General features: G+C 31.4%; 43 protein-coding genes (2 of these 43 only partly in view). 20 read left to right on the forward strand and 23 right to left on the reverse strand.

All coding sequences use genetic code 11. The features are described from left to right. Positions 1-279, reverse strand: the 5' portion of a protein-coding gene (gene lysM / locus V9L04_RS09565; RefSeq protein WP_338793864.1) for a peptidoglycan-binding protein LysM. It extends 213 nt beyond the left edge of the window; only the first 279 of its 492 coding nucleotides appear in the window; the start codon lies at positions 277-279; its stop codon lies beyond the left edge, outside the window. A gap of 784 nt (positions 280-1,063) precedes the next feature. Between lysM and V9L04_RS09570 the strand changes: the two genes are divergently transcribed. The 4 genes from V9L04_RS09570 to V9L04_RS09585 all read left to right on the forward strand — a co-directional run bounded on the left by V9L04_RS09570 (position 1,064) and on the right by V9L04_RS09585 (position 8,987). Then, positions 1,064-1,522 (forward strand): hypothetical protein, encoded by a 459-nt coding sequence (locus V9L04_RS09570; protein WP_338793865.1) that lies wholly within the window; start codon positions 1,064-1,066, stop codon positions 1,520-1,522. 243 nt (positions 1,523-1,765) lie between these two features. After that, the gene (locus V9L04_RS09575; protein ID WP_338793866.1) at positions 1,766-2,953 is read left to right on the forward strand and encodes a hypothetical protein; all 1,188 of its coding nucleotides are present in this window, start codon (positions 1,766-1,768) and stop codon (positions 2,951-2,953) included. Between the two features lie 90 nt (positions 2,954-3,043). Continuing rightward, positions 3,044-8,050, forward strand: coding sequence for a C25 family cysteine peptidase (locus V9L04_RS09580; RefSeq protein ID WP_338793867.1), 5,007 nt, complete (start codon positions 3,044-3,046; stop codon positions 8,048-8,050). Positions 8,051-8,348: 298 nt separating this feature from the next. Then, the gene (locus V9L04_RS09585) at positions 8,349-8,987 is read left to right on the forward strand and encodes a DNA-3-methyladenine glycosylase (RefSeq protein WP_338793868.1); all 639 of its coding nucleotides are present in this window, start codon (positions 8,349-8,351) and stop codon (positions 8,985-8,987) included. Positions 8,988-8,993: 6 nt separating this feature from the next. Here the strand turns inward: V9L04_RS09585 and V9L04_RS09590 are convergent, their stop codons facing one another. Both V9L04_RS09590 and V9L04_RS09595 read right to left on the reverse strand, forming a co-directional pair. Next, a complete protein-coding gene (locus tag V9L04_RS09590) occupies positions 8,994-9,542 on the reverse strand; it encodes a Crp/Fnr family transcriptional regulator (RefSeq protein ID WP_338793869.1) in 549 nt (182 codons plus the stop codon). A gap of 230 nt (positions 9,543-9,772) precedes the next feature. Next, positions 9,773-10,228, reverse strand: a complete 456-nt coding sequence (locus V9L04_RS09595; RefSeq protein ID WP_338793870.1) for a PaaI family thioesterase — start codon at positions 10,226-10,228, stop codon at positions 9,773-9,775. Positions 10,229-10,393: 165 nt separating this feature from the next. On the opposite strand from V9L04_RS09595, the gene V9L04_RS09600 reads away from it, so the two are divergent. Continuing rightward, positions 10,394-11,650 carry a chromate transporter gene (locus tag V9L04_RS09600; RefSeq protein ID WP_338793871.1) on the forward strand — a complete coding sequence of 419 codons (1,257 nt, stop codon included), beginning with the start codon at positions 10,394-10,396 and terminating at the stop codon, positions 11,648-11,650. 181 nt (positions 11,651-11,831) lie between these two features. Next, positions 11,832-13,232, forward strand: a complete 1,401-nt coding sequence (locus V9L04_RS09605; RefSeq protein ID WP_338793872.1) for a hypothetical protein — start codon at positions 11,832-11,834, stop codon at positions 13,230-13,232. Positions 13,233-13,683: 451 nt separating this feature from the next. Here the strand turns inward: V9L04_RS09605 and V9L04_RS09610 are convergent, their stop codons facing one another. Then, a complete protein-coding gene (locus V9L04_RS09610) occupies positions 13,684-15,963 on the reverse strand; it encodes a RelA/SpoT family protein (protein ID WP_338793873.1) in 2,280 nt (759 codons plus the stop codon). A 427-nt stretch (positions 15,964-16,390) separates the two neighbouring features. Here V9L04_RS09610 and V9L04_RS09615 point away from each other — a divergent pair, with 427 nt between their 5' ends. Beyond that, the gene (locus V9L04_RS09615) at positions 16,391-16,987 is read left to right on the forward strand and encodes an NUDIX domain-containing protein (RefSeq protein ID WP_338793874.1); all 597 of its coding nucleotides are present in this window, start codon (positions 16,391-16,393) and stop codon (positions 16,985-16,987) included. A gap of 78 nt (positions 16,988-17,065) precedes the next feature. On the opposite strand, the gene lysA is transcribed toward V9L04_RS09615, so the two are convergent. The 10 genes from lysA to V9L04_RS09665 form a co-directional block, all read right to left on the reverse strand. Continuing rightward, the gene (gene lysA, locus V9L04_RS09620; protein WP_338793875.1) at positions 17,066-18,346 is read right to left on the reverse strand and encodes a diaminopimelate decarboxylase; all 1,281 of its coding nucleotides are present in this window, start codon (positions 18,344-18,346) and stop codon (positions 17,066-17,068) included. Positions 18,347-18,600: 254 nt separating this feature from the next. Next, positions 18,601-18,756, reverse strand: coding sequence for a hypothetical protein (locus V9L04_RS09625; protein ID WP_338793876.1), 156 nt, complete (start codon positions 18,754-18,756; stop codon positions 18,601-18,603). An 872-nt stretch (positions 18,757-19,628) separates the two neighbouring features. Beyond that, positions 19,629-20,777: a substrate-binding domain-containing protein gene (locus V9L04_RS09630; RefSeq protein ID WP_338793877.1), complete on the reverse strand. Its 1,149-nt coding sequence runs from the start codon at positions 20,775-20,777 to the stop codon at positions 19,629-19,631. A 104-nt stretch (positions 20,778-20,881) separates the two neighbouring features. Further along, positions 20,882-21,562, reverse strand: coding sequence for a hypothetical protein (locus tag V9L04_RS09635; protein WP_338793878.1), 681 nt, complete (start codon positions 21,560-21,562; stop codon positions 20,882-20,884). Between the two features lie 27 nt (positions 21,563-21,589). After that, on the reverse strand, positions 21,590-22,045 hold the full coding sequence (locus tag V9L04_RS09640) for a hypothetical protein (protein WP_338793879.1): 456 nt from the start codon (positions 22,043-22,045) through the stop codon (positions 21,590-21,592). A gap of 89 nt (positions 22,046-22,134) precedes the next feature. Then, the gene (gene crtD / locus V9L04_RS09645) at positions 22,135-23,637 is read right to left on the reverse strand and encodes a 1-hydroxycarotenoid 3,4-desaturase CrtD (RefSeq protein WP_338793880.1); all 1,503 of its coding nucleotides are present in this window, start codon (positions 23,635-23,637) and stop codon (positions 22,135-22,137) included. Positions 23,638-23,718: 81 nt separating this feature from the next. Continuing rightward, positions 23,719-24,156, reverse strand: coding sequence for an SRPBCC domain-containing protein (locus tag V9L04_RS09650; protein ID WP_338793881.1), 438 nt, complete (start codon positions 24,154-24,156; stop codon positions 23,719-23,721). A gap of 118 nt (positions 24,157-24,274) precedes the next feature. Beyond that, on the reverse strand, positions 24,275-24,862 hold the full coding sequence (locus V9L04_RS09655) for a Crp/Fnr family transcriptional regulator (protein ID WP_338793882.1): 588 nt from the start codon (positions 24,860-24,862) through the stop codon (positions 24,275-24,277). Between the two features lie 18 nt (positions 24,863-24,880). Continuing rightward, positions 24,881-27,805, reverse strand: coding sequence for an MSEP-CTERM sorting domain-containing protein (locus tag V9L04_RS09660; RefSeq protein ID WP_338793883.1), 2,925 nt, complete (start codon positions 27,803-27,805; stop codon positions 24,881-24,883). A gap of 108 nt (positions 27,806-27,913) precedes the next feature. Continuing rightward, positions 27,914-29,146, reverse strand: a complete 1,233-nt coding sequence (locus tag V9L04_RS09665; protein WP_338793884.1) for a M14 family zinc carboxypeptidase — start codon at positions 29,144-29,146, stop codon at positions 27,914-27,916. 170 nt (positions 29,147-29,316) lie between these two features. Between V9L04_RS09665 and V9L04_RS09670 the strand changes: the two genes are divergently transcribed. Further along, positions 29,317-29,454: a hypothetical protein gene (locus V9L04_RS09670; RefSeq protein WP_338793885.1), complete on the forward strand. Its 138-nt coding sequence runs from the start codon at positions 29,317-29,319 to the stop codon at positions 29,452-29,454. 36 nt (positions 29,455-29,490) lie between these two features. Here the strand turns inward: V9L04_RS09670 and V9L04_RS09675 are convergent, their stop codons facing one another. After that, the gene (locus tag V9L04_RS09675) at positions 29,491-30,345 is read right to left on the reverse strand and encodes a mechanosensitive ion channel family protein (protein ID WP_338793886.1); all 855 of its coding nucleotides are present in this window, start codon (positions 30,343-30,345) and stop codon (positions 29,491-29,493) included. A 455-nt stretch (positions 30,346-30,800) separates the two neighbouring features. Here V9L04_RS09675 and rnr point away from each other — a divergent pair, with 455 nt between their 5' ends. Beyond that, positions 30,801-33,218, forward strand: a complete 2,418-nt coding sequence (gene rnr, locus V9L04_RS09680; RefSeq protein ID WP_338793887.1) for a ribonuclease R — start codon at positions 30,801-30,803, stop codon at positions 33,216-33,218. 131 nt (positions 33,219-33,349) lie between these two features. On the opposite strand, the gene V9L04_RS09685 is transcribed toward rnr, so the two are convergent. The 3 genes from V9L04_RS09685 to V9L04_RS09695 all read right to left on the reverse strand — a co-directional run bounded on the left by V9L04_RS09685 (position 33,350) and on the right by V9L04_RS09695 (position 36,535). Then, positions 33,350-33,985 (reverse strand): NAD(P)H-binding protein, encoded by a 636-nt coding sequence (locus V9L04_RS09685; protein ID WP_338793888.1) that lies wholly within the window; start codon positions 33,983-33,985, stop codon positions 33,350-33,352. A 126-nt stretch (positions 33,986-34,111) separates the two neighbouring features. Beyond that, on the reverse strand, positions 34,112-34,708 hold the full coding sequence (locus V9L04_RS09690; RefSeq protein WP_338793889.1) for a DUF6134 family protein: 597 nt from the start codon (positions 34,706-34,708) through the stop codon (positions 34,112-34,114). Positions 34,709-35,131: 423 nt separating this feature from the next. Beyond that, on the reverse strand, positions 35,132-36,535 hold the full coding sequence (locus V9L04_RS09695; protein ID WP_338793890.1) for a hypothetical protein: 1,404 nt from the start codon (positions 36,533-36,535) through the stop codon (positions 35,132-35,134). Positions 36,536-37,909: 1,374 nt separating this feature from the next. On the opposite strand from V9L04_RS09695, the gene V9L04_RS09700 reads away from it, so the two are divergent. Then, positions 37,910-38,803 (forward strand): hypothetical protein, encoded by an 894-nt coding sequence (locus V9L04_RS09700; protein ID WP_338793891.1) that lies wholly within the window; start codon positions 37,910-37,912, stop codon positions 38,801-38,803. Positions 38,804-38,907: 104 nt separating this feature from the next. Here the strand turns inward: V9L04_RS09700 and mfd are convergent, their stop codons facing one another. Beyond that, complete coding sequence (gene mfd, locus V9L04_RS09705) at positions 38,908-42,351, reverse strand: transcription-repair coupling factor (protein ID WP_338793892.1); 3,444 nt, start codon at positions 42,349-42,351, stop codon at positions 38,908-38,910. A 464-nt stretch (positions 42,352-42,815) separates the two neighbouring features. Here mfd and V9L04_RS09710 point away from each other — a divergent pair, with 464 nt between their 5' ends. The 3 genes from V9L04_RS09710 (at position 42,816) to V9L04_RS09720 (ending at position 44,940) form a co-directional block, all read left to right on the forward strand. Beyond that, the gene (locus tag V9L04_RS09710) at positions 42,816-43,709 is read left to right on the forward strand and encodes a S1-like domain-containing RNA-binding protein (protein ID WP_338793893.1); all 894 of its coding nucleotides are present in this window, start codon (positions 42,816-42,818) and stop codon (positions 43,707-43,709) included. Between the two features lie 318 nt (positions 43,710-44,027). Beyond that, on the forward strand, positions 44,028-44,540 hold the full coding sequence (locus V9L04_RS09715; RefSeq protein WP_338793894.1) for a SiaB family protein kinase: 513 nt from the start codon (positions 44,028-44,030) through the stop codon (positions 44,538-44,540). Positions 44,541-44,553: 13 nt separating this feature from the next. Next, positions 44,554-44,940 carry a DUF1987 domain-containing protein gene (locus V9L04_RS09720; RefSeq protein ID WP_338793895.1) on the forward strand — a complete coding sequence of 129 codons (387 nt, stop codon included), beginning with the start codon at positions 44,554-44,556 and terminating at the stop codon, positions 44,938-44,940. A 102-nt stretch (positions 44,941-45,042) separates the two neighbouring features. Here the strand turns inward: V9L04_RS09720 and V9L04_RS09725 are convergent, their stop codons facing one another. Beyond that, the gene (locus V9L04_RS09725; protein WP_338793896.1) at positions 45,043-46,605 is read right to left on the reverse strand and encodes a hypothetical protein; all 1,563 of its coding nucleotides are present in this window, start codon (positions 46,603-46,605) and stop codon (positions 45,043-45,045) included. A 314-nt stretch (positions 46,606-46,919) separates the two neighbouring features. Here V9L04_RS09725 and V9L04_RS09730 point away from each other — a divergent pair, with 314 nt between their 5' ends. The 4 genes from V9L04_RS09730 (at position 46,920) to V9L04_RS09745 (ending at position 51,206) form a co-directional block, all read left to right on the forward strand. Next, complete coding sequence (locus V9L04_RS09730) at positions 46,920-47,564, forward strand: riboflavin synthase (RefSeq protein ID WP_338793897.1); 645 nt, start codon at positions 46,920-46,922, stop codon at positions 47,562-47,564. A gap of 222 nt (positions 47,565-47,786) precedes the next feature. Next, entirely contained in the window at positions 47,787-48,473 is a 687-nt protein-coding gene (locus V9L04_RS09735) for a LytTR family DNA-binding domain-containing protein (protein ID WP_338793898.1), read from the forward strand. Positions 48,474-48,890: 417 nt separating this feature from the next. After that, positions 48,891-50,243, forward strand: a complete 1,353-nt coding sequence (locus V9L04_RS09740) for a (Fe-S)-binding protein (protein WP_338794193.1) — start codon at positions 48,891-48,893, stop codon at positions 50,241-50,243. A gap of 168 nt (positions 50,244-50,411) precedes the next feature. Beyond that, entirely contained in the window at positions 50,412-51,206 is a 795-nt protein-coding gene (locus V9L04_RS09745) for a (Fe-S)-binding protein (protein ID WP_338793899.1), read from the forward strand. Positions 51,207-51,446: 240 nt separating this feature from the next. On the opposite strand, the gene V9L04_RS09750 is transcribed toward V9L04_RS09745, so the two are convergent. From V9L04_RS09750 to V9L04_RS09760, 3 genes are all read right to left on the reverse strand, one after another. Next, complete coding sequence (locus tag V9L04_RS09750; protein WP_338793900.1) at positions 51,447-52,046, reverse strand: arylesterase; 600 nt, start codon at positions 52,044-52,046, stop codon at positions 51,447-51,449. A 362-nt stretch (positions 52,047-52,408) separates the two neighbouring features. Then, a complete protein-coding gene (locus tag V9L04_RS09755; RefSeq protein WP_338793901.1) occupies positions 52,409-53,575 on the reverse strand; it encodes a SpoIIE family protein phosphatase in 1,167 nt (388 codons plus the stop codon). A gap of 116 nt (positions 53,576-53,691) precedes the next feature. Then, positions 53,692-54,810, reverse strand: coding sequence for a glycosyltransferase (locus V9L04_RS09760; RefSeq protein ID WP_338793902.1), 1,119 nt, complete (start codon positions 54,808-54,810; stop codon positions 53,692-53,694). Between the two features lie 182 nt (positions 54,811-54,992). On the opposite strand from V9L04_RS09760, the gene V9L04_RS09765 reads away from it, so the two are divergent. From V9L04_RS09765 to V9L04_RS09775, 3 genes are all read left to right on the forward strand, one after another. Then, entirely contained in the window at positions 54,993-56,042 is a 1,050-nt protein-coding gene (locus V9L04_RS09765; RefSeq protein ID WP_338793903.1) for an NAD-dependent epimerase/dehydratase family protein, read from the forward strand. Positions 56,043-56,131: 89 nt separating this feature from the next. Then, a complete protein-coding gene (locus V9L04_RS09770) occupies positions 56,132-56,695 on the forward strand; it encodes a hypothetical protein (RefSeq protein ID WP_338793904.1) in 564 nt (187 codons plus the stop codon). Between the two features lie 296 nt (positions 56,696-56,991). Beyond that, positions 56,992-57,671, forward strand: partial view of a TonB-dependent receptor gene (locus V9L04_RS09775; RefSeq protein WP_338793905.1) — the beginning only. The gene runs 1,699 nt beyond the window's last position; the window shows 680 of its 2,379 coding nt (coding positions 1-680); it begins with the start codon at positions 56,992-56,994; its stop codon lies beyond the right edge, outside the window.

Below are 57,671 nucleotides of genomic sequence, written 5' to 3' on the forward strand. Positions count from 1 at the left end.
TCCTTCTACATTTCCGATAGCTAAAATAATTTTTTCACGCTCTGCATTTGTTTGTGTTTTTCCTGTTACAGTCACAGATTGTCCAAAAGCAAGATTCATGTTTTCGATAGGAATATTGAGAGCTACTACTTGATCTCGTAAAGACTCTAATTTAGACTTTTCTACTTTTTGTTCTTCTTCTATGTGCTTTGCAATTTGAGGGTCTGGAGCTTGTCTTTTTTCCTCTTTTTTGCCAAATACTTTTGCTCCTGCTTCTTTAATAAATGAAAATAATCCCATAATGAAAAATAAAAATTAAATCTTGAAAAAATAAGGTTAAAAAATAGAATTGTTAAATCCCATTACAATAAAGCTAAAATATAAGAAAAAGTTTTATAAAACTGCTTATGAATAAATTTTCAAAATCTCTTTTTTCCTGAATTAGTATATTAAAATAGACAGATTTTTCTATTCACTTCTAATTTAGAGGCAAGATATTCTATCTATCATTAAATAAGGTAAATAAATATGTTCTTGTCAGCTAAAGCACTTTAGAAAAACAGGAGTTTTGTTATAGAAAATTTAAAATAAAAGGCGATTTTTCTATTTTGGTTTCACAAAACTATTAAAATATAAAAGAATAGATGTATGTATAGCTAAAGTATAAAAGCTAGGTTGTATTTAATGAAAATAAAATAAAAATCAAAAATCTTAAAAAAATTTTACAAAATCTATTGTTATTAGAAAAACTTTGTTATTTTTGCCATACAACAAAGTCATTTTATATATTATATTCTTGAATATCATTTTTATATAAAACATAAAAAATGATATTGCTTTAATTAGTTGATTAATTTCTAAAAAGAGAGAAAATACCCCTTATATTTTTATCAAACTATCGAAATTAAAAAAACAAAAATAGAATTATAAAGTGTCTTCACAGGCAAAAAAAGAAATATTTAATTTGAATTTAAAATTGAATACAAATGTCTCTATTAAATATTCCCAGTTATTTTTTAGTAAGAGAAAAATTTTTGCTTTTTTACCCAAAATAACTTGATTTTCACACAAATTTTTTACCGTTATGACAAGATCTGTCAATTTTAGTGAACAACAACTTGCAGAAATTACTGCTCGTTATGAGCGTCGTTTGGCTGCAATTACCAAAGAATCAGAGGATATTCGTGCTGTGCTTGCACGTCTGAAAGGAGAAGAAAGACACAGTAGCCTTAGTGGTAGTGGTGATAGAGGAATGCGTCGTGGACGTATCCAATGGGAGAAGTTTATCCTAGACAAATTACAAGAAAAAAATGAGCTTTTATTCAAATATGAAATGCGTGATTTAGCTTTTGAAGATGACCGTATTGGTGATCGTAGTGCAATACAAGTAGATAGAGCATTGTCTGCAGCACTTTACAAACTCAAAGACCGTATTCAGAGTTACAACGTACCTGGTAAAAAAGGATATGCGTATGGCTTACCAGAATGGTTTGATGCAAAAGGTAAAGCGAAAGAAGAATTTTCAGACAAAGAATGGGATTAATCCTACTTTGTTCTATTTTTATACAAAAAAAGGCTTTCTACTATTCGTATTGGAAAGCCTTTTGCTATTTAAAATAAGTTGTGCACAAAAAATTTAAATTGTTAAATAAGTTATTAATTCTTTCCATTGAAAATAAAATTTAATGATTTGTGTATCTTTGTATATAAGGTATTTACCTTAATAACTAACTAGTTATAAAGCTATTCGTGTCTTTTATTATCATTCTATTTTTTTAATTAATTAATGAATTCTATTTCTACTCTGTATATAAAGTTATTTGGCTCTCTTCTGATTGCACTAGTATTTTTTTCATCATCATCAGCTCAAAATGCTCCTAAGTATAGTAATGAGTTTTTAGCTATTGGGGTAGGGGCAAGAGGACTTGCTATGTCAGGAACACCTGTTTCTTTCACAGATGATGTAACAGCTGCATATTGGAATCCAGCAGGGCTTTTACGCTCAAGAGAACAGTACGAACTCTCTCTCATGCATGTTTCTTATTTTGGAGGAATTGCCAACTATGATTATGCAGGCTTTTCGGCTGCGATTGATTCTACCAACAGAATTGCTTTTTCAGTTATTCGTTTTGGCATTGATGATATTCCTGATACACGTTTTTTGATAGATGAAAATGGAAATGTAGATTATAATAATGTAGGTTCATTTGCAGAGGCTTCTTATGCTTTTATGTTTTCCTATGCTCGGGCTATGAGTTTGAAAATAAAAGAAAGAGAGGCAACAGAAGAAAAAGAATATAGAGCAGAAAAAAAATATCCTATTTATTTGGGTGCAAATGCAAAAGTAGTACATCGCTCGGCTGGGATTTTTGCTACTTCTTGGGGCTTTGGAATTGATATAGGAATGCAAACACAAATAAAAAATTGGCAAATCGGAATTATGGGACGTGATATTACAGGAACATATAATGCCTATTCTTTCAATAGTGATGCTGTTAGAGAAACGTTTTCTAGAACTGGAAATGAAATTCCGACAAACTCATTAGAAGTAACTCTTCCACGTGTTACACTAGGAGTTTCTTATCCTTGGCGCACTAAAAATCAACAATTTGGAGCTATGGGAAGTTTAGGATTAGAAACTACTTTTGATGGAAAAAGAAATACAGTCATTAAAGGAGATTTTGCCTCTGTTGCACCCACCTTTGGAGTAGAGCTAGATTACAAAAATACAGTTTATTTGCGTGGTGGAATAGGTAACTTTCAGCAAGTTACAGATTTTGACCGTAGTAAATCTTGGACATATCAACCTAACTTTGGCGTAGGGATTGTAGTTAAACAGTTTGTAATTGATTATGCAATTACAAATGCTTTTGACCAATCTGTTGTTCCTTATTCACATGTTTTTTCACTTCGTTTTATGTTTAATCAACAACAAATAAATTCCTTGAAAACATCTAGTAAAAAAGGACAGTAAATTATAGGTATTTTAATTTATAGTATTAGCAAGTAAAGAAATATCACAACAAAAATAAATTTAAGGTTTACAAAATATTCATTCATAGCTATGAACAAACATATATATTCATTTTTATTTGTATTGGGAATACTATTTTCCTTTTCTAATAAAGCAAATGCACAACTTTATTTTCCTCCATCTGATTTTAGTCAGTATATGGACTGGATAGATTATGATAAAGTATATTATAAAATTACTGTCAATGAAGATGGTATATACAGAATTAACTTTCAAGAATTAGTAGATGCAGGAATTCCCGTTTCTCTAAACCCTAGTCGTCTTCAAATGTATTATCACGGAAAAGAGATTCCAATAAAAGTAGAAGGTGAGATTGATGGACGTTTGGATTCGTTAGATTATGTAGAGTTTTATGGAAAAAAAAGAGATAGCGAACATGATAAACTTCTCTACCCAGATCCGAATGGACGACCTACGCCTGAATTTTCTTTATATGGAAATACGTCTGTTTATTTTCTTACTTATACAAAAAGTGTTTCAGAACAAGGATTACGTACTCAAAAGTATTATGAACAAAATACACAAGGCTTAGAAGCTGAACGTTTTCATATTCAAGAAACTCAAAAGTCACTCGCAACTCATTATACTTTTGGACCTCTTTACCCACTAAGTTTTCTTTCGACTGATGGGAGAGGGTGTTTAGTGAGTGATTGGGAAGAGGGAAAAGGCTTTGCAAGTATAATGCTTACAAATGGTCTGAATAATCCTCGTCGTATTGATGCACTACCTGTTGTAGATTATGTGGGAGATAGTTTGGTAGAAGCAGAAGTGGGCATAAGAATAGTCGGACGTATCAATCAGCCTAATAAAGTACGACTAGTTTATAATATGAATTCAATTAGAAGGGTAATCGATGAGGTTGAATTTGAAAATTATCAAGTAGTAGAGCGTTCAGAGTCAGTACCTGATTCTTTGGGTGTTTTTCAAGATGGTTCAATAACAACTATTACAGAAGATTTATATAACTTAACAGGAAGAGGTAGAATAAGTTATTGTGAAGGTTGGACAAAGTATCCACAAGCCACTCGCATGAATGGAGAAAATGCCAAAAGATTTAATTTACAAGCCAACCTACAAGGTAAATCATATCTTGAAATAGAAAATCCTACTTCATCAGTTCGCTTTTTTGATATTACCGATCCTCAAAATGTAACAGAAATTCAGGCAGATAGTGTAGAAGATAAAAGAACAATGATTGTTCCTAATACAGGAACAAGACGAACTATTTATGCTGTTTCAACTGCCAAATCTGTTTCTTTAGCTTCAATATCAAGAGCTAATTTTAGACCTATTACTGCATTTGATGCAGATTATATTATTCTTACTGCCAAAAATCTGAGAGAAGGTTTTGGAGAATATCCTGACGCTGCACAAGCGTACGCAGATTATCGTGCTAGTCAAGAGGGAGGAAGTTATACACCTCTTATTGTAGAAATAGATCAGCTTTATAATATATTTTCTTATGGTGAAACAAGCCCTCTTTCTATTCGTCGTTTTGCAAATTATATGCTGACAAATGGAGACCCTAAATTTTTATTTATTTTAGGAAAAAGTACAGGAATACTCATTACCAACCCTAATAGCAATAGTATTTTGCCTTATGGCTTTCCAGGTTCTGATCATATGCTTACAGCAGGACTCAGAAATGCTAGTTTAGAGCCTGCACTAGCTACAGCTCGCCTTTCTGCTATCACTCCAAAACAGGTAATAGACTATCTCAATAAGGTAAAAGAACACGAAACTATTGAAGGTGATCAAAGTTGGAGAAAAAAACTTCTTCATCTTAGTGGAGGATATTCTCCTTCTGAACATGCTAGTTTTAAAAGATATGTAGAAGGTTTTGAAAGTATAGCAGAAGGGCAATACTTGGGGGCAGAAGTAACAACACTTTCCAAGAAAACCACTGATTTTGTAGAATTTATTGATATTTCTGATGAAGTTAATGAAGGACTTTCTCTAATTACTTTTTTCGGACATGCAGGTGTAAACTTTACAGATATAGAAGTAGGAAAAGCAAGTGATCCTCGTTTAGGATATGCAAATAAAGGAAAATATCCAATGTTACTAGTCAATGGTTGTGGAACAGGAAACCCTTATGGTGCTCAACCATCTTTAGCTGAAGACTGGACACTTACAGCTGATAAAGGAGCAATTCTTTTCCTTTCTCATGGAGAATTAGGGTTTAGTGGACAACTTCGCCTTTATACACAAACTTTTTATGAAGAGGCTTTTACAGAAAAAGAAAATCTAAATCTTCCCATAGGAGAAGTGATGCAAAAAATGCTACGTACTTATATGGCAAGAAATGGAGTCCAAAACGAAATTGCACGAGCAGCAGCACAACAAATTACACTACATGGTGATCCAGCAGTTCGTCTTATTCCTATCACTAAGCCAGATTATATGATAGACAATTCTCGTGTAAGCCTTGTACCTTCAGAGAACGAAACATTTGTCAATGCAAACAGCGATAAGTTTAGAGTCAAAATTGCTGCTAAGAATTTAGGAATTATGGATTTTAATAATAAAAGAATAACTGTTCGTGTCAGAAGGACATTTCCTGATGGAACAGCAGATTTTTATGCTGTTAAAGATTATCCTTCTATTGCTAGTGAAGATACACTCTATTATGATATTTTTATAGGAGAAGATGTGAAAGCAAAATCAATTGGTCTAAATAAATTTGAAGTTTTTTTAGATTACTTTGAGGAAATTGATGAATCCGACGAAACAAATAACTCAGCTTCTTTTGAGTATTTTATGCAACGTGGAACAATGATTACACTTGCGCCAAAAGAGTATAGCATCGTAAATACGACTTCTCCTACGCTGATTGCTCAAAATAATAATCCATTTACAGACGTAAGAAGCTATGAATACGAGCTTGACACAACACATTTGTTCAATAGTAGCGTGAAAAAATCGATTGTATTACAAGACTATATCACAACTGAATGGAATGTAAGTCTACCTGCTTTGAGAGATAGTACAGTCTATTATTGGCGTGTTCGTTATGCAGAACCAGAAGGAGATGATAATCCTGAATGGGCAACTTCATCTTTTATTTACATTAATAATAGCCCTGCTGGGTGGTCTCAAAGCCATGTGGCTCAATTTGAAAAAGCTACTTTTGAAGGAGTTACTTATACAGAACAGACTCGCAAATGGGAGTTTAAACCTTATGAACTCAATTTCGAAATACAAGCAGCAGGAAGGTTTTCTTCACAAGCAGGAAAATATTATATCAAAATGAATGGTGTCGAATTAGTAAATGGAGATTGTTATGATAATAGATTAATTGCACTTGCAATAGATCAACGTACAGGAACGATATACAATCCCTATCCTAAAGAAGCTTGTGGAGCTTCACTAGCAGCAACAGGAATTCCTCCTATCTTCTTTCAGACCAATGAACTCAATGATTATTTTAATAATCTTAGAGAGGGAAGTTATGTAATCATGATGAACTCTGTAACAGTTAGTAGAACAGGCTCACAATTAAATCGTCTTGTAGAATTAGGTCTTTCTGCTGAACAAAACAGTGCATTGAGAGCATTGCCAGATGGGTCTGCATTCATAATAGTAGGTAGAAAAGGTGCGCCAGCAGGGAGTGCAATGATTGTAAATCTAAAAACTCGTAACGATGTAATCAATGAAACATTCACAATTTCAGGTATTTCAGATAAAGGAATTGTAACATCATCATTAATTGGTCCTGCTGCTGACTGGGGAAATATGTTTAGAAAAGTACGTGCAAGTGGAAATGACAAATGGAAAATAGATGTATTAGGAGAAAACTTCACAGGTTCTCAAAGTATTCTTGCTCAAGATGTAACTCAAGACAATTTTCAACTTAGTCAGATAAATGCTAATCAATATCCATATTTGAGATTACGTGCAACTCTTAGTGATTCAATAGATCAAACTTCTCCACAACTAGATCGTTGGCAAGTTATTTATAGAGAAGTTCCTGAGGGAATTTTATTGTATGATACACTTTCTTATCGTCAAAATACAAATCTTCAAGTTTCGGCTGGCGATTCGGTAGATATTCGTTTCCGTTTTCGTAATATTTCAGGCAATGACTTTGTAAGTCCTTTGGTTGTTCGTTATACTGTCAGAAATGCTACAACAGGAATTACAACAGAATCCTATGACACATTAAGTTCTTTAGCTAGGAATGAAGAGCTTTTGTTTGATGCAAAGTTTTATTCATTAGAGTATTTTGGAGATAATTTATTGACCGTATTTATAAATCCAAGAATACAGGGCGAACAGCTTTATGAAAACAATATCTTGCAAGCTAATTTTACTGTAATACCTGATAATGTAAACCCAGTTTTAGATGTTGCTTTTGATGGAATTAAAATTATGGATGGAGACGTAATTTCACCGACACCTCTTATTTCTATCCAACTTCGTGATGAAAATAAGTTTTTAGTACGACAAGATACTGTTGGAATAAATCTTTATTTGAGTAAATGTGATAGTTGTGAACGAGTAAGGTTGAACTATGATGGACAAAATGTACAGTATTTTGCTTCACAGGATAATAATTTCCGTTTAGAATATCGTCCTGAGCGTTTGGAAGATGGAAAATATACATTATCTGTAGAAGCACAAGATGTAAGTGGAAATAAGGCAGGTGCAGAAGATTATAAAGTTAATTTTGAGGTGATTAATAAATCAACTTTAACTCATTTCTATCCATATCCAAATCCATTTTCTACCAAAATGCACTTTGTATTTACACTAACAGGTGCAGAAGTTCCTGATGATATTCGTATTCAGATTATGACTATTACAGGGAAAATAGTCAGAACGATTACAAAAGACGAACTAGGAGCAATCCGAATCGGGGACAATGTTACTGACTTTACATGGGACGGAACAGATGAGTATGGTGATAAACTTGCTAATGGTGTCTATCTTTATAAAGTAGATATTCGTGATAATCAACTTAATTTTGAACACAGAGAAACAGCAAAAGATAATCTGTTCAAGAAAAATATAGGTAAAATATATATTATGAGATAAATTTTTAGTCCTGAAATAACGTTAAAGGTATTTAGATAAATTATATATTAATCAGACAGTCTCTAGATTGTCTGATTTTTCTTTTTTATAGGTTTTTATTTAATGATTTCTTCTTTGTGTATTTTAATGATTACAAATGTAACAAACAACTCACTTAAGTTTGAGTTTACTGATTATCCACAGCCTTTATTTAGTAATTTTGGCATAGAGTAAAGTAAAAATATATGATAATTGCTAAGACTGAGTTTACATTAAATATTTTATAGACTAATAGAAAAAATTAATTTATTTTAAAGATATGTTACAAGCCAAAAAGCTCCCAAAATCATTTTATACTCGTTCTGATGTTGTTCAAATTGCTAGAGAGCTGTTAGGAAAGTATTTAGTAACTGATATAAATGATAAAATCACAGTTGGCAAAATAGTAGAAACAGAAGCTTATTGTGGTGCGATTGATAAAGCCTGTCATGCACATCTGAATAAGAAAACAGAGCGCACCAAAATTATGTTTGAGGAAGGCGGTGTGGCGTATGTATATTTAGTATATGGAATGTACAAACTTTTCAATATTGTAACCAATGAGTATGGAAAAGCTGATGCTGTTTTGATTCGTGCTCTTGAACCTATTGAGGGAGTCGAAACGATGTTAGAACGCAGAAAAATGGAGAAAATCAAAGATAAAGATGGAAAGCTCAAATTAAAACGAAACCTCACAGCAGGACCTGGAGTTCTTTCTATTGCAATGGGAATTGACCTTTTTGATTATGGACAAGATTTGACAGAAAATCGTATTTGGATAGAAGATAGAAGAGAAATAATTGAAGAGAATGAAATTATTGCATCTGCTCGTGTCAATATTGATTATGCTCAAGAAGATAAAGATTTGCCTTGGCGTTTTCGTGTCAAAAACAATAAATGGACAAGCCCTGCAAAGTAAGTGATTTTATTTATGATTTGAATGCAAACGACTAAATGTTTCGGGAGTCATTCGAAGATAAGCTGCAATATATTTATGAGGAATTTCTTGAAAAAGTTGTGGACTTCGTTCATAAACACGCTTATAACGTTCAACAGGGGAATTATTTAATAAATCAACTTCTCTTTCCAATTGTTGTAAAACAAGTTCTTCTAAAAGCATACGCCAAAGGTTTGTGTATTCTGTACTTGATAAAAGGAAATCTTTAAAATCAGTTGCATTTATCCGAACCACTTTTGATTTTCGGATTGCTTCAATAGAATAAATAGTAGGAACATTTCTAAAAAAAGAATCCAAAACTGTAACAAGCGAACCACGATATGCAAAACGAGTAGTATGAATTTCATTTTCACTTTCTACACAAATTCTTAATGCACCACTTTCTACATAATAAATCCAATTATCAATATTGCCTGTCTGAACAAGCATTTCATTTCTTGATAGAATAATCTCTTTGTCCCATAAATCAGGATTTTTTCTATCTATTGCTGCTTTGAGTATTTGTATTGGATTCATAAATGATTATGTAACAACTTGTTGAGGGTTTAAAGATAAGAGTATCAAGGGGCATTGATGATGAAGTCTCAACAAGGTTTTTTTAAAAACTTGTTTATGGCAAAATTTCATCAATAAAACCAACTCTCAGACACTTTTGAACAAATTTGCCCCTTAACAAAGTTAAAGTGTCTAAATAAGAATGAAACAATCTCAAAATGGTTGTATTCTGTTGTTTTTAAAGTTTGCTTTTACTCTTCTTCTTTTGCCCAAGCCGATTGCATACCCGAATTTACCATATTCGAAGTAGCACGACTGATAAGCTGACCTGTTACTGAATGATGAATTTCTGCTGAAAAGTTTATCATTGTTTTTCCTTTTCTGACCAAAATAGTTTTTGCAATTACTTTATCACCTATTTTTGCTTGTCCTAAAAAATCAACAGTCAGATTTACTGACAAATAGACCTGTGGAAGACCCAATGAAAAACAAGACATTCCGATAAGGTCATCCATGATAGCCGAATGAATTCCACCATGTAAAATACCTACAGGGTTTGTCATTTCTTCACGTACTTCATATTCCATTTCCATTTCTCCTTCGTTTGCAGAAATAAGTCTTCCGTCAAGCCATTGAGAAAGAGGTGGGTTCATTGCTCCTAGCTTTTTTCCTTCTTGCGACTTTATCATCGCCAAAATTGGATTCATAATTTTATATTTTGATTTTAATTTTCGTATTTACTGCAAAAATACCGTTTTATTTTAGCTTTATAGTTTAACTTATCTAAAATCACAAAAACATTCTTATTCGAATCAAAAACTGTATTTTTGTCAGAAATTAGTATTGATTATTTTTTATAGACGTAGCTGAACGTGAAAAAATTACGTAATTATATTTTTTTGAAGGATATTTTACTTCTTGCTCTAACTGCTTTTGGAGGTCCTCAAGCACATATAGCTATGTTTTTGGATATTTTGGTAGTCAAACGAGGATATTTAACAGAAGCCGAACTCATTGAGCTAAATGCCCTTTGTCAGATTTTGCCAGGTCCTACTTCTACTCAAACTCTGATGGCTGTAGGCTACAAACGAGGAGGAACATATCTTGCTTTTTGGACACTTTTAGTTTGGATTTTGCCTGCAACAATTCTGATGACTACTGCTGCCATTGGACTGGCTTATATTCAAAAACAAGAAATTTCATTAGATTTTACTCGTTTTATTCAACCTATGGCAATTGGTTTTGTGTCTTTTGCTGCGCTGCGAATTTCTCGTAAGGTGGTCAAGACAAAGACTGCTTTCATACTCATGATTTTGGCTGGAATAACTTCTTATTTTTATCGAACGCCTTGGGTTTTTCCTCTGATTTTGATTGCTGGTGGGTTAGTAACAGCCATAAAATTTGATAAAGAAGAAAAAGAAGAAAAACAAAAGTTTGATATTCGGTGGCGTTTCTTGATTTTGTATGGAGGTGTTTTTATTGGGGTGGCTATTTTAGGAAATGCTACAAAAGGCGTTTTGTTACTTATTTTTGAAAATTTTTATAGAAATGGAAGTCTTATTTTTGGAGGTGGACAGGTTCTTATTCCTGTGCTTTATACTGAGTTTGTAACTTTCAAACAGTTCTTGACTGCCGATGAGTTTTTGTCTGGTTATGCGCTTGTACAAGCTGTGCCAGGTCCTGTGTTTTCGTTTGCTGCCTTTGTAGGTGCGCTGACGATGTACAAGCGTCTTTCTTGGTTGCAAACCTCTTTTTTAGCTAGTTCTGGCTATTTTGGAACTTTCTTTAGTGGTGCTTTTGGAGGAGCTTTCGGAGGAATTTTGGGTGGAATACTAGGAGGTTTTACAGCTTCAATAGCCGTTTTTTTACCTGGAATGTTTTTGATTTTCTTTGTTATTCGTTTTTGGGAACAACTCAAAAAATACCGTCCTGTAAAGGCTTCTTTAGAAGGAATAAATGGCGCAAGTGCAGGTTTAGTAATTGCAGGAGCTTTTTTGCTTTTAGAACCTATCGAAAAATCGCCTGTTAATGTTAGTATTATGCTCACTACTTTTCTGATTCTTCAATTTACAAAAATACCTGCTCCTTTTTTGATTTTGATAGGACTTTTAATTGGGTTTATTTTTTGATTCTTTTGTCGTTGTTGGGGAGATCAACAATGGTGAGGTGAGTACAAATGAAATTTTCAATTATTTATAGCGTTTTTCTTTTGTATAAAAACTTTGTTAGTAGTCTGTTAGACTATCACAATAGTTTCAAACACAATCAGAACTACTATCAAAGTTTAATGACCCTATCAATTATTTTTCTATGAAAAACATAATTCTAATTTTCCTTCTATGTTTCCTAAATTTCTCTCTAGCTTTTGCAAACGGAGGAGTTGTAGATGAAAATTATTTCAAAAAAACGGGCAATATTCGTTTACTTCAAAAAGCTGATATTTCACTTTTGAAAGAAGATTTGAGAATAAAAATAGTAAGTGATACTACGTTTATTGAAGTTACTTATTTTTTGAAAAATAATGGAAATACACAGTCTGTACATTATGGTTTTCCTGTGGATATGTATGAAGAACCTTGGAAAACTAAAGATTACATAAGTCTTCTAAATTTTGATATTTGGGTTAATGATGTTCGTCAAAAATATACATATTGGAGAGTAAAAGAAGACTATCAAAGCAAAAGAGGTCATAACTATAATAATACAGTACATTTTGTGGAAAGTAAAATAGATAGGCAATGGTATGCACTAAAATTAGACTTTGAAAAAGAAGCTATCCAAACACTTACTGTAATATATGCTATTCAAAATTATAGAAGCGATTATTATTATGGTTTTGGATTTATTCCTACTCCTTCTGAAAGGCAATTTGTTTATGATTTATTTCCTTCAAGTAGTTGGGCAGATGGAATTGTAAAAGACTTTTCTGTAATAATAGATTTATCAGATCTGTATCAACATGAATGCAATCCAAAAATTGAGGGATTAGAAAATCTGAAAAATGAAAAGGGAGTTTATACATTCAAAACTAAAGATTTCGACCTCAAGAAACGTTCTTATTTAGCTGTTATTTACAATAATCAAAGAAGAGTAATTGCAAACAATTTGAAGAGAGAATATGAATTTTTTCCAATTACATCAATTTCTTCATCAGCCGAAAATGCAGAATATTTGATTGATAATGATCCAAACACAGTTTGGAAAGGGAAAGAAGGAGATTGGATAAAAATAAAACTTCCTAAAGTCTTGACTTACATAAAAGACAGAAATGGAGAAACAAAAAGTAAAATTATATATCCTATGGGAATCGGTTTTTTGAATGGAGATTATTCTTCAAAAGAAAAATTTGATAGTACAGGGAAGATAAAGAAAATGTTATTTCAAGTAAATGGAATAACTATTATCAATTATGATGATGCAGATGCAGTTATAAATGCTATAAAACTAAAGAACGCTTGTTTTCTATCTCATTTTGATACTACTTCTATATATGAACATTTGGTAACACCTTTTGGAGAACATTTTTGGAATTATATTGCTGATGATGGAAATGAAAGAGCTGTAAAACTATTAGATAAAATTAATGAAGAATATTTTCATACATTTTACATTCAAATAAAAAAATCAGATAGAGAAAATAAAGAAGTTGCTCTTTCAGATTTATATATTTTTAGATACAAGAAGAATAGTAGAAAGCATTTGCCTTATTAAACCAATAAAAAGGAATTGTGCTTATTTCTTAAAATGATAAAAGTATAACTGAACAGTTAAAAAATAAGGATTTGCTAAAAATAATCATTTCTGACTAACAAACCACATACTGCTCAATTTTCACTTTCTTGATGAATGATTCCTAAAAAATAAAGTTACTGTTAAAAAATTTTTGCTTAGCTTTTCAGTTTTGCAAATCAGTTACTTTGAGAGCCATTCATTTGACTTATATATTTCAATAGGCTTGCCAATAGCAAAATAGATAAGAAAATAATTTCTAATCATAAAAAATAGCCATTTAAAGCCCAGATAAGAGTATTTTGTTTTTTTGACAAAATTTTTACAACATCTTGTTTTTCAAATTGGAAAGGTTGTTTTTCTGTTTTGGAAAATAATCATAAAATAACCTTAGTCTTTTTTGGACTAAGGTTATTCTTTTTTATTAAAAATTCTAATCAGTCAAAATTTCATCTTCATCCTGCCTCATAACTTGTACGACTCCATCAAGTTCTTTGAGTTCCATAATTAGTTTTTGTACTTGCTCAGTATTTAAGACACGCAGACGAACTTTTCCCTCAAATACTGTTTCTTTATGAATATCAAAACTAATTCCACAAATATTAACTTTATTTTGATTAGAAATAATACGAGTAACATCATTGACAAGTCCCATTCTATCAGCTCCAATAATGGTAAGAAGAACCTCAAATGTCTGTGATTTCTGACTAGCCCAATTTACAGAAATAATTCTGTCTCCATAGGATGCCATAATTGCAACAGCATTCGGACAGTCTGTTCTATGAATACGGATTCCTCGTCCACTTGTAGTAAGTCCAAAAATATCATCACCAGGTATTGGATGGCAACATTTAGATAAGTGAAATTCTATGGTAGAATCTCCACCAATAAGAAGAATATCATCTTTTTTCTTCTTTTTGTGTGCTTTAGTTTCTTTCTTTGGTTTTACTTTTGAAGCTTTGTATTGCTCGTCTTCTTCTTTAAACTTTTTAATTTGTGTATGCTCAATTTTTCCTTTGCCAACAGCATAATAAAAATCAGAAGCATATTTATAACTAAAATAATCTAAAAGTTGATTGACAGTCTCGTCATTAAATTCAAGCTTGAGTTGTTTGAGTTTTCGTTTTACAATATCTTTTCCATCTTCAATAACTTGTTTTTGGTCTTTTTTAAGAGCCTGACGAATAAGTTGTTTTGACTTTGAGGTACGAACATAAGAGAGCCAATCTTCACTTACTTTTGTCTTAGAGGAAACTAATATTTCTATTTGGTCACCATTTTGAAGTTCGTAATTAAGAGGAACAAGTTTATGATTTACCTTGCCACCCATACAACGTTCACCAATCTCTGAATGAATATCAAAAGCGAAATCCAAAATAGTAGATTGTTGAGGCAAAACTTTTAAATCTCCTTTTGGTGTAAAGACATAAATCTCATCACTAAAGAAGTTATTCTGAAACTCATCAATAAACTCTAATGCAGACAGGTCTTTGTTTTCAATACTCTCTCTCACTCTAGCAATCCAACCTTCAATACTAGATTCACTCTTATCTGTACCTCCTTTGTATTTCCAATGTGCTGCATATCCTTTTTCGGCTATTTCATCCATTCTATGTGTCCGAATCTGTACTTCTACCCATTGTCCTCTTTTACTCATAACAGTCGTATGAAGTGATTCATAACCTGTCGTTTTGGGTGCGCTAATCCAATCTCTCAAACGCTGTGGACTAGGTTGATAAAAATCAGTTACGACAGAGTAGGTGCGCCAACAAGCAGCTTTTTCATCCTCTCCTACTCCTGTATTTAGGATAACACGAATAGCAAACAAATCATAAACTTCATCAAAAGGAATCTGCTGCTTAACCATTTTCTTCTGAATAGAAGAAATAGATTTCATTCTACTTTTAATTTCAAAATCAAGTCCTTGGCGTGCTAATTCTTCTTCAATTGGCTTCTTAAATTCATTAATAAAACGAGTACGAGAAGCTTTAGTTCTTTTGATATGCTCAACAATTTCATTGTATGCCTTTCTGTTGGAATACTTTAAAGACAAATCGTCGAGTTCGGAACGAATGTTATACAACCCTAGACGGTGAGCAAGAGGAGCATAAATGTACTGTGTTTCTGCTTTTATTTTGAGTTGTTTTGCACTTGGCATACTTTCTAGTGTACGCATGTTGTGCAAACGGTCTGCAATTTTGATAAGAACAACACGAATGTCTTCCGAAATTGTCAAAAGAACTTTTCTAAATGTTTCGGCTTGTTGAGATTTTTCTTGCCCAAACATATCACTAGGCACTTTTGTAAGTCCATCAATAATTTTGGCAACACGGCTTCCAAACTCTTTTTCTAATCTTGAGAGAGGAATATCTGAATCTTCAACAACATCATGCAAGAGAGCACAAATAATTGAAGTTGTTCCCAACCCCATTTCTTCTACAACAATTCGTGCAACCTCAATAGGATGAAAAATATACGGTTCTCCTGATTTTCTACGTACATTTCCGTGTGCTTCGGTTGCTATCTGAAATGCTTTTTTGATTTTTTTTGCATCATCTCCTTGCATATATGGACGTGCTAATCGCATTAAGTGGCGATAGCGTTGCAAAATATCATTTTTTTCCTGTTCTAATTGTTGTTCTGTAAGTCCTTGTTCTTTTTTTGCTTCTTCTGTTTTATTGGGAATTTCTACTCCCTTTTCTGGTATGGACATATCTTTTCAGTAAATTAAAATACAATCTTAATCGAATTATTAGTTTATTTTTGGTTATTTTATTTAAGTTCCTAATTCTTAAACTACTTCTTTATCTATTTTTACATCATTTTTTTATTCAGTAAGTCAATTAACTAGATAAGTAGCTAAACTAATTTAATCATTTTATTCCATATATTCTAACTCTTTAGAAAAAATATATTTATCAATCAACAAATAAGCTACTTATGTGGTTACTAATCATCAAGAAGAACTAAATAGTATTTATGTAATTTTTTAAATATAAAATTTGATTATATTTATATTTTAAGAAAAAATACTAGTCTAAAAGGGATTTTTTTTGCACTTTTGTAGTGTATAACCTCTAGTTTTTAACTCTTGCATTTAAAAGTTCTCTATTATCTTATCAAAAAAAATAAAAAAATCGATGCGTATTTTTGTTCAAAATAATTATTTAGAATTTGTCAATGAATATCCTGAAGTAACAGGAGGACGTATTTTGCAAACTGAAAAAATAAAAGACAGTTATAAATTATACCTTTCTTTAAAAACAAGAACTGATTTTACTAGAGCTTATATAAAAACGGATGATATAGCAAAGTCATTTGAAGAGTTTGCTAAAAAATTCAAAATCAGAGAAGCTGCTGGAGGTTTGGTTATTCGTAATACTCTACAACTTTGGATTTTTAGAAATGGAAAATGGGATTTGCCAAAAGGACATTTAGAAGAAAATGAAACCAATGCAGAAGCTGCTGTTAGAGAAGTGGAAGAAGAGTGTGGAGTAAAAGCAGAAATTGTAAAAGAATTGCCTACTACTTACCATATTTATACATACGAAGGAAAAGAAATTATCAAAAAAACCTACTGGTTTGAGATGAGCACAGAAGATGAAAGCACACCACAACCACAAATTGAAGAAGGAATAGAAAAAGTAACATGGCTTAAAGAAATTGAAATTCCTTATATTTTGAATAATACTTGGGCTTCGATTGAATATTTGTTATCTCAGATTATTGAGTTTTAAAAGTGTCTGTACAAAAATGATTTGCCTAATAATAAATAATAGTAGACAAATCATTTTTTGGTTTATTATTATCATCACCTAGGAAATTACTTCCTCTTTATTTTTATTTGCAACAGAAATAGTTGAAAAATCCATCTCTACTTGGTTTCTTGTAATATCTTCAAAGGTTTCTCTTTTTCTAATAAGATAATCTTTTCCTTCATATACTAAGATTTCAGCAGGACGAAAACGAGAGTTATAATTAGAAGACATCATAAAAGAATACGCACCTGCGTTTTGGAAAGCAAGAACATCATTTTCTCTTACTTCTGAGAGTTTACGATTTGCACCAAAGGTGTCCGTTTCACAAATATAACCTACCACATTATAAATTCTGGCAACTCCTGTTGGGTTAGAAATATTTGTAATATGATGATAAGCCTCATAAAACATAGGACGAATTAGATGGTTCATACCTGAATTAAGACCAGCAAAAACAGCCGTAGGAGTTGTTTTGAGAACACTTACTGAAGCTAGAAATGTTCCAGATTCGCTTACCAAATATTTTCCAGGTTCGAAAACGAGTGTCAAATCTCTTCCATACGATGCACAGAATTCATTAAAACGCTCTGAAACTTGCTCACCTAAGGCATCAATATCAGTTGTAATATCATTTTCTTTATATGCTACCTTAAAACCACTTCCCATGTCTATATATTCTAAATCTGGGAAATCTTCTGCTGTTTCTAATAAAATATCTAATCCTCTCAAAAATACTTCTACATCTAAAATATCAGAACCTGTATGCATATGAAGTCCTGTAATTTTCATTTTATAGGCTTCTACGATACGCTGCACATGACGCATTTGATATAAAGAAATTCCAAACTTGGAATCTATATGCCCCACAGAAATTTTTGCATTTCCACCAGCCATCAAGTGAGGATTTATACGTACACAAACAGGAACTTTTCCTCCCCATTGATGTCCAAACTCTTCTAAAACTGAAATACTATCAATATTTACTTGTACCCCCAAATTTACTGCCTCATTTATTTCACTTAATGCAACTGAATTCGGTGTAAATAAAATATCAGAAGGCTCAAAACCAGCTAAAAGACCAAGTTGAACTTCTTCAATAGACACAGTATCTAACCCTGCACCCAAAGATTTGAAGAATTTCAAAACCGAAATATTTGTAAGAGCTTTACAAGCATAGTGTACCTTCATTTTGGTTTTTGAAAACGCCTTACAAAGCTGTTTGTATTGTGTTTCCATTTTCTTTGCATCATATACATACAAAGGAGTTCCATATTTTTCTGAAAGTGAGAGTGCAGAAATGCCCCCAATATAATATTCGTCTTGATCGAATTCTAACATGATTGTGAATAAAAAAGTTAATTAAATAAAAGCACAAAATTGTTCTAATGAAATACATAGAACTAAAAACAAATTTAATAAAGTAATAGTTCGTTTTGATGTTTAAAAAGAAGTTATTTATGAAAAATTAAATTTTATAAATATAAAAGCCCTATCTAATTACATTAGATAAGGCTCATTAATTAATTAAACACATATTTTATTTTTTGAAAGTATATATAGATAAGTTCGACCTATTTTAAAACACTTAAGTATTAACCAGGTAGTTTTGGTGGATCGTTATCTTCTGTACTTGCACTAGTAGTCATTTCTAGTCTTTCTTCTAATTCTTCAGTAAGAAGTTCATTTTCTAATTCTGCAAAAAGCTCATTTTGAGCATCAATTTGCTTTGAGTTATTTTGAGTATTCATAGCGTAAAATTTTTGAAGTGTAAAAGTATATTATAATTTTAAATAAAAAAACAAGGGTCTTGAAATAGTTTAATGGAAAGACAAAACTAAGAGTGATAAAGAAGTTTTGTATAATTCCTTGTTTTAGTATACTCCAAATATAGGGCTTAATATTGCAGAATCAAATACTGATTAATATGTTTTTATTACTTGAGTTGTGTGATTGTGATTAATAAGTCAAAATTAAATTTGGTAAAATTAAATTTCAGCCAAATAATGCAACTGTGTTTATTATAAAGGTTAATTATCCTTACTATTTATATAAAAAATCCAATTTTAGAGCACTCGAAAGATACTATTAGTTTTTTTTAATTTAAAAAATAGATTCTTTAACAAAGTCATAATACGCTGAAAATCTACGCTTTATACAATAAAATTACATAATGATAAATTACATAATCTATTTTTTAGGACTTTTTTAGGTAAAAATTAGCTTAGTTTTATTAGAAAATAGTGCAAAAATATCTAAACATACTGAAAAGAGCATATCTATACCATCAGATTTTGGCAAAAATGAAGCAACTTTATTAATTATCAAAACTAAAAATTGGATTTTTACTAAAAAAAATAAAGCCATAAGTGAATACAATGGTAATTATGAAATAATAAAAGAAACAGATTTAATCTCTAGTAAATACAAAATACATCGAAGTACAGATATGTATTAGAGTTTGGAATACGTTGTATTATTTGGGAAGGATATAAAGGAGAATCATATAGTAGAATGAAATATGCACCACCTCACATTAATAGACACAAAGAAGAATAAAAAATACATTGATTCTGAGTCTGACAGATTTAAAGTATTAGTATAGACCCTGTTTCAATTCATTCTACAAAAAATCCACAATAGACCATTCCGAAACTTCACCCCATTTTTTGACTTGCTTTTTAAAGGTTTTAAAGCTCTCATAAACACGGGCAGCAAACTCATCTTTTGCAGCAATTTCATCTAAAATCTCTGTTGTTTTTTCTTTTAATAAATCCAAAACTTCTTTTGGAAATTGTCTTAATTCTACATTTGGAGCTTCTTTAAGGATTTTTTGTAGATAAAAATTATTCTTTGCTTCAAATTCTGATAAAATCAAAGAGTTGTATTTTAAAGCTGCCGTTTTTACGATTTCTTGTAAGTCTAAAGGTAATTTTTCAAAGGCTTTTTTGTTTACAATAAGTTCTAAAACAGAACCTGGTTCGTGCCATCCTGGATAATAATAATACTTCGAAACACGATGAAAACCCATATTATAATCGTGGTAAGGACCTATCCATTCAGCAGCATCCACTACACCACGTTCTAAGTTTGTATAAAGTTCGCCACCAGCCACTGTGACAGCCGAACCACCAGCAGCAGAAATCACTTTTCCACCCAAACCAGGTATTCTCATCTTTAAGCCTTTCAAATCATCAGGTGTATTAATTTGTTTGTTAAACCAACCTCCCATCTGTACGCCAGTATTTCCACACGGAAAAGGAATCAAATTATAAGGTTCATAGAGTTCTCTCCACAGTTCCAAACCACCCCCATAAAAAAGCCAAGCACTCATTTGTTGGGCATTCATTCCAAAAGGAACAGCCGTAAAAAACGAGGATGCAGGCAAACGACCAGCCCAATAATACGCTGCACCATGCGCCATCTGAACACCTCCCAAAGAAACAGCTTCAAAGGCCTCCAAAGCAGGAACGAGTTCACCACCTCCAAAAACAGTAATTTTGAGTCTTCCTGCTGATAAAATCTCAATTTCCTTAGCCATCTTTATAATTCCTTCTCCCAAAACAGGAAAATTTGGAGGCCAAGTAGTAGTTGCTTGCCACTCAAAAACCTCATCAGAGGTGATAGGAACATCAGATTGTTTTTCTTTTATTATATTTTCAGACGAACAAGCAGAAAAACCTCCTGTAAGTAATGCAGCAGCAGTCAGTGAGCCTTTTTTTAGAAAATCTCTGCGATTTGTGAGGTTGTTTTTTAAAGGGAGAATAGACATTTTTTTATTTCATAGATTTATATACTTAATTAAGTATAGGTGGTACTAGTCATTATATGAAAGTAAAAAGATACGAATTATTGATAAATATATTACAAATTAGATTATATAGGTGAAAGAATAAATGACTCTAACTTTTGATATACCATTCCATAAACAGTTTCTTTATATATTTCAGTATCATCACCTTTTCTTAAAAAAGTATTGCTTTGTAATTTTACAAAATTATTTGCTTCATATCTTAATTCATAGTCAGTGATATATTCTTCAAAGCCTTCTTTTTTAACTACAAATAATCCTCTTTTATTTCTATTACTTAACCAAACATCTTTATTATACTGATTATTTTCTATAGAAATTGGAAGGTAAAAAGAGAATTCTCCATCCTTATTTGTACTTGTTGTTGTTTCGAAATGAGTAATAGTTTGTATTCCTTTCTCACAACTAAAATTAACCATAACATTTGGAATACCATTTGCATTTCCATCAATAACTTGTCCTTGTAAAAATAGGTAATTGAAAGAGTCTGCAAGTTCTCTATTTATAGACTTTAGGCTATTAAGATAAAGATTTGTTTTGAGAGTAGATTGTGTAGTAAGCTGATAGGTAGATATTTTTGCACAAAGTTTTCCTTCTGTCTTTTGCTTATAATCTATTATTTCTTCTCTTGTCATTTGAGAAAAATCAACTACAAACATTTTACAAATATCACAGAATCTTCCTCCATCTTTTGGTTTCATTTTATCCCACTCTTGAAAACAATGTTGTGGTATAGATATATCCATTTTATCTAATATTTATAAATGCTAGAACTATTTTTCTTGCCTTGCTTTTATTCTCAATTCATTTTCTATGTCTTCTTTTTTGCTATACATTCTAGTTAGCCATAATTTAGCTTTTTTAGGGTCTTCAAAAACTTCTATTTGATAGTCACCAAATGATCTCTTGACTTTATCAATGTATTCTTGTCTAAAAGCATCTTTAGAAACTAAAAAAGCCACTCTTCGAAGCGAACTTTTAGAAATATAATTAGGTATAAAATCAGTAATCATCCATTTTTGTGCCTCAGTTGAAACTACTTTTCCTTCTCTTGTATCAGTGAGCCAACGAGTAACTTCAAGTTCTACGGTTTTCTCATAAGCAATTTTTACTGCTGTTCTGTATTCTTCATCAGCTACAGCTCCTAACCATTTAAAAGAAATCATATCATACTCTCTATCATAGAACAGAAAGGCATTTTCCACTTCATATAAAACCATAATTTTCATTTTGTTTAGTGATAATCTACAAAACCAATTCAAAAGTAAAAGGTTTTTAAACACTACAGGAAACAAAAAAAGACATAACTTCCTTAAAGTTAAGCATTTTCAATCATTTCTCCCACAATTTTGGCAGACGATAAAGCAAGTGGAATTCCTCCCCCTGGATGCACACTTCCCCCACAGAAATACAAACCTTTTGTTTTGGAAAAATTAGCATGTCTTAAAAAAGCTGCATAACGATTGTTGCTACTATTGCCATACAAAGAGCCTCCTAAAGATGACGTTCTGAGTTCGATTTTCCGTGGGTCTAAAATGGATTCTGAAATAATATTTTCTTCTACATTTCGCATGAGTATTCGTTCCAATTTTTTGATAATATCTTGTTTTGCCTTTTTTATCAAACCATCCCAGTCTTGCGAACCGTCGTTTAAGTTATGAGGTGCATTTATCATTACAAACCAATTTTCACAGCCTTTTGGAGCATCGGTTTTGATATGTTTAGAAGAAACAAAAATATAAACTGTTGGGTCTTGGTAGAGTGTTTTTCCATTAAAGAGAGCATTAAATTCTTTTCTATAATCTTTAGTAAAGAAGATATTATGTAAATCTAATTCTTTGTATTCAGCATTCATTCCCCAATAAAAAATGAGTGCTGAAGACGATTTTTGTTGTTGTAATAAAAACTCTGGAGCTTTTTCTTTTGGTAATAATTTTTTGTAGGTATGAACAATATCCATATTCGAAACAACTACATCAAAATCTAAATTTTCTATTTGAGCATCTTTTATTTTAGAATCTTTGACTTTTATTCCTGTAATTCTATCACTTGCTTTATCAATAATTATTTCCTCTATTTTTTTATTAAAATGATATTTTACACCCAAATCTTCTCCCAATTTTACAAGAGCTTTAGTAATGTCAAACATTCCACCATTTGGCAAAAAAGCTCCTTTATTAAACTCTAAATGAGGAATTACATTCAAAAGTGCAGGTGCAACATAAGGCGAAGAACCGTTATAAGTGGCATATCGATTGAAAAGCTGAACCGTTTTTTCCTTCTCAAATTTAGAGCTATTTGCTTGGTTCATTGTCTTGAAAAGCTCTAATTTCCAAATTTGTGAAACTGCCTTTAGTGCCGTTTTATTAAAAAAAGTTTCTACTTTATGAAGCGAACGAGTAAGGAATAAATCAGCTGTCAAATCATATTTTTCTTTACTGTTTTTGAGAAATTTCAACACGTTTTCTTTGGGTTCGCCAATTTTTTCTTCTAGCTGACTAGCAAAAGTTTCTATGTCTGCGCTGACTTCTAATTTTGTTCCATCTTCCCAAAAATATTTATTGATGGTTTCTAGTTTTTTATACGAAAAATAATCTTCTACTTTCTTTCCAGACTTCAAAATCAATTCTTCCACACGCTCAGGAAGCGTAAAAAGAGAAGGCCCAGCATCATAACGAAAACCATCTTTCCAAAACTCTGACAGTTTTCCACCTGCATAACTATTTGCTTCAAAAACTTCTACTTTATATCCTTTATTGGCTAAATGAATAGCTGTTCCTATTCCTGCGATTCCTGCTCCTATGATGGCTGCTTTTTTCATTAAAACGTAACTTAATTCTAGTTTGATTTTACTGATATATAATTACAAAATTAAGTTTTATGTTTTAATATCAGTCTTATTTTATAGTTTTTCAGCTAATTCTTTTAGTTTTTGATTCATCAACTCAAAGCCTTTTCTAGTATTTTTATCTAACTGACTTTTGAAAATAGGAACAAGCAAACCTTTAAAATTTTCGTTTTGAATAAATGTAGTTGTTCCATCTTGGTTGTCGATGAGCTTAAAATGATGTTCTCCATCAAATAATCCTTTAAAAAGTAAATTTCCTAACCAAACAAATTCTTTATTTTCATCAAAAACAAGAACTTTTGGCATAAAGGTCATTAAATTAGAATCAGGAGGCTGAATTTTAGCTGTTATTTTATTTCCTACTTTTGGATTTCCTTCTATAAATTTTATGAATGGATTCCAATTTGGGTAATTTTTAAAATCTGTCAGAATTGACCAGATTTTTTGAGCAGGAGAATGGATGATAATCGACGTTTGAATTTGATAAGCCATAATGTTTTTAATGTAGGTGATATTTGTTTCTTAGTTGAATAAGACAAATATCCGTTTTATCAAAATTCAATTTCTTGATCTATATCAAGAAAATTCTATCCTTTATTTGTTAGATAGATTATAATTCAAGCTGTTTTTTTCGAATTCTACTCAATGTTTCAGGACTCATTCCCAAAAGAGAAGCAATATATTGTAAAGGAACTTGATTAAAAATTTCATTATTCATATCAAAATAGGCATTGTATCTTTCTTCTGCATTCATAGAAAGGTGACTAAAAACTCTGTTTTCTACCATTTCAAAACATTTTACAATAAACATTTTTTCAAAGTCAAACCACTTGGGTTCTATACTTTCAATTTTATTGTAATCACTTCTTTTTATGATATAAATTTCTGTATCTACTAAGGCTTGCATATTCCAACGAGATGGTTTTTCGAACATAAAGCCTGAAATATCTGTCACAAAATAACCTTTTGTAGAAATCCATTGTGTAACTTCTCTGTCTTCTTTTAAAACATAAATGCGTAACAAACCACTTTTGATAAAACAAAGTTTGTCACAACGTTTATTTTCTTTTAGGAAAAACTCTCCTTTTTTGAGTGTTGTTAGTTTAAACAAATCACTTACCTTACGCAACTTTTCAGCTTGTTGAATGCCAAAATAAGAATTGATATATGTTTCTAACTCTGTAAGTGATGTGTTCATAAATTTATACTCATTGAATCAAGATTTGATTTTATATTTTATCAAAAACAGAACTCCAAAAATTGCCATAAAAATCCAAAGACTAGGTTCTGACGAGCGTCTTGCATCTGTCAAATCTAATAATCGTTTTCCACTCAAAACTTCTTCTTGTTTTTTCAAAAGTGCATTTCGTTGTGCTTCCGTTTCCAAAACCATAAAGGTAGTAACAGGTGTGAGAATGCGAGCTGTAAAACTTTTTTGAACTTGCTCTAACCATCTTTTTTCAGCTTGTGTTGGATATAAAGCCATTGTTTCATTGAGATTTTGCAAAGACAAAGCCTGTGCATATTTTGGTAGTTTTTCAAAGGCTTCTATATCTGCACTTGTGATTTCTTCTTTTTTATCAAATTCGGTAATGGGTAAAGTAATTCCATTTTTAATAGAAATTGGTAAAAAGTAATTCCCTTTCTGTTTTACTTCTCTGATTGAAATTTTATCAACTGGTTCTCCTAACATTTTAAAATGCTCAAAATTTTGAAGCATAATTCTATTATTTGAAGCCAATTCATAAAACTCAAACCCTTCTGGAACATACTTTTTCCATTCGTGTAAAGAACCTGTCCAAACGCCATCTTCTAGCTCGTCACTTACAACTACAATAATCGGATAAGTAGCTTTATCAGAATTATCAAGATTCAAGTTTTGTAAATAGTTTTCTAGCCAAATTTTCTTGACAGCTTTCTCTAAAAAGAATCCACCTTTGTTTGTATTCTTTAAATAATCTTCCTTCCAATTCGTTTCTAAGTCATTTACTTCAAAATCAACAAGCGTATATTTTGATTCTAAATTAGTTTGTAATGGATTATTTGATACAAATTTCTCTATTCTCTCAATATATTTTTCTTTACCTATTCCTCCGTGTTTCGAATTATCCAAAATAAAATGATAATAAGGTTTTCTTGTAATCGTTTTTAAATCTGTTAATTCTTTAGCAGAAATATAATTTGAATTAGATGTAGTTTTGAAGTTTGCAGTGTTATCTTTTGAATAATCTTTAACATTGACACCAATTCCATTTGTATTAGTAATCAGTACCTTATCTGTCAAATCTTCTTTTTTTCCTAAGAAAACAGTTGTCGAATCATCTATTTTTAACTCAAAAGGTTCAGCATGTAGAATTTCAAATCCTGTTTTTCTATATTCATTTCTAATAAACGGAAAAACACGAAAACCCAATTTTCCTTTATCATTATAATAAATAATTCCAGGGTCTTTACGAGTATTTACAATCTGACGATAGACCCATAAAGCTGTTTTTTTCTCTGCCAAAAGAGCTTCTACTTTTTCTTCTCCGACATACAAATAATAATTGCTGATAAATGCACCTTCTGGCAAATCAAAAAAAGTAGCATATTCTCGTTGTCCAAAATTTTCGTCTGCATTATGCAAAACCAAATCTACTTGACTTATCCAAGCATTTTGTTTCTCATTAAAAACTGAGGTGATTTTTGTTTTATCTATTTTTACTGTATTATCTCCTTTTCCTGTTTCAAAATTTCTATTTTGATTAATTTGTCCTTGCCAAAAACGCCATGTATCAGTTGGTTTGGGCATATCTTCTCCTACAAAAACATTATTCAAAAGATTTATTTTTGATTCGGAAAGTGTCATGTTATCCAAAACAAGCCATTTATAAAAGCTATCTAACAACGGAATTCCATCATTTCCAATACTCAACCAATCTCTATTTCTACGCACTTTAAAATTTTCTATGTGGCTCAAAGTTGCTGAAATAGAATTTGGATTTGGAGTACTTTTATTTTCATCATAATCAGAACTATACAAATAATCTAAGCCTTTATGTAGTTGAACTCTGTCATAATAAGTATTTAATGAAAAAGCTAAAGGAACAATTAGGGCAGCAACTAAAAAACTAATAAATAGCGAAGAACTAGAATAATTTTTGGTTAGATAATCATAATCTTGATAGAGTTGTTGCGCATGAATAAGAAACAAAACCAAAGGAGTTAACATCAAAAGACCAAAACCAATAATTACCATAATTACAGAAAGAGGCGTAAATGGCATAAAAACAACCATAAAATAAACTGTATAAGGAAAAACAAAGGCTTTTAAGAGAAAATGAAAAAAACGATATTTGTATAATTTAAAAGAAGAAGAAGGAGTAATCAGAATAATAGCAGCAAAAAGTGCAAAACTGAAAAACCAAACACTTTGAAAGTTTCCTAGTGGGTTATCTAGTTCTTTACTCAAATAAAGTCCTACTAATGGAAAAGCTCCTATAAATAAAATTTCTAAAACTCTGCGAAGATGAGGAAATTTATTGTTGAGATAAGCCAAATAAACTAATCTAAACAGCCAAAATAAAGCAGAAATAATCATGACAGACATCAAAATTGTCATGGCAAATTCTGTGAATTTATAAGAGAAGGCTTGATTTAGAAATGGAACGAGAAGTGTGATAGACAAATAAATAGCCAATGGAATAACCAGAATTGCCCAAAAATGATAACTTGACTCTTCTTCTTTTCCTGTAAAATGAACCACAGCCACAATAATGGCATGCAACATAGAAGGAAAAACAAACATACCCATAAAACTCTGCACATCAGTAACACCCTGAATCCAATCAGGAACAGAACGAGGAACTAAATCGTGTGCTTGCAAATAATAAGAAAGCATTAAAAACAAATAAATTGCAACCGTAACGACCGACCAAATACCATTTACAGGTTTTGAGTGATAGGTCAAATATCCAGCATAAATAGTTTGAGCAATGATAACTCCTAAAAAACTAAAACCATAGACATACCAATTATTTACTATACGTTCATCTAACTCCATTCCAAAAACTTGAAAAGCATTGTAGTAAATAATAAAAAGAGTCAGTTGTGGAAGGATAGTAGAAAAAAATATCCAACGAGGATGCAAAAATGGATTCATAGTTTTTATATTTTTACTAACAGACAGGGATGTCTATTATACAAGTATCAAATTACTAATTTTCTTTCTTAAATGATGCAAAACGGAATTAAATTGCATAAAATTAATCTATATCAATCCAGAAACCACACCATTCAAAACAACAAAACGCTTTTGTGGATTTTCTATATTTTCAAATACTAAATTTGGATTACTTTCAAGTGCTATTTTTTCACTTTGCATTACAAGAGCATAATTTTCAAAATTATGTTCTTCGTGTCCGTAAAAGGTAGATAAATCTCCAATATCAACTATTTCACTTTTAAAAAGATACTGATGTTCTTTTATATCAAATTTAGAATGTCTTTCAAAAGCTATATCTGCTCTAAATTTTACAAACTGAGGAAATTCTATTTCTACATTCCTCAAAATGACATCATAAAACTGTGTTCCATTTAAAGGTAATTTTTCGTAGGCCTCTATTGATTTGTCTTTATGCAAATTATTTGCAACTGATAAAAGTCCATTCAAAATAGAAACATAATTATACTTTCTAACTTCCTGTTTTTCCCAGTCGTTTGGATAATGCCCCGATTCTATCAAAATTGTTCCGTAGCCTAATTTCTGAAAGCCATCTCCAAAAGCACGAGGTTCGAATTCATCGTCATATTTTGCCATTTTCCCACCTAATTCTTTTTCTAATCCTTCCACCATTAAAGAAATTACTTGCATGGCTTCTAAACGTCGCATTCCTCCTTTTTTAATAGTTGTTTCTTTATCAAAAGCAGGTGCAAGAAAAGCAAGAGTAGTTGGAACTGGATTTTTACCAACAGAATATTTTGAGCGTTGGTCGTGCAAATTAAAACTGAAATGAGGCTGTACTTTTGCTGCTAAGTCTATGAGTAAATTTGCTTCTGGTGTTTGTCGTTGAAGAAAATCTCTATTCATATCAATTCCTTGAGCTGTTCTGCGTGTAAAAAGTGCTGTTCCATCAGGATTCAGAACAGGAACAAAATGCAGCGTGAAATGACTTTTAAGTATTTCTACTAACTTTTTATCTTCATCTGTGATTGGATTTTCTAAGAAATGAAAAATATCTAAAAGTGCCATGGTTGCTGTCGGTTCGTTTCCATGCATTTGAGACCATAGCAAAACAGGTGTTTTTCCATTTCCAAAAGTAAGATGATAAACAGGTCGTTTTTGGGCAGATTCTCCTAACTTTTTTAGTTCAAAATTAGAATTTTGCTTTTTTATTGTATCAAATAAAACTTGATTGAACTCTTCAGGCTGAAAATGTCTATATACAAGTAATCTTTCTTTGTAGAGAGAATAGTTTTCTAAAAGTTGGGATGTAAAATTCATTTAAACTGCTTTTATTGTAGGATTATAAATGATTGTCTATTTTTTTAAAGTTACTTAGGAATCAGTTTTTCTATAAATTATCTTTGTTGATTAATCTGATAAAAACACCTATTTTTCAAACAACTTGAATTTATTAATTTAGTTTGAAGTTCACAAAAAATCAAATCAGTATGAAAAATCTAAAAAAATCATTTCAAGAATGGTATCAGAAATACAAAAAATATCTTTACGTAGAACCTCTTATGTACGGAACAATGATTTTGATAATCATCATCAGTATAATTCTAGTAAAGATATTTAAAGATTAAATAACAAAGAGACCAAAGAGATTAATTAACGATTCTCTAGCTGTTTTTGGTGTCTTCGCTAACGACATTTTCTGTCTTCATCCAAACTGTACGTTGAGGAAATGGAATTTCAATTCCTGCTTCGTCCATTTTATATTTTAATTCTTCAATCAAATCATTATGTACAGACCAATAATCTGGAGTTTTTGCCCAAGAGCGCACAGCAATATTAACTGAGCTATCTCCCAAACTAGTTACTACAATAACTGGATTTGAAGGGGCATCTCCTTCTTTCAAAACAAGTGGATGTGCATTTGCTGCTTTTGACATAATTTCTTTTGCTGTTTTTATATCATCTCCATAGCTAATTCCAATTGTGATATCTACTCTTCTGATTGGTTCTCTTGAGTAGTTTGTGATTGGACTATTTGAAAGCTCTCCATTTGGAATAATAATGAGTTTGTTGTCTGTTGTATTCAGAAGTGTATAAAAAATCTGAATTTCTTTTACTGTTCCGAGCATTCCTTTAGCCTCAATGAACTCTCCTATACGATATGGTTTTAAAAGAATAATCAAAACTCCTCCAGCAAAATTAGACAAACTTCCTTGTAGAGCTAAGCCAATTGCCAAACCAGCAGCACCAATAATTGCAGCAAAAGAAGTAGTATCAATTCCGACAATAGAAGCAACGACAATGAACAAAAGAACTTTTAAAAGAACTCCAATAATGCTTGTCAAAAAGTTTGCTAATGCTAAATCATTAATGGCTTTATGCAATGCTTTTTTGATAAGTTTGATAATGAAACCGACGACTACCCAGCCAATAACGAGTGCAATTAAAGCATAAACTACTTTAAGTCCATAGGTTACTAGAAGTTCTTCAATATTTATATTTTTGATGTCAAAATCCATAAGTAGTTGTTATTTTTTTATTAAACGATTAAAATTAAAATACATAAAAACAAACTTTTGCTCGTCTTTTTATGTTTAATTCATAAAGATAAGGGAATTGGTGGTAGTATTCCAAATCAAAAACCCCTTGTCAATTAAGCTCATATTTGCAAAAAAAGTCTTTTTGAACTTTATTAGCTTCTTTATTGGTTAGGCATTTGTAGTTAGATAGTTATAATTTTCAAATCGCAATTATTTCATGTAATTTGCAATTAATTATTTTTTAGACTTTTATTTATTTCCTAATAATACAGAAAAGAGAAAAAAGAGAGAATAAAACAATCATTTTTTAAACTATATATTCAAACAAACACAATTTAAACACTTACGAAATTAGAAGAATCTAAAAATAGATTAGAATGACTAATTCTGATTTAACTCTTTAGTTTTTAGCTTCTAACTTCTAACTTTATTATATGACAAAGAGAAAAAAAACAAAAAACGAGAAAAACCCTCGTCTGAGCCGTGAAGAAATACAAAAATTAGCCACAGGACTCATAGAAACGCTTGCTCAAAGCAAATCTGAAAGTTTTACACTTCGCCAACTCTATAAAAGAATTGGCTTGACAGAAAAAGAACAAAAAGAAAATTTAAGAGAAATTGTAGACACAGCTTCTGCTGCTGAAAATACGACTACAAAAAAAGAAGAGCCTAAAACACAATCCCAAGAGGTAAAACAAGAGACAAAAAAGGAAGAACCTAAAACGAACTCTTCGCAGCAGCAAAAACAAAACAATCAACAAAAACATGCTGCAAAAGAAACCACTAGAGATGTAACTGTACAAAAACAAGCTCTTTCTAACAAATCTAATCGATTAGAAAACGAACAAAAAGACGAAGCGAAAGAAGTAAAATCACATACTGAATTACAAAAAAACGAATACATTGGTACTGTTGATGCAGGACGTGATTCTTCATATATTATCTGTGAAGGCTTAGAAGAAGATGCTTGGGTAGGAGGACATAAGATAAAAGGAGCAATTACTGGAGATATTGTCAAAATTAGATTAACAGGAAAACAAAAAGGAAAAAATCCAGAAGCTGAAGTAATAGAAATAGTAGAGCGTGGAAGAACCGAATTTGTTGGAAATGTTCAATTACTCAATCGCTTTGCTTTTGTAGTGGTGGAATCTAAGAAATTAAAAATGGATATTTTTGTTCCTTTGGATAATTTAAATGGAGCAACTAATGACGATAAAGTAGTCGTTAAGATTGTAAAATGGTCAGAAGAAAAGGGTAAAAACCCTGTTGGAGAAGTAACTGAAGTTTTAGGAAAAGTAGGAGAAAACGAAGCCGAAATTCATGCCATTATGGTAGAGTTTGGTTTGCCAATGGAGTTTGATGAAAAGTTAATTAAAAAAGCAGAAGAAGTTCCAGACGACCTTACAGATAAAGAGTTCAAAAAACGTAGAGATTTCCGTCCTATTCTGACTTTTACCATTGACCCAGTTGATGCAAAAGATTTTGATGATGCTATTTCACTTTCTTATTTACCAAATGGAAATTATGAAATAGGTGTCCATATTGCAGATGTTACTCATTATATTCGTCCGAATACTTTATTAGAAAAAGAAGCTCAAAAACGTGCAACTTCTGTTTATTTAGTGGATAGAGTTGTTCCGATGTTACCAGAAAGAATTTCAAACAACTTGTGTTCATTGCGTCCACAAGAAGAAAAATTAGCTTTTTCGGCTGTCTTTGAATTAGACAAAAACGGAAGTGTTCATAAACGTTGGTATGGCAAAACAGTTATTTATTCAGATCGTCGTTTTACGTATGAAGAAGCACAAGAGCGCATCGAAACAAAAGAAGGAGATTATGCCGATGAAATAAATGTACTTAATGATCTTGCAAAAAAACTACAAGCCAAACGATTTAAACATGGTGCAATTAGTTTCGAAACTCAAGAAGTAAAATTTAAGTTAGACGAAAATGGAAAACCTTTAGGGGTTATTCCAAAAGTTCGAAAAGATGCTCACAAACTTGTAGAAGAATTTATGTTGCTTGCTAATAAAAGTGTAGCAGAATTTGTCTACCGTTATAAAAATGGAAAAGAGAAGAATACAATGATTTACCGTGTTCATGATGATCCAGATCCAGATAAATTAGCAAATTTGAAAGCTATGGCAAAAACATTTGGCTATGATATAAATGTAGAACCAGAGCATTTTGCAGCTTCTTTGGCTAAACTTGTTCAAGATACAGAAGGAAAACCTGAATACGAAACACTTCAATCTTTAGCTATTCGTTCGATGGCAAAGGCAGTTTATACCACCAAGCCAACAGGACATTTTGGACTTGCCTTTGAGCATTATTCTCACTTTACATCACCTATTCGTCGTTATCCTGATATGATGGCGCATCGTCTGATTGAAAAATACCTAAAAAATAATATTAAATCTGTTGACCCAGCCAAATATGAAAGTATGGCTCGTCATTCTTCAGATATGGAAAAACGTGCTTCTGATGCAGAACGTGCTTCTATTCGCTTCAAACAAGCTGAATTTATGGCTGATCATATCGGAGAAGTTTTTGAAGGAATGGTTTCAGGGGTTACAGAATGGGGTTTGTATGTAGAAATTACCTCAACAGCTTGTGAAGGAATGATTCGTCTATCAGATTTGAAAGGAGATTATTTTGAATATGAACCAAAAAATCAACGAGTAGTGGGTCGTAAATCTCAAAAAACATATACACTAGGAAATAAAGTAGAAGTACGAGTAAAAGGTGTTGATATGGAAAAAAGAACGATAGATTTGTTGATGGAAACAGAAGAAGACAATTATGTAAGTTCAAATAAGTCTCGTAAACCTCGTAGTGGAAGAAGAAAATAAAATCTGAATTCTAACTTTAAATTATTTTTAACATAAAAACAGGTCAAAAAAGAATAGATAACTACTCTTTTTTGACCTGTTTGTATTTGAGGTGTTGCTATACTAAAATCCCAATAAAGACAATATTATTTTTATAATTGAGCTAGAGCTTCTTCAATTTTTTTCTCTCCACTATGCATTGTAATTACTTTCTTAGAGGCAGAGCGATTAGTCAATGTTTTAAGCAATGTTTCAGCGACATCTTCAATAGAATTTTCGCCAGCACTATCAATATTCACTTCTATTTTTCCTGTTGCTTTTTCTTCTTTGAGTGTACTTGGTTGTAGAATGGTATAATCCAAATTAGTATTTTTCATCAACCACTGGTCAGCATAATGCTTTGAAATATAATAATCCATCATATCTTTTGGAATTTCACTCCACTTATCTGTATCTGTTGCAAAAACAGTACTTAGCATAATATAACGCTTTACATTTTTCTTTTCTGCAACCTGCATTGTCTTGATTGCGCCGTGTAAATCAGTTTGTAAAAGGTCTTCACCTCTAGAACCTGAAACAAAAAATACAGCATCTACATCATTTGGAAATTGTTTTTCCATTTCTTCAACAGAAGCGTTTAAGTCTAATTCTATTTGAGAATAATTTTTTGCATCAAAAAGAGCTTTATCTTTTCTAGTTGTGCCTATCACTTCATGTTCTTTGGCTAGAAGTTTTTCAGTTAATGAACTTCCTACTCTTCCACTTGCTCCAATAACTAATATTTTCATTTTAATAGTTTTTAATTTATTTGAATTTAATATATATTACAAATAGACTAACAGTTATTACAAGCCAATAGTTTTTATTTTTTTATTTTCGTACTTTATCTTTTGAAATAAGAAATATGTCTCAAATCAATTCTCTTTAACGACCATTTCAAAACTAACAATTCCTCCATCAATGACTGCTTTTTCTAAGCTGCCATTTTTATAAAAAAAGAAACTCTCCCTACCACTTGTATTTGTTTTTTTGTATTTATGATTTCCCAAGTGAACAATAGTATTAAAATCTCCTTCTTGTTCTGAGTAACAACGCCCAATATTTACAGGTTCTTCAAAATACATGGAAATGGTAGAATAACGAATAGTTTCTTTAAATGTAGTTTCAAGTTTGCCATCTTTCATTACTTGATACTCATTATTTTTTCGTTTTGTATCAGCTTGAGCGTGATTGTTTCCATTATAATTTATATCTACGTGTGCGCTTTGTAATATCTCATTATCAAACAGCACATCATATTCATAATTTACATCAAAGGTCTTGATAAACTTTATTTGAATGTTGGTCGAACTCTGATAATGAGTTTTAGAATCTGCTTTTTTTTGAGTTGCATACAAAGTACCAACTGATTTCCCTCTCCAAATCATATCAAAAGACAGCTTTTTTTCAGAAGGTTCAGAAAAATTAAATTGACAAATAACAAAGCTAAAGAGAAACAAATACCAAGTCATAACATGTTTTTTAAAAAGAGTAAAGAGTCCTAGATTACTGTAAAATATCCATTCAAAACAGTAACAGTAATATATTTATTCATGTGTTTTTCATTTTGTGTAAGTTCCTACAAGGTAGGAAATTTATAAGTAATATTGAATACAAAAAAAACTCTTTATCTATAAAAATAAAGAGTTTTAAAATGTTTTTTTTGAAAAAGAAAAAAATACCAATATCTCAGACTAAAATCATCTTTTGAAATGACATCGGTTTTAAAAAGCAGCAGTGAGAAAATAAAACACCTCTCACTCGCAAATCTGAAGATTTGCCAAAATGATAAATCGTAGTCAATAGACAACGCTTAACTACGATTTATTCTAAGCTGAACGGAGAAATAGCACAAGTGAGGCTTGTGTATCGGTTACCGTTGTTATAGGCAGTTTTTATTCCGTTTCTATTTCGTTAATCGCATTCTCAAGAGCTTTTTCACTATCGAAATATTTAGCTTTTAAAAGATTAAATTCCTTATCGTCTTTTAATGTGTTTTGTAATGTTGAAGCTAAAAAATCATAATTCGTAAATTTGGTTGGCGTATTTAAAATATTGGTTAGCCAATTCCACATTTTTTCTTTTCCAATTTCTTTTTCTATCGCAGTAAAAATAATAGGTGCAAAATCATAAACATATAACTGTCTATTCTTGTATTCCGAATCGGACTTTATTTGCTTAAATGGTTTTGCTTTGAAGTCTTTTAGATTATTAAATTTTTCAGTTATTTTTTTGTCATAAATCTCTTCGCCTATTATTTCTTTCGTTAATTGCAATGACATAAATTCTGAAAAGCCTTCACTCAGCATATCGCCAAGTTCTGAATTGAAATCCTTTACCGTTCCGAAATAATAGTGTCCTAATTCGTGTGCAATAAATGGTCTGTAAAAATCTTGATATTTAGGATTGATTATATTTTTCAACCCATTTTGCCACCCAATACTCATTATTGTAGGATATGACACAAACATCCAACCGTCTTTTTTTGATGTAGGTGTAGTTTGTACAAAAGAAATAGATTGCTTGAATGGAATATTCAATTTGTCGGCATAGAATTTTTTATAGGAATTGATCATCTCACTAAAGTTTTTTGCCTCACTCTCACTAAAGTCTGAGTTCAAAATATATGTATCGTTTATGTCTGTAAAATCGTAATTACCACAAAACAAGGTTAATTCCCGAGGAACGTCACTTTTGAAATTTGCAGTTTCGGCTTTAATCGGTTCGTTCCCATTTACATACAATGTTTTACAATCTTTGCAGGATATATCGATGTCATATTTGACTAAATGAAAAATTTTGTCACTCCTAATGTCATATAAAATGGGATACCACGAAGATTGACGACCATCTGACCTGACGGAATTTTGATTAAATGCAATATTGCCTTTCCAATCTTTTCGGCTATAATTCGCAATTGTATCGTTAGCAACGGGAAATTTACCAACATATCTAAATTGAATAGATTTGGGAAGAAACTTACCTTTTCCAGTATTATCTTTAAAATAGTATGCAATAGATTCTCCCGTCGAAGTTGTATCAGCAAGAGATTTGCTGAAATAAATTAAAAAGTCGTTTGGCTTTTTACTTCGTATATGAAGAATATTCATACCAGAATTTAGTCGAATGAAATAGTCCTTTATTTTCGGAATATTGCTCAAGGTTAAATCACAATCAAAAGTTCCTTCTTTTATTGAGATTTCGACTTTTCCTGTTAGAAATGGTGTGTTTTCTTGTGCGATAATGCTCGTTAATGGTAAAAGCACAAAGAAAATTACCTTGATTAAATGCCCTCTCATAATTTGTATGATGATGTTTTTTTTAAATTGCCTAAAACGATTACGGCTTAGCGAAGATGGAATTTCTTAGTCGTTCCTCTCTAAACCTCCAAAATTTATTTTTATGTTCAAATGTCTGGGTCAAAACGTTACGCCCATTTTTGCTAAGCTAATGTTAGCAGCAGGTTTTTGTTACCAAGCAGGGATTTACGAAGGTATAAAATTCCGACCGTAGAGAGGGAAATTTTATAATTTTGTAAATCTCGTGTTGGTTGAAGTGCCGTAGCTTAGGCATTTCCCTCCCAACTGTTATAAACTCAACACTACAAAAATAATATAAAGCTCACAAGAAACAGCTATATAACCAATCAAATTAGTAGTTATGTAAGTTCAGTTGCAGTTAGTAAATTCGTAGTGGAATACATGCGAACAGATGGTACTCAAAAATACAAAATTTATCCTTAAATAAGCGTGGGACGAATAGATTTGAGGTAGTGTTTGTTGTTGGTCATCACAACGGCAAGCCAAAGTTAAAGACAAAGGCAACGGCATTGATACCCATCACTCGCAAGTCTAAGACTTGTCAAACTGATAGGTCGTAGTCATCGCTTCGCTAAAGACAACGCCCAACCTACTTTTTTATTTATTTTGGAATACTACGAAGAACGGAATGACATCGGTTTCAAAAAGCAGCAGTGAGAAAATAAAATACCTCTCACTCGCAAATCTGAAGATTTGCCAAAATGATAACGTAGTCTAAGACAACGCTTAACTACGATTTATTCTAAGCTGAACGGAGTTCCTACAAGGTAGGAAATTTATAAGTAATATTGAATACAAAAAACTCTTTATCTATAAAAATAAAGCGTTTTAAAATGTCTTTTTTGAAAAAGAAAAAAATACAAATACCTTAGACTAAAATTGCCTTTTAGAATGACATCGGTTTTAAAAAGCAGCAGTGAGAAAATTAAAATACCTCTCACTCGCAAATCTGAAGATTTGCCAAAATGATAAATCGTAGTCAATAGACAACGCTTAACTACGATTTATTCTAAGCTGAACAGAGGGAGGAGATTGTATTTAAGACCTACAAAAGCAGATTTGAATAAATTGAAGAAGAAGTAAATAAGCAAACCTGATAGGTCGTAGTCATCGCTTCGCTAAAGACAACGCCCAACCTACTTTTTTATTTATTTGGGAACACTACGAAGAACGGAGCATTACATGAAAGAACTGGAATGATTTTTTTATTTTGTAGAAAGTTCTTAAATTGTTCGTGTACGTTTGTTGTTGGTCATCGTAACGGCGTTGCCGAAACTAAAGACCAACAACGGCTTTGAGGTATATATGAAAGTTTTTTCAGTTATAAATAACTTGTATTTAATTTCCAAAAAAATGAAAAAAAGTGTTTTATTATTTATCCTTTCTCTTGTTTTTAATCAATTACTGGCACAAAAAAGTAATATCCATAACAGAACTCCCAATACGTTAATGGAGTTTGAAGAAATAATTGACTTTTATAATAATGAAAACAAAAAAGGAGGTCATGATGCTGATGTAAATACTTATGCATCAACTTTTGGGTACTTAACTTTAATTGAAGGTAATGGAGAGATAAGACCAATATCTGAAACAAAATTAAATTGGTTAAATTCAATTTTTAAAGCGTTGAGTATTCCTCAAAAAGCTAGTGACTTATTTCAAGAGGAAGTATTGATTAAATCAAATGATAAAAAATATTGGTTGCCATTACAAAAAGAACTAGTTAATTACTGGAGAGAGGAAGTAAAATCGAATACTAAAACATTAATCTATTTAAGAACTTTTGGTTCAATAAAAGATTTAGATGAAAACAAATGGTTATTTACCATTAATTCATTTAATACTAATTACTATGATGGACTTTGGAACGAAATGATTAATAGCTTTGATAGTAATGATTCTACAAATGGTTTAAGTTGTATAGATAAATTAATAGAACTAAATCCTAAAGATGGAAGAAATTTTTCAATACTGGGGGATTATTACTATGATAAAGCCTATCCCTCAAATATAAAATTATTAAAAAAAGCTGACTTATGTTATTCAAAAACAATTGAATTAACTCCAAATGATAGTTATGTGTATTATCAAAAAGCATTAGTAAAAATGCAACTATCTGAATACTTTAAAGCTTGGGATAATATTGAAATTGCTAGAAAGCTAGGAGAAAAAAACATCGAAAAGGATAAATTGGTAGAATTAGAAAGTAAACTCGCTTATGCAGAATATTTGAAGTCAAAAAACTAAACCCACTCTGACACAAGGTTACAACCTTGTGTCTATAATTTCGTCAGCATATGCTGACAAAAAAGCAAGTACAAGAAGAATCTTGCACTAGAAATAAAAACAAATCAATCTTCCAATATCCCCCTAAAAACATTCATCACACCCTCCAAAGTCTTGACTTGTTCCATAATAAAGATAACACGGTCTTTACTTTCTTTTAGTCGACAACGTTTTGGTCGTTCTTGAATGTATTTTAAAACTTTTCCAAAAGCATCCGTTTGATAATAATCTGGACGGTTTGCAATGAAATAACCTCGTATCTTTTCATTTTTGATAATCAGTTTTTCAAAACCAATTTGTTCTGCCATCCAACGCAAACGAACAGCTTGTAATAAATTATCAAAATCTTCTGGTGGCGTTCCGAAACGGTCTTTTACACTTTCTTTGAATTTTTCTAACTGCTCTTCATTTTTTAATCTATCGGCTTCAATGTAGAGTTGAAGGCGTTCGGAAATATTGGAAATATAGCTTTCTGGTATCAGTATCTCTAAATCGGTTTCTATCGAACACGTAATTTTTAGTTCTTTTGGTTTGGTAGCATTTGGGTTTTGGAAAAGCTCCTTAAACTCGTCTTCTTTGAGTTCTGAAATGGCTTCTTCTAGCATTTTATGATAGGTATCCAATCCCAAATCATTGATAAAACCACTCTGTTCTGCTCCCAAAAGATTTCCTGCACCACGAATATCCAAATCACGCATCGCAATTTTAAAACCGTCACCTAATTCATTAAATTCCTCCAACGCTTTCAAACGTTTTCTAGAATCGGCTGGCAAAGTAGCCTGTGAAGGAATAAGCAAATAACAAAAGGCTTTTTTGTTGGAACGACCCACACGCCCACGCATTTGGTGCAAATCCGAAAGACCAATCAAATGAGAATTATTGATAATAATCGTATTTGCGTTGGGAATATCCAAACCCGATTCAATGATATTTGTCGAAACCAAAATATCAGCATCGCCATTTATAAAAGTCATCATTGTTTTTTCCAACTGGTCGTTTTTCATCTGTCCGTGTCCGACAACGACTTTTGCATCAGGAACTAATCTTGTCAAAATTCCTGCAACTTCATAAATATCAATCACTCGGTTATGAACAAAAAATACTTGTCCACCTCGTCGAAGCTCAAAACTAATAGCATCTCTAACCAAGGCTTCATTAAAACTATGAACCTCCGTAGTTACTGGCTGACGGTTGGGTGGTGGCGTGTGCATAACCGACAAATCCCTCGCTCCCAAAAGTGAAAATTGCAGCGTTCTGGGAATTGGCGTAGCTGTCAAAGTCAAGCAATCTACATTTACACGCATTTCCTTTATTTTGTCTTTTGTTTTGACACCAAATTTTTGTTCTTCATCAATAATAAAAAGCCCCAAATCTTTAAATTTTACTTTTTGACTGACAATTTTGTGCGTTCCTACCAAAATATCAATTTGTCCTTCTTCTAATTTCTTTAAAATTTCTCGTACATCTTTTGCTGTTCTGAAACGATTGATAAAATCTACATTTACACCAAAATTTGAAAGACGTTCACTAAAAGTACGATGATGTTGCGCTGCCAAAACCGTCGTAGGAACTAAAACGGCAACTTGTTTTCCATTCGAAACGGCTTTAAACGCTGCACGAACAGCAATTTCTGTTTTACCAAAACCTACATCTCCACAAACCAATCTATCCATCGGAACAGGTTTTTCCATGTCTTCTTTTACGTCGTTGGTTGCTGTGGCTTGGTCGGGTGTATCTTGATAAAAAAATGAAGATTCAACTTCGGCTTGCATATAATTATCTTTTGGATAGGCAAAACCTGTCGCAGTTTGACGTTTGGCATACAAGGCTATTAATTCTGTACCAATATCTTTTAAATGCTTTTTTACTCTACTTTTTTTGTTGTTCCAATCTTGCGAACCGAGTTTACTGAGCGACATTGAACTTCCATCCTGACTAGAATGCTTTGAAATTTTGTGTAACGAATGCACACTGACATACAAAACATCATTATCTCTATAAATCAAACGAACGGCTTCTTGCTCATTTCCATTGACATCTAATTTTTCCAAACCTGCAAAACGACCAACTCCATAATCAATATGTGTAACATAATCGCCTGCTTGTAGTGTATTGAGTTCTTTGAGTGTTAGAGCTTTTGATTTTGTGAAACGTTCTTGGGTGCTATATCTGTGATAACGCTCAAAAATTTGATGGTCTGTATAGCAAACAAGTTGCTGATTGTGGTCAATAAAACCACCTCGCAAACCAATATTAAGTCCATAAAACTGAACACCTACACCTTTTTCTTCAAAAATAGTGTGCATTCTATCAATCTGTTTTGGTAAATCGGCAGCGATAATACATTGATAGCCTTTTTGATTATAATTTTCTACATCAAAAACAAGGTTTTGAAGATTTTTATGGAATGTCGGTTGTGGCTTTGCATCAAACTCAAAAACGGTATTATTTTCTTTTGTTTTTTCTGTAATTCTTCTAAATTTTTTACCAAATTCTAGTTGAACAAATGTTTCTATTTGGTCTTTAAATTCTTTTTTTGTGATAAATAATTCTTCTGGGTCAGAGATAATTTGGGTATAATTCGATACTTGTAAAATGGTATCAAAATCTTCTGATGCCCTTTCGAAATATTTTTCTATCACTTCTACTGTCAGCGCATAATCTTTTAGCCATAATCTAGTTCTTTTTGGTACAAATTCTAAAAAATTCTCTCTCGTTTGTTTTTGTACTTTTTCGGTAACATTTGGAACAATGACAGCACGATTTACCTTTTCGATAGAAAGCTGGTCGGTTGGTTTGAAAGTTCGGATACTTTCTATTTCATTTCCAAAAAATTCTATTCGATACGGATATTCATTTGAATACGAAAAAATATCAATAATTCCCCCTCTGACAGAATATTGTCCTGCTTCAAAAACATATTCTTCACGCTTAAAACCATATTCATTCAATATTTCAATGACAAAATTTGGCTCAACGATTTCATTAATTTTGACAACAAACGTATTGGCTGCCAAAACCTGTTTATTAATCACTTTTTCTGTCAGTGCAGATGGATAAGTAACAATGATAAGTCCATTTTCTTCTGAATGATGATTGTTAAGTCTAGTCAGAACCTCCGAACGCTGCAAAATATTGGCATTATCTATTTTTTCAAATTTGTATGGCTTTTTATAAGAAGTAGGAAAAAATAAAATATTTGGCGCAGAACTAGACAAGGTTTCGCCAAGCAAATGTTGAATATCATTATAAAAATAAGCAGCTTCTTCAGCATCCTCCATTATCACAAAATGAGAAAGCGCAGGATTCGAACGATAAATGGCAGCCAAAACAAGTGCATCCTGACTTCCCATAAGTCCTTTCAAATGAATGCGTTTTGGTTTTTCTTCAGTTAGCCCTGCTGAAATTGTCTGAATAATACCGTCTTTTTGGTATTTTTTGACAAAATCTCTAGGAGAGAGTTTTAATACTTTTTCTTCTGTTTGCTCGTTCGTTTCTAGCTGGTTCATCTTAGAATAGAGTACCACAGACTTACCAGTCTGTGAATTAGGATTATATTTTTTGCACAGATTAGGAAGTCTGTGATATATTTTTTCGAATAGAAATAACAAAGAAACGGTTTTGTCTCTTTGTTTTCAAACTATTGATAGCCTTACAAGGACTGTCAAAGTTTTTGATTTTTAAACTTTGTCAGTAGTTTTTTGGTAATCCAAAATAACTCTGACAATAGTTTGTATAGGATAAACGCCTGTAAAGTAAATAGGTTTTGAGATAGATACAAAATTACTTGCTGAGTAAGTTTTTCTTATTTTAATGAGTCTCAAGCTATAATGACAGAAATAGAGATAGCTGTTTCTAAAAATAGAAATGATAAAAAATAGAGCGAAATAAAGAAGCAGAAATAAAATTATTTTATTATGCCTTAAAATAAAGCTAAATTTGTAATTCAAATTACAAAGTAAAAATAGAAATTATGCCAATCAAAAATATACAAATCGGTCAATATAATACACTTACCATTTTACGCACTTCTCCGAATGGTGTGTATGTTGGAAGTTCACTCTTAGATGAGGTTCTTTTACCTCAAAAGTATGTTCCCGAGACAGCAAAAGAAGGAGATGAAATAGAGGTCTTTGTTTATACAGATACACAAGACCGTCCTGTTGCAGTTATCGAAAAACCATTTGCAGTTGTGGGAGAAATTGCAGCCTTGAGAGTAGTTGATATTACAAGAATTGGATTCTTTTTGGATTGGGGACTTATTGAAAAAGATTTATTTCTTCCTCATGATGAAGTACCAAAAGGTAATAAAGAAGCAAGAGAAACTCAAGATCCAATACGAATAGGAGATTATATGTTCGTCAAACTTGTACTAGACCACAAAACAAATCGTGTAATCGGTTTAGGAAAACTAGGAAGCTTTGTAGAACGAGAAGATATTGATTTGCAAGAAGATGAAGAAGTAACAGCAATTATTGGTGCAGATACAGAAATTGGTTATCGTTGTATTATAGAAAAAGAGGGTATTTATTATTATGGAATGCTTTATCACAATGAGATTTTTGGAGAAGAGCAATTGCACGGACAAAAAAGAACGGCTTACATAAAAAAAGTACGTGAAGATGGTCGTATTGATTTAAGACTTCGCAAAGATGGTTTTGATGGAATTGCTGACCAAAGCACTCTGATTATGCAAAAACTAGAAGAAAACAATGGGTTTTTGCCTATTTCTGATAAAAGTAGTCCAGAAGAGATTATGGATTATTTTAATATGAGTAAGAAAACATTTAAAAAGTTAATTGGAAATCTTTACAGAGAGCGAAAAATTAGTATTGATAAAAAAGGAATTCAAAAAACAGAAAAATAATGTTTGTGTTTTAAAATTATTTTATATATTTACGATATGTAGGGTATTTTAAAATTCTCTTTATTTTTTAAAGAACACACAAAGCTATAGAACTAAGACAAAATTATAGAATTACTTTTTTTGATATATTTTTTTGTAAACCAGCTATTTTGTGTATATTTCTAAAAATTAGTCTGTCTTGATAAAATTCTGAAAAACAAAACAGAATCAAAATTGTCTAATTACTAAATTATAAAATAGACTAGAAAACTCTAAAAAATTTTAGTTCCACTCTAAAGCAGTATAAAAATCTTGAACCTGAATGATTACTATAGAGAAATGCTGGAAGGCGAAGTAATTGTATCGTACAAAGGAGCTCCATCACAGCCTCTTTTCGATGGGATTTTGAGTGTAGCAGACGAGCGATTAGCTGCCCTCGAACAAAAATCTAAAATTCGAAAAAAGGTCTATCACATTATGATAGAAGCTCTTCAAAACGTTTACCATCACACGCAGGGAGAAGGTGTGCAAAAGTCTGAAAGCCCAGAAACAGTATTATTTGTTCTTTCCAAAAATACAACAGGATATGAAATTTCTACTGGAAATTACATTCCAACCTCTCTTGTCGATACCTTGAAAGCACATATTGAACGCATTAATCAGTCTTCTGCTGAACAAATCAAACAGCTTTACCGTGAACAATTACATGGTGGAGAGGTTTCTGTGAAAGGTGGAGCAGGGTTAGGAATAATTGACATCGCACGTCGTTCGGGCGAAAAACTCGTTTATGCTTTTGAAGACACTGGCGAGGATAATTCTTTTTTTAGTTTGAAAGTAAAAGTTTCGGCTTAAACAATATATTTGAATGGAAAATTTTTTCTTAGAAGGTACTAATAAAACACCTCAACTAGATTTTAACTCTAACGAAGGACGCTTCCTGATAGCAGGACGCTCTATTCCAGAAAACTCTATTGAGTTTTACAAACCTCTCTTTGAGTGGTTAGATAATTATGTCAGTCAAGCAAAATCAAATACGATTTTAGATGTAAAATTGGAATACTTTAATACAAGTTCTTCAAAATGTTTAGTAGAGATATTTAGAAAGTTAGAAGCTCTACAACAAAAAAATGACAATGTTCTTATCAACTGGTTTTATGAAGAGGATGATGAAGACATGCAAGAATCTGGCGAAGATTTTCAAGAAATCATAGATGTAAAAATTGTCTTAAACCAAATGGAAGAAGAAGATTAAAAATTTTCCTACTGCCAATTTGAGATACAAACTAGATAGCTATTCCTTTTATACATAATGGAATAGCTTTTTTATTTTTAACTATTACTCTAAATTGTTTTTTTATAAAGTTGTTTTGAGCCTTCCATTTTGCCAAATTCCAGTTTGTTGTTTTCCATTTGTTTTGTAGAGAGTTCCTTTTCCAGTTTGGGAGTTGTATGACCAATCTCCAATATAATGTTCGCCATTAGGATAATACATTGAGCCTTCTCCATGTCTTTGGTCTTGATACCATTGCCCTTCATAACGACTTTTATTTTGATAGTGCATTGAACCTACCCCATGTTTTTGATTATTTTTCCAATTTCCTATATATTTACTGTTATCTGACCAAATATAAGTTCCTCGTCCGTCACGCATTCCTGCCGAAAAATTCCCTTTATAATATCCACCAGAGGCATAATACATAGTTCCTTGTCCATCAAACTTTCCATTTTTAAACTTACCTATATACCTTCCAGATTCAGATAGAAGTTCTCCAAAACCATCTTCACAATTTCCAGTCTTGCAATTTCCCTCTTCAGCATTTACTAAAATATCTTCGTCATTTACTGTTACATCAATTCCATCCATAATTCCGTTTTTAGTAAAACGAATACGCAGATCAAATTTTTTATCTTTATAGAGCCACGTCGAACCTGTTCGATAATTATATTTTTTATAGGGAGTTCCCATAATATAAGCTACATAATTTTGATCTGAATAAGGAGTTACTTTTTCAGTTAGAGGATGCGAAACTTCACCAAAACCAGATTTATTGACAGCCACTTTATACAAAAACCCATAATCATTAAAATAAAAACGAAGTTTATTATTATTAAAAACATATTGAAAATGGTCATAAGCAAGATGAATTTGTTGATACCCTTCTTTTTGTCTCTTACTTGCTAATTTTACTTCTTCACTATCTTTATGCTTTCCTAATAAGTCGTATAATCCATTTGACTCAAAAAAATCTTGTCCTTTATAAACGCCTCCTTCCCAAAACCCTTTTTTTGTTACTCCATTTTGATATACAAGTTGTCCTTTTCCGTGTCTTTTGCCATCTTTCCATTCACCTTCATAACGAGAACCATCTCTTTCTACATAAACTCCTTCTCCCTCTTGACAGTCTCCAGAAATACAATTTTTAAAATGCAATAATACTCCTCTCAATCTTGATTTTATTCGTGAACCAGTATAATAAAACACTACTTCGACAGGAAGATTGCTATATTCCATATAATTTGCATTGTCTTTTGAAGGTTTACCTAGTTTGACTATTGTAGAAGATTTTGTGTCATTCCAAGTCAAATTTTTGGGTAATTTGTTAGAATAAGCTGCAAATTGTTTTTCATTTACTGAATAACTATCATCATACAGCATTATTTTATCAATAATATTTCCTTTATAAAAACCTATTCTAATTCCATTGCTTGGATATGTCCAGATAGAAGTAGAGCTAAGAGACTCATCTTTGAGTCCTAATTTATTCAAAAAATCTCTTACTAAAGGATCTGTTTTAGATTTACCAATTAGTTTAAACAAATTATCTCCATCTACCGTATTAGTCAGTACATTTGTTGCAGAAGCAAAAGTAGAAAACAAAAAAATAAGGCACAAAATACCTACTAAACTATTCTTCATTTTGAATAATGAAAAAGAATAGCTTTTATGAATTTTTATAGTAAGGTTGTAATAATTAAAAAAATATAGAGTAAAAAAAGTCAAATTGTTTGGATAGAATAATAGTGTATAAAGATAGATTTTTGTTACAGTAACACGTTTACTTACAAAGTGTTACCTGTTTTTAGAAGAATTATTAGTCAATAAATAAAACATTTATCATTATAATTGAGTAAACGAATTTGACTAAAATAAGTTCTATTTGTATTTTGAGAAAGTATTTTGGATTTTCGTAATCAGAAATTAAAGTTACAAATCAACATAAGATATATAGTATGTTTACAGGAATTATTGAAGAAATAGGAACACTTATTTCTATAAAAAAAGAAGGTACAAATCAGATGTTTGAAATAGAATCATCTATTTCTAATGAACTCAAGATTGACCAAAGTGTTGCTCATAATGGCGTGTGTTTAACGGTGACAAAAGTTGAAAAGAACAAAAATAGACATTTTGTAACAGCTATTGAAGAAACTCTTCAAAAAACAGATTTAGGAAGTTGGACAGTAGGTTCAAAACTAAACTTGGAACGTTGTATGCCTGCTAATGGTCGTTTTGATGGACATATTGTACAGGGACATGTCGATCAAACAGCTGTTTGTACAAAAATAATTGATGAGAATGGAAGTTGGCGTTTTTATTTTGAATATGAAGATAAAGGAAATTTTACTGTTCAGAAAGGATCTATTTGTACAAATGGAGTCAGCCTTACCGTTGTAGATTCAGAGAGTGGCTCAAAAATAAATGGAGAAACTAAAAAAGGTAGTTTTAGTGTTGCTATTATTCCTTATACCTATAAGCATACTAACTTCCATAAATTAAAAGTAGGTGATACAATCAATCTTGAATTTGATATTGTTGGAAAATACATGAAATTACTTTTTGAAAAACACATCGGAGAATTAGCAATTAAAAGTTAAAAATTACACATTTTTATTTAGTAGTAAAAGTAAGTATAATTTTTAATTCGTAATTGATTTTTCGTATCTTTCAATTTATTAAAAAAACGCTTTTGATGAGATATATTATTCACTTTTACAGCTTATAATTTCTCATTAGCTTCACTGCTTTTAAAAAGTCGTAATTCATAACTGTTCCAAACCTACTCCTAACCTAAGTAAAAACTACCAGACCCTATATATATGAATTGTTTAATTGTAGATGATGACGAGTTTTCTCGCAATGTAATAAAGCATTTTGCTAACAAAACAGAGAGTTTGACTGTACTTGAAGAAACAGATAATGCTGCTGACGCTTTTACAATCATCAAAACAAAAGAAGTTGATATTGTTTTTTTAGATGTTGAGATGCCTGAAATGACAGGACTTGATCTAATGAAAACACTTGATGATATGCCTCAAATTATTTTGGTTACCTCTCGTGCAAGCTATGCTGTTGAAGCATTTGAATATAATGTAACTGATTATTTGGTAAAACCCGTAAATTATGCTCGTTTTTTGAAGGCAGTAGGAAAAGCAGAAGCCAATCTAAAAGCCTCAAATGTAACTGTTGAGAATCAAGATGAAGTATTTATCAAAGCTGATAATAAAATTGTTCGTTTGCGTTTGAGTGATGTGTTTTTTATTGAAGCACTGTCTGATTATGTGATTATTAATACAGAGACACGTAAATATATTATTCATTCGACAATGAAAGGGTTAGAGAAAAAATTGCCTGAGTCTGATTTTATACGTGTACATCGTTCGTATATTGTCAATTTCACTAAAATAATGAGCATTGAAGATGCCAGTGTAGTAATGCCTAGCAAAACAATTCCGATTGGAGCATCTTACAAAAATCGTTTTATGAAAAAACTGAATTTATTATAAACAACAAAGTTTATAAATTAAAATTTGTTAGTCTATACTATAAAAGTCTATTTGATAATTTAATCAAGTAGACTTTTTTTGATTTAGAAGTAATTTTTACAAAAAAAATAAAAAATAGAATCATTCTAAATTAATATAAAAACGAGTTAATTCTATCTCTAAATTATCAAAATCAGTTCTTTATTTGCAAATTTGTTATGCAAACCGACTAAATTTGTTAATTCTCTCTATTTATTGTCTTTACAATTATCTATATTTAATTTCTTCTCAAAACTTTCAGGTTTATTTTGAAGTTGCATACTCAATAATTAGAACAAAAAAAATTAAGACAATAACCATATATTTAATTAGATATTCATTTTTATATAGCCCTTTTTTATGAAACAATTAGAAATTTTTACGTCTCTATTTCAAATTATGCTTTTTGTAACTGCACTTTTGGTTACGGCAGGCGTAATTTTCAGTCGTTATAAATATATTCGACGCAACATCGAATTAGGAAAATCTTGGAAAGGAGAACACAATCCTGCTGAACGCCTACGATTAATGATTTTGATTGCCTTTGGACAGAAAAAAATGTTTGCACGTCCGTTTGTAGGCTTAATGCACTTTGTCATTTATGCAGGTTTCCTTTTAATTAATATTGAAATTCTAGAAATTGTAATTGATGGAATTACAGGACATCACCGTATTTTTGCTCCTTTATTTGGTGCAACTATTTATCAAATCTTAATTGGATTTTTTGAATTACTAGCTCTTGGTGTCTTGACTACTTGTATTATTTTCTTGATTCGCAGAAATATAGTCAAAGTAGAACGTTTTGATAAACCAGAAATGAAAGGCTGGGCGCATCTTGATGCAAATCTTATCTTAATTTTTGAGATTGTATTAATGTTTTTCTTATTTACAATGAATGCAACAGATTCTATCTTGCAAATGAGAGCAACAGATTTGGTAAATAATATGGATGCTGCACACTATAAAGTCTTTGAAAATACTCCTGTTCGCTTTTTGGTAAGTCAAGCACTTATTCCTCTTTATGATGGACTTACAACTACTCAACTTGTCTTGTTAGAACGTGCTGCTTGGTGGTTTCATATTGTAGGAATTATGGGTTTTGCCATTTATGTAACCTACTCAAAACACCTTCATATTTTCCTTGCTTTCCCAAATGTATATTTTACTCGTTTGCAGCCTAAAGGCGAAATGAATAACATGCCTTCTATCACTAAAGAAGTCAAAATTACAATGGGAATGGAAGAACCAGCAGCAGACGCAGGAATGGAAGACGAAATTCCTTCTTTTGGTGCAAAAGATGTAACAGATTTGACATGGAGAAATATCTTAGATGCTTATACCTGTACACAGTGTGGACGCTGTACAGATGTTTGTCCTGCAAACATGACAGGTAAAAAACTATCTCCTCGTAAGATTGTCATGAATGTCCGTCAGCGTGCAGATGAAATTGGACAACGTATGGATGAAATGGGTGAATACTACAAGCCAGATGATAAAATGTTGTATGGCGATTATGTAACCAAAGAAGAATTAATGGCGTGTACTTCGTGTAATGCGTGTGTAGAAGCATGTCCAGTAAATATTAATCCATTAGAGCCAATTTTGGAAATGCGTCGTTATGTAGCGATGGAAGAAGCTGACGTTCCTGATGCGTGGAAAGCAATGCTAACTAATGTAGGAAACAACGGTGCGCCTTGGGCATTTGCGCCAACAGAGCGTTTTAAATGGGCTGATGAAATGAAAAATCAGTAAACAGTAATTTTTCAGTTATCAGTCATCAGTTAATACAATTTTGTTAGAATTAAAACTTTGCTAATAGTCAGTAGTCTGACTTTGACAATAGTTTCTAAAATAAAGATTTAATCCTTTTCTCTAGTTCAAGCGTCGACGCTTGAACTAGAGAAAATAAACATAAAAAATATGAGCGAAGAAACATTAAGAATTCCTACAATGGCAGAACTATCTGCTGAAGGAAAATCTCCAGAAATATTATTTTGGGTAGGTTGTGCAGGTTCGTATGACGACCGTTATAAAGCTGTTACTCGTGCGATGATTCGGATTTTGAATAAAGCAAATATCAATTTTGCTGTTTTGGGAACAGAAGAAAGCTGCACAGGTGACCCTGCTCGTCGTGCTGGTGATGAATTTACTTTTCAGATGCAGGCAGCTATGAATATTGAGGTATTGAATAATTACAATATCAAAAATATTGTTACGGCTTGTCCTCATTGTTTCAATACATTAAAAAATGAATATCCAGAATTGGGTGGAAACTATGATGTTATTCACCATTCTACTTATCTTCAAAAACTAATTAATGAGGGTAAAGTGAAATTTGGAGGAGGAGAATTTAAAGGAAAACGAATTACCTATCACGATTCTTGCTATTTGGGAAGAGCAAATGATATTTATGAAGCTCCTCGTGAAGTTTTGGAAAAATTAGATGCTGAGTTGGTAGAAATGAAACGCTGTAAATCTAAAGGACTTTGTTGTGGTGCAGGTGGCGCACAAATGTTCAAAGATGCTGAAAAAGGCAAAAAAGAAGTCAATATCGAACGTGCAGAAGAAGCTGTTGCAGTTCGTCCAGATTATGTAGCTGTGGGATGTCCTTTCTGTATGACAATGATGGGAGATGGAATCAAGCACTTCAATAAAGAAAAAGAAATTAAAGTATTAGACCTTTCTGAATTTATTGTAGGAGCACAAGATTTATAATATTTGTGTTTTTTTGATAAAAAATAAAAAACTAAATACTCTTTATTTTCTTTGAAAAGTAAAGGGTATTTTTTTGTTTTATCTTTTCTTTCGCTGGTAAGATATCACCAATGGCAAAAAAATTAGTAGAGTAATAATAGAATTAAAAATTAATACCATGATTTATTACTCTACTATTATTTTAGTGGGAAATTAATAAAAAAATTAAAGTAGTATATAAGTAGAAAATAAGAGTGATTTTTAATTAGCGTAAGTCTGACGTAAAAGAGGATAAATAGTTTGCCATATTGTATCTGCTACAATCTCATAACCTTGTGCATTAGGATGCAAACGATCTGAAAGGTTTAGATTTACTTCTCCCATAACACCTTCTAATAAAGAAGGAATAAGAGGAGAGTTGTATTTTTTAGCTAACCTTTCATATACTTTTTGATATTGAACAGCATATTGTGCAGCAATTTGTCCCATCATTCCAAAACCAACAAGTAATTCAATAGGTAATTTGACTTTTGCTATCACAACCATTACATTTGGATATTGTGCTTTTGTACGTTCGATAATTTGCATAAGGTTTTGTTCCATTTTTTCAGGAGTAATTCCTCTAAAAAGGTCATTTATACCTAAAGCAAGTACAAAAATATCTACTTCTTGCTGTTGAAGTACACTAGGCAAACGCATGATAGCACTATGTGTAGTATCACCACTCACACCAGCATTAATGGTGTTGTAAAGTAAGCCGTATTTATCTATTTTCTGTTGAATAAGAGCAGGAGGAGCTTGACTTAATTGCAAACCATATCCCTCTGTCAAACTATCACCGAAGAATATTATATTCTTCATAATCATAATATTTTTTAGTAAAAAAAAACTAAAGAAAATAATTACTTTTTTATTTGAAGATAAAAAAGATAACTTTTCATTAATTATAATGACAGTAGTTGATTATAGTTATGATATAGATAGCTGTACAAAAATCGTGTACTTTTCAAAGAATTTTATTTTTCATCAAAAAAAACGCTCTTATTTAATAATTAAGAATTACTCAAAAAATAAATATAATATCTTATTGTTGAATCTTTACCCTCCAAAAACACTTATTACCTAAACAACTGTTATTTTATTTTTAATTTTGTTTATTGAAGGCTTCAATTAGATATTTTTCTTTTTGGTAGAAACTTATTGAAATAAAATCTTGATTGGTATTATAATCTTATGCCCAATACAAGCACATCATCTATTTGATCATAGTTTCTTTTCCAACTTTCAAATTCACTAGAAAGTTCTTCTAATTGTTCTTGAGATGTTTTACTTTTTATTCTTTGGAATAAGTCTCTAAGTTTTTTACTCATAAAACGTCTATTTTCTTTTCCTCCAAACTGATCTTGATAACCATCTGAATAAAGATAGATTTGAGTGTTGGGTTGTATTTCGAATTCATGTTTGGTATAAATAGCATTTTCTTTTCCATCTATTCCCACTCTATCTCCTTTTATATAGTACAATTCATTATTTTGAATAATACAAATAGGTCTTTTTGCACCTGCAAACGATATTTTGTTTTTCTCTTTATCAATTACACAAATAGCGATTTCCATCCCTTCATGAATACTTGCACGTTCTCCATTCCAAACTGCTCTTATTGCTCTATTTACGTTTTCTAAAATCTTTTCAGGTGAATATATTTTTTTATCTATAACAGCCCGATTGAGAAGTTGATGTCCAATCAAAGACATAAAAGCTCCTGGCACTCCATGTCCTGTACAGTCAGCAACAGCAATAACTATTTTGTTATCCTCATCTCTACACCAGTAAAAATCACCACTTACTACATCTTTTGGTTTATAAAATACAAAGTGACTAGGAAGTAATTCTTTAAGATAACTAGAAGAGGGCAAAACAGCCGATTGTATGCGTTCTGCATATCGAATACTAGATTGTATTTGTCTGTTTTGAGATTTTAATGTTTTGTCTTTTTCATAATTTTCAATGGCACTCTCAACTGTCATCATTAAGTCTTTGGTACTCCAAGGCTTTGAAATATATCTGTATAAATTAGTACGATTCACTGCATTTGTAACCCCTTCAAGACTTGCTTGCCCTGTCAAAAGGATTTTCATACAATTGGGTAACACCCGATGTGTTTCTATCAAAAACTCATCTCCTCGCATTTGAGGCATAATATAATCTGAAATAATAACAACAATTTCTTTTCCTTTTTCTTTAAAGAAATCAATAATTTCTAATCCTTCTTCTCCACTTTCAGCTACTTCTATAATCATAGAATCAGCAAAGTGTTGAGATAGCTCTTGCTTTAAACTATTTAGAATAATAGGTTCATCATCAACACATAAAATAATTTTTTTATCCATATTAAAAATTGAGTATTCTTTTTATAGGGTAAGTGAACGTCAATATACTATATTTTATTTGATAATAATAGTTTTTTATCGAATAAAACACTAAAAACCAATCACTTATATTTTCATTATGCATTTATATTTTTGCATAAAAATTGAGCTGCTCGGTCTGCCCCATCAGCCTGAAGAAATATAGACATACTTTGAGACATCTCTTTTTTCTTATCAAATAAAAGTTGTAATTCTTTCATTAAATGAGTTTTAATTTGGTTTTCTTCCAAAAATAAGGCTGCCTTTGCATCAAAAGCTCTTTTTGCTCTTCCATATTGGTCGTCATATCCCCTTGCTTTTGGAATAAAAATAGTTGGAATTCTACAAGAAAGAAGTTCATTGAATGTATTATATCCTGTTGCAGAAATGGCAAAATCTAAAGCAGGCATTAATTCTATAAGTGGAAAATGAGAAAATGAAATAGTAGAAGCAGGAAGTTTTAAGAAAATTTCTTTCAGTTTATTTGTAGAATTTAAAGGAGGTTTGGGAACAAGTAATCGTATCTTTTTTTGTCTTAGTAAAGAAGAAGAATTTAAAATCAAATCAAAAATTTGTTTGTAGTTTTCTGTTGTAGTGGTGTCTCCTCCTCCTCCTAGATTGACTAAAAGTAAATTTTCATCTTCTGCCACTCCCAAGTTTTTTCTAATGTCTTCTCTTGATTGTAATTCTGATTTTTCTCGTATCAAAATTTCATTACTCCAAAACAAACTATCTTTCTTATTGGCTGGAATAGGAATTTTTGTAATTCCTTGACTATGTGGTGCAATTATATAATCATAAAAACTCTGTGTTTCGATTTTATTTCTGTCCATATTCATTTGTTCTCTATGAATAAAGAATTTTTTCCATTTTAGAGGAAGTCCCAAAACAGAAAGCAAATCGTTCATCGAACCCAAAGGAAAAGTATCTACTACCAAAGCCACAGGACGGTAGGTATTTACAATCGAAGTCAGAATTTCAGAATAAGAAATAGCTAAATCTCGTTTTAAAAGTTTAGAATCTCTAGCAATTGTTTTACTAGGTACTTTGTAGTAGGCAAAACCCTCTTGATACAACAAATGCGAACCTTCCGAAGCTGTAAAAAATAGTGGTACAAGCGAAGAATCTTGTTTTTTGAGCTGACGAGCAATAGCCAAACAGCGAGTAAGGTGTCCTAATCCCAAACCATTTACAGTATAAAAAAGTACGTATTTCATAAGTAGAGTTTTGTTTTTCCGAAACTACTAAAAAAGTATACAATTCAAAAATTCCTTTTCTAAAAATGGTGTTTTTAATTTTCGTATTTTTGTAAATTATTAATTGATTAAAAATCAAATCATTTTTTCTAAATTTGAAATTCATTAATCACTAATAATTTATCACTAACCACTATATAAAGATGAATTATTTTATCACAGGTGCAACAGGTTTTTTGGGAAGTTATTTGGTAGAAGAATTGATAACTACAAGTAATCAAAATCAGCAAGCCATCAAAATAATTGCTTTAAAACGAGCAAGTAGCCAAATTCCTACAAAACTACAAAATTATCCTTCTTCAATTTTGGAATGGGTAGAAGGTGACTTGTTGGATGTTGTCTTTTTGGATAAAATCACAAAAGGAGTTGAAAGAATAATTCATGGTGCAGCTATTGTTTCCTTTGACCCAAAAGACAAAAAAGAAATGCACCAAACCAATGTAGAGGGAACAGAAAATATAGTAAATGCAGCTCTAGCCAATAATGTAAAGGTATTCTGTCAGATAAGTTCAATTGCTGCGCTTGGTCAGCCGTTGGCATCACAGCAAAATAAAAACATAAAAATAAATGCTAATGATAAAATAAATGAACTTACCTTCATAGATGAAAAAGCACGTTGGACACCCGAATATACAGGTTTTAGTGCATATTCTTTTACCAAAAATTTAGCAGAACTAGAAGTTTGGAGAGGACAAGCAGAAGGGCTTGATGTAGTTGTTGTTAATCCCTCTTTTGTTTTGGGCTACGATGAAAATGGTAGAAGTAGTACTGTTTTGATTGATTATATAAAAAGCGAAAAACCATACTATGGAAGTGGCTTTAGTAATTTTGTAGATGTGCGTGATGTTGCAAAAATGACAGTTTCACTTTTAGAAAATTCAGAGTTGTATAATGAACGTTATATTTTGAATGGTGGAACGGTAGCTTATTCGGAACTAATGCCAAAAATTGCTATTGCACTAAACAAAAAGCCTCCTCACAAGCCCATTCCAAATTGGATAAATAAATATGGTTGGAGATTGATTAAAGTATGGAGTTTTATTAGTGGAAAATCACCTATTATTACAAAGGATTCTTTAGAATCGGCAAGCCGAACGACTACTTATTCTAATCAAAAAATAAAAGACAAGTTAGATACAGATTTTAGAAGTTTAGAGGATACAATAAGGTGGATTGCAGAAAAATACAAATAATATTTTTGATTTTATTAAAATTTTAGTTGTAATTCTTATTTTTTTTCTAAATTTGCTTGTAATTCAAAATTCTACCTGTTATATCTGTAGTGAAAAAAATAATTACCCTTTTGCTACTTTCTCTGTTTTCTTTCCATATTTTGGGTGTTTATGTTTCTTTCCAAGTAAGGGAACACTATATCAAAAAAGATATTAAGAGACGCATCAAAAAAGGCGTTCCAGAAGAAGAGTTAGCACACATTATTTATAAACCTTCCATTAAGAATCAGTTTGATTGGACAACTAAAGCTGAATTCCGTTATGGAGGAACTATGTACGATATTGTAAGAACAGAATTTGTAAACGACTCTACACAAATTTTTCATTGTGTAAATGACAGCCAAGAAACTATCCTTTTTAAAGATTTAGAAAAACGATTAGAGGAAGAATTAGCATTACATTTATCTTCTAAAAATGAAAAAAAATCTCCTACATCTGCCAAAACGCTATACAAAACACTAGCTAAATATGTGTCAGATACTCAATTTACTATTTTAAATGCTGATTGGATAGCCATTTCTTTAAAAGAAGAAAATACCACCTTGGGCTATTATTTCAACCTTTATCATTCACTTCATTTAGATATTCATAGCCCACCTCCTAGGCATGTTTGATTTTCTTAAATTTTTGGATAAACGACTACTTAGTCTGTCATTGGTGGAGACACCAACAACGGCTAAGATAAGTCTATAAGTTGAAGGCTTTTGTTTGTATTTTATAATTCTGTCGTTGGTGGGGACATCAACAACAGCGAAGTATAGCAAAAACAATCAACTTCTATTTTATCCTCCTCATTCAATTTTACAGACAACTCCATTTATATTATCAATAAGCAAAAAACAATTTTCTGCTTAGGTTTTTTGGTGCGTCTAATTTTAAAAAATATTGATCTTATTTTAATTTAAAAAAAATGAAACGTATATATTTATCTTCTATCCTAATTTTTTTAGGACTTGTTTTTTGTGCTACAAATTTATTTGCTCAAACTAAGTTAAAAGGAAAGGTAGTTGATGCAACTACCAAAAATGCTATTTCAGGAGCAAAAATTCAAAAAAATGGAAAAGTTATCTTCATCTCAAATGCAGAAGGCGAGTTTTCTATTGATTGTGAAGCTCAAATAACTCTTTCGGTAGGCTTTCTTGGCTACCAAACTTCTACAATAAACGTAGAGTATTGTGAAGAATTTCTGACTGTTTCTTTGGTTGTTGCTACTGAAAATCTAAATGAAGTAGAAGTTGTATCAACAATAAATTCTGATAAAGAGCTTTTAGAAAAACCAGTTTCGCAGGTTCATCTTACTACACGAGAACTAAATCGTGGTTTAGGACTCTATTTAGATGATGTTATCAATGCAAATGTTACTGGCGTTACAATGCAAAGACGTGCTGTTTCTTCTGGACAGCAGTTTAATATTCGTGGTTATGGAAATGGTGTTGGCTTTAGAGGAGCTTCTAATAATTTTGATGGACAAGGTTATAAAGTCTATTTGAATAATATTCCAATTACTGATGCTGAAGGAGTTACTTTAATGGATGATATTGATTTTGGTTCGATTGGAAATGTGGATGTAATTAAAGGTCCTTCGGGTTC

The organism is Bernardetia sp. MNP-M8 (assembly GCF_037126285.1).
Taxonomy (GTDB): Bacteria; Bacteroidota; Bacteroidia; order Cytophagales; family Bernardetiaceae; genus Bernardetia.

Coding starts and splice junctions, on each gene's coding strand:
- V9L04_RS09695 (WP_338793890.1), bottom strand. CDS start 36,535: ATGAGAGGGCATTTAATCAAGGTAATTTTCTTTGTGCTTTTACCATTA.
- V9L04_RS09700 (WP_338793891.1), top strand. CDS start 37,910: ATGAAAAAAAGTGTTTTATTATTTATCCTTTCTCTTGTTTTTAATCAA.
- V9L04_RS09570 (WP_338793865.1), top strand. CDS start 1,064: ATGACAAGATCTGTCAATTTTAGTGAACAACAACTTGCAGAAATTACT.
- V9L04_RS09755 (WP_338793901.1), bottom strand. CDS start 53,575: ATGGATAAAAAAATTATTTTATGTGTTGATGATGAACCTATTATTCTA.
- V9L04_RS09750 (WP_338793900.1), bottom strand. CDS start 52,046: ATGAAGAATATAATATTCTTCGGTGATAGTTTGACAGAGGGATATGGT.
- V9L04_RS09655 (WP_338793882.1), bottom strand. CDS start 24,862: ATGAACACATCACTTACAGAGTTAGAAACATATATCAATTCTTATTTT.
- V9L04_RS09735 (WP_338793898.1), top strand. CDS start 47,787: ATGAATTGTTTAATTGTAGATGATGACGAGTTTTCTCGCAATGTAATA.
- rnr (WP_338793887.1), top strand. CDS start 30,801: ATGACAAAGAGAAAAAAAACAAAAAACGAGAAAAACCCTCGTCTGAGC.
- crtD (WP_338793880.1), bottom strand. CDS start 23,637: ATGAAAAAAGCAGCCATCATAGGAGCAGGAATCGCAGGAATAGGAACA.
- V9L04_RS09710 (WP_338793893.1), top strand. CDS start 42,816: ATGCCAATCAAAAATATACAAATCGGTCAATATAATACACTTACCATT.
- V9L04_RS09585 (WP_338793868.1), top strand. CDS start 8,349: ATGTTACAAGCCAAAAAGCTCCCAAAATCATTTTATACTCGTTCTGAT.
- V9L04_RS09605 (WP_338793872.1), top strand. CDS start 11,832: ATGAAAAACATAATTCTAATTTTCCTTCTATGTTTCCTAAATTTCTCT.
- V9L04_RS09740 (WP_338794193.1), top strand. CDS start 48,891: ATGCTTTTTGTAACTGCACTTTTGGTTACGGCAGGCGTAATTTTCAGT.
- V9L04_RS09630 (WP_338793877.1), bottom strand. CDS start 20,777: ATGTCTATTCTCCCTTTAAAAAACAACCTCACAAATCGCAGAGATTTT.
- V9L04_RS09640 (WP_338793879.1), bottom strand. CDS start 22,045: ATGAAAATTATGGTTTTATATGAAGTGGAAAATGCCTTTCTGTTCTAT.
- V9L04_RS09665 (WP_338793884.1), bottom strand. CDS start 29,146: ATGAATTTTACATCCCAACTTTTAGAAAACTATTCTCTCTACAAAGAA.
- V9L04_RS09725 (WP_338793896.1), bottom strand. CDS start 46,605: ATGAAGAATAGTTTAGTAGGTATTTTGTGCCTTATTTTTTTGTTTTCT.
- V9L04_RS09635 (WP_338793878.1), bottom strand. CDS start 21,562: ATGGATATATCTATACCACAACATTGTTTTCAAGAGTGGGATAAAATG.
- V9L04_RS09595 (WP_338793870.1), bottom strand. CDS start 10,228: ATGAATCCAATTTTGGCGATGATAAAGTCGCAAGAAGGAAAAAAGCTA.
- V9L04_RS09670 (WP_338793885.1), top strand. CDS start 29,317: ATGAAAAATCTAAAAAAATCATTTCAAGAATGGTATCAGAAATACAAA.
- V9L04_RS09730 (WP_338793897.1), top strand. CDS start 46,920: ATGTTTACAGGAATTATTGAAGAAATAGGAACACTTATTTCTATAAAA.
- V9L04_RS09685 (WP_338793888.1), bottom strand. CDS start 33,985: ATGAAAATATTAGTTATTGGAGCAAGTGGAAGAGTAGGAAGTTCATTA.
- V9L04_RS09650 (WP_338793881.1), bottom strand. CDS start 24,156: ATGGCTTATCAAATTCAAACGTCGATTATCATCCATTCTCCTGCTCAA.
- V9L04_RS09765 (WP_338793903.1), top strand. CDS start 54,993: ATGAATTATTTTATCACAGGTGCAACAGGTTTTTTGGGAAGTTATTTG.
- V9L04_RS09675 (WP_338793886.1), bottom strand. CDS start 30,345: ATGGATTTTGACATCAAAAATATAAATATTGAAGAACTTCTAGTAACC.
- V9L04_RS09715 (WP_338793894.1), top strand. CDS start 44,028: ATGCTGGAAGGCGAAGTAATTGTATCGTACAAAGGAGCTCCATCACAG.
- V9L04_RS09660 (WP_338793883.1), bottom strand. CDS start 27,805: ATGAATCCATTTTTGCATCCTCGTTGGATATTTTTTTCTACTATCCTT.
- V9L04_RS09720 (WP_338793895.1), top strand. CDS start 44,554: ATGGAAAATTTTTTCTTAGAAGGTACTAATAAAACACCTCAACTAGAT.
- V9L04_RS09625 (WP_338793876.1), bottom strand. CDS start 18,756: ATGAATACTCAAAATAACTCAAAGCAAATTGATGCTCAAAATGAGCTT.
- V9L04_RS09580 (WP_338793867.1), top strand. CDS start 3,044: ATGAACAAACATATATATTCATTTTTATTTGTATTGGGAATACTATTT.
- lysA (WP_338793875.1), bottom strand. CDS start 18,346: ATGTTAGAATTCGATCAAGACGAATATTATATTGGGGGCATTTCTGCA.
- mfd (WP_338793892.1), bottom strand. CDS start 42,351: ATGAACCAGCTAGAAACGAACGAGCAAACAGAAGAAAAAGTATTAAAA.
- V9L04_RS09745 (WP_338793899.1), top strand. CDS start 50,412: ATGAGCGAAGAAACATTAAGAATTCCTACAATGGCAGAACTATCTGCT.
- V9L04_RS09590 (WP_338793869.1), bottom strand. CDS start 9,542: ATGAATCCAATACAAATACTCAAAGCAGCAATAGATAGAAAAAATCCT.
- V9L04_RS09575 (WP_338793866.1), top strand. CDS start 1,766: ATGAATTCTATTTCTACTCTGTATATAAAGTTATTTGGCTCTCTTCTG.
- V9L04_RS09610 (WP_338793873.1), bottom strand. CDS start 15,963: ATGTCCATACCAGAAAAGGGAGTAGAAATTCCCAATAAAACAGAAGAA.
- V9L04_RS09615 (WP_338793874.1), top strand. CDS start 16,391: ATGCGTATTTTTGTTCAAAATAATTATTTAGAATTTGTCAATGAATAT.
- V9L04_RS09690 (WP_338793889.1), bottom strand. CDS start 34,708: ATGACTTGGTATTTGTTTCTCTTTAGCTTTGTTATTTGTCAATTTAAT.
- V9L04_RS09760 (WP_338793902.1), bottom strand. CDS start 54,810: ATGAAATACGTACTTTTTTATACTGTAAATGGTTTGGGATTAGGACAC.